The sequence below is a fragment of the Brevibacterium sediminis genome, assembly GCF_013623905.1.
Classification (GTDB): Bacteria; Actinomycetota; Actinomycetes; order Actinomycetales; family Brevibacteriaceae; genus Brevibacterium; species Brevibacterium sediminis.
The window spans coordinates 802,424-860,094 of sequence record NZ_JABKDD010000001.1 but is presented as its reverse complement, the minus strand read 5'-3'; the positions used below and the strand labels follow the sequence as shown (position 1 = coordinate 860,094).

51 protein-coding genes and 4 tRNA genes (2 of these 55 running past the window's edge) are annotated in these 57,671 nt (G+C 65.4%); 52 read left to right on the top strand and 3 right to left on the bottom strand.

The genetic code is table 11. The annotated features are described in order from the left end of the window. The 5 genes from HK108_RS04015 to zapE form a co-directional block, all read left to right on the top strand. A protein-coding gene (locus tag HK108_RS04015; RefSeq protein ID WP_181270559.1) for a PhoH family protein crosses the window boundary here: on the top strand, nucleotides 1-114 show its end. Its footprint begins 912 nt before the window's first position; only the last 114 of its 1,026 coding nucleotides appear in the window; its start codon lies beyond the left edge, outside the window; its stop codon occupies nucleotides 112-114. Then, complete coding sequence (gene ybeY, locus HK108_RS04010; protein WP_172169763.1) at nucleotides 111-599, top strand: rRNA maturation RNase YbeY; 489 nt, start codon at nucleotides 111-113, stop codon at nucleotides 597-599. Before HK108_RS04015 ends, ybeY begins: the two co-directional genes overlap by 4 nt. A gap of 8 nt (nucleotides 600-607) precedes the next feature. Then, nucleotides 608-1,915, top strand: a complete 1,308-nt coding sequence (locus tag HK108_RS04005) for a hemolysin family protein (protein WP_219922196.1) — start codon at nucleotides 608-610, stop codon at nucleotides 1,913-1,915. A 1-nt stretch (nucleotide 1,916) separates the two neighbouring features. Beyond that, nucleotides 1,917-2,855 (top strand): GTPase Era, encoded by a 939-nt coding sequence (era, locus tag HK108_RS04000; protein WP_139467362.1) that lies wholly within the window; start codon nucleotides 1,917-1,919, stop codon nucleotides 2,853-2,855. A 154-nt stretch (nucleotides 2,856-3,009) separates the two neighbouring features. Beyond that, the gene (gene zapE / locus HK108_RS03995; RefSeq protein ID WP_181270557.1) at nucleotides 3,010-4,017 is read left to right on the top strand and encodes a cell division protein ZapE; all 1,008 of its coding nucleotides are present in this window, start codon (nucleotides 3,010-3,012) and stop codon (nucleotides 4,015-4,017) included. A gap of 62 nt (nucleotides 4,018-4,079) precedes the next feature. Here zapE and HK108_RS03990 read toward each other — a convergent pair whose 3' ends face one another. Further along, complete coding sequence (locus HK108_RS03990; protein WP_229663939.1) at nucleotides 4,080-4,556, bottom strand: TIGR02611 family protein; 477 nt, start codon at nucleotides 4,554-4,556, stop codon at nucleotides 4,080-4,082. Nucleotides 4,557-4,692: 136 nt separating this feature from the next. On the opposite strand from HK108_RS03990, the gene HK108_RS03985 reads away from it, so the two are divergent. From HK108_RS03985 to HK108_RS03905, 17 genes are all read left to right on the top strand, one after another. Then, a tRNA-Gly gene (locus tag HK108_RS03985) sits at nucleotides 4,693-4,765 on the top strand. A gap of 26 nt (nucleotides 4,766-4,791) precedes the next feature. Continuing rightward, nucleotides 4,792-4,862 (top strand) — tRNA-Cys (locus HK108_RS03980). A 30-nt stretch (nucleotides 4,863-4,892) separates the two neighbouring features. Continuing rightward, nucleotides 4,893-4,964 (top strand) — tRNA-Val (locus HK108_RS03975). A gap of 37 nt (nucleotides 4,965-5,001) precedes the next feature. Then, nucleotides 5,002-5,073, top strand: a tRNA-Val gene (locus HK108_RS03970). 255 nt (nucleotides 5,074-5,328) lie between these two features. Beyond that, nucleotides 5,329-6,642 carry a DUF4190 domain-containing protein gene (locus tag HK108_RS03965; protein WP_181270556.1) on the top strand — a complete coding sequence of 438 codons (1,314 nt, stop codon included), beginning with the start codon at nucleotides 5,329-5,331 and terminating at the stop codon, nucleotides 6,640-6,642. A 196-nt stretch (nucleotides 6,643-6,838) separates the two neighbouring features. After that, entirely contained in the window at nucleotides 6,839-8,845 is a 2,007-nt protein-coding gene (thrS, locus tag HK108_RS03960) for a threonine--tRNA ligase (RefSeq protein WP_181270555.1), read from the top strand. Then, nucleotides 8,842-9,447 (top strand): HIT family protein, encoded by a 606-nt coding sequence (locus HK108_RS03955; RefSeq protein WP_139467358.1) that lies wholly within the window; start codon nucleotides 8,842-8,844, stop codon nucleotides 9,445-9,447. Before thrS ends, HK108_RS03955 begins: the two co-directional genes overlap by 4 nt. Continuing rightward, nucleotides 9,444-11,486: an alpha/beta hydrolase family protein gene (locus HK108_RS03950; protein WP_181270554.1), complete on the top strand. Its 2,043-nt coding sequence runs from the start codon at nucleotides 9,444-9,446 to the stop codon at nucleotides 11,484-11,486. The genes HK108_RS03955 and HK108_RS03950 overlap by 4 nt, the downstream gene beginning before the upstream one ends. A 130-nt stretch (nucleotides 11,487-11,616) precedes the next feature. After that, complete coding sequence (locus HK108_RS03945) at nucleotides 11,617-12,096, top strand: NUDIX hydrolase (protein ID WP_062242804.1); 480 nt, start codon at nucleotides 11,617-11,619, stop codon at nucleotides 12,094-12,096. 137 nt (nucleotides 12,097-12,233) lie between these two features. Then, the gene (locus HK108_RS03940) at nucleotides 12,234-12,986 is read left to right on the top strand and encodes a YebC/PmpR family DNA-binding transcriptional regulator (RefSeq protein ID WP_139467356.1); all 753 of its coding nucleotides are present in this window, start codon (nucleotides 12,234-12,236) and stop codon (nucleotides 12,984-12,986) included. Next, nucleotides 12,986-13,582, top strand: a complete 597-nt coding sequence (gene ruvC, locus HK108_RS03935; RefSeq protein ID WP_139908129.1) for a crossover junction endodeoxyribonuclease RuvC — start codon at nucleotides 12,986-12,988, stop codon at nucleotides 13,580-13,582. Before HK108_RS03940 ends, ruvC begins: the two co-directional genes overlap by 1 nt. 65 nt (nucleotides 13,583-13,647) lie before the next feature. After that, on the top strand, nucleotides 13,648-14,244 hold the full coding sequence (gene ruvA / locus HK108_RS03930) for a Holliday junction branch migration protein RuvA (RefSeq protein ID WP_181270553.1): 597 nt from the start codon (nucleotides 13,648-13,650) through the stop codon (nucleotides 14,242-14,244). Next, on the top strand, nucleotides 14,241-15,317 hold the full coding sequence (gene ruvB / locus HK108_RS03925; protein WP_139467353.1) for a Holliday junction branch migration DNA helicase RuvB: 1,077 nt from the start codon (nucleotides 14,241-14,243) through the stop codon (nucleotides 15,315-15,317). Before ruvA ends, ruvB begins: the two co-directional genes overlap by 4 nt. Nucleotides 15,318-15,397: 80 nt before the next feature. Continuing rightward, the gene (gene yajC / locus HK108_RS03920) at nucleotides 15,398-15,970 is read left to right on the top strand and encodes a preprotein translocase subunit YajC (protein WP_229663938.1); all 573 of its coding nucleotides are present in this window, start codon (nucleotides 15,398-15,400) and stop codon (nucleotides 15,968-15,970) included. A gap of 38 nt (nucleotides 15,971-16,008) precedes the next feature. Next, a complete protein-coding gene (gene secD / locus HK108_RS03915; RefSeq protein WP_229663937.1) occupies nucleotides 16,009-18,183 on the top strand; it encodes a protein translocase subunit SecD in 2,175 nt (724 codons plus the stop codon). Beyond that, nucleotides 18,180-19,196, top strand: a complete 1,017-nt coding sequence (gene secF, locus HK108_RS03910; RefSeq protein WP_139908127.1) for a protein translocase subunit SecF — start codon at nucleotides 18,180-18,182, stop codon at nucleotides 19,194-19,196. Before secD ends, secF begins: the two co-directional genes overlap by 4 nt. Before the next feature lie 20 nt (nucleotides 19,197-19,216). Further along, nucleotides 19,217-21,514, top strand: coding sequence for a RelA/SpoT family protein (locus HK108_RS03905; RefSeq protein WP_139467351.1), 2,298 nt, complete (start codon nucleotides 19,217-19,219; stop codon nucleotides 21,512-21,514). Here HK108_RS03905 and HK108_RS03900 read toward each other — a convergent pair. Beyond that, on the bottom strand, nucleotides 21,493-22,047 hold the full coding sequence (locus tag HK108_RS03900) for a hypothetical protein (protein ID WP_181270552.1): 555 nt from the start codon (nucleotides 22,045-22,047) through the stop codon (nucleotides 21,493-21,495). The two genes, HK108_RS03905 and HK108_RS03900, sit on opposite strands and share 22 nt — an antisense overlap. A gap of 122 nt (nucleotides 22,048-22,169) precedes the next feature. Continuing rightward, complete coding sequence (locus HK108_RS03895) at nucleotides 22,170-23,522, bottom strand: DUF349 domain-containing protein (RefSeq protein WP_181270551.1); 1,353 nt, start codon at nucleotides 23,520-23,522, stop codon at nucleotides 22,170-22,172. Nucleotides 23,523-23,641: 119 nt separating this feature from the next. Here HK108_RS03895 and HK108_RS03890 point away from each other — a divergent pair, with 119 nt between their 5' ends. From HK108_RS03890 to HK108_RS03745, 30 genes are all read left to right on the top strand, one after another. After that, nucleotides 23,642-24,286 (top strand): MBL fold metallo-hydrolase, encoded by a 645-nt coding sequence (locus HK108_RS03890; RefSeq protein WP_181270550.1) that lies wholly within the window; start codon nucleotides 23,642-23,644, stop codon nucleotides 24,284-24,286. A 151-nt stretch (nucleotides 24,287-24,437) separates the two neighbouring features. After that, the gene (gene hisS / locus HK108_RS03885; RefSeq protein WP_181270549.1) at nucleotides 24,438-25,772 is read left to right on the top strand and encodes a histidine--tRNA ligase; all 1,335 of its coding nucleotides are present in this window, start codon (nucleotides 24,438-24,440) and stop codon (nucleotides 25,770-25,772) included. A 58-nt stretch (nucleotides 25,773-25,830) separates the two neighbouring features. Next, on the top strand, nucleotides 25,831-27,612 hold the full coding sequence (gene aspS / locus HK108_RS03880; protein WP_181270548.1) for an aspartate--tRNA ligase: 1,782 nt from the start codon (nucleotides 25,831-25,833) through the stop codon (nucleotides 27,610-27,612). Continuing rightward, a complete protein-coding gene (locus tag HK108_RS03875) occupies nucleotides 27,612-29,015 on the top strand; it encodes a replication-associated recombination protein A (RefSeq protein WP_181270547.1) in 1,404 nt (467 codons plus the stop codon). Before aspS ends, HK108_RS03875 begins: the two co-directional genes overlap by 1 nt. 65 nt (nucleotides 29,016-29,080) lie before the next feature. Continuing rightward, nucleotides 29,081-30,670, top strand: coding sequence for a cation:proton antiporter domain-containing protein (locus HK108_RS03870; protein WP_181270546.1), 1,590 nt, complete (start codon nucleotides 29,081-29,083; stop codon nucleotides 30,668-30,670). 274 nt (nucleotides 30,671-30,944) lie between these two features. After that, nucleotides 30,945-31,586 carry a 30S ribosomal protein S4 gene (gene rpsD / locus HK108_RS03865; protein ID WP_373270422.1) on the top strand — a complete coding sequence of 214 codons (642 nt, stop codon included), beginning with the start codon at nucleotides 30,945-30,947 and terminating at the stop codon, nucleotides 31,584-31,586. A gap of 437 nt (nucleotides 31,587-32,023) precedes the next feature. After that, a complete protein-coding gene (gene alaS / locus HK108_RS03860) occupies nucleotides 32,024-34,678 on the top strand; it encodes an alanine--tRNA ligase (protein WP_181270545.1) in 2,655 nt (884 codons plus the stop codon). Then, nucleotides 34,675-35,151, top strand: a complete 477-nt coding sequence (gene ruvX, locus HK108_RS03855) for a Holliday junction resolvase RuvX (protein WP_172169715.1) — start codon at nucleotides 34,675-34,677, stop codon at nucleotides 35,149-35,151. Before alaS ends, ruvX begins: the two co-directional genes overlap by 4 nt. Then, nucleotides 35,148-36,284, top strand: coding sequence for an endolytic transglycosylase MltG (gene mltG, locus HK108_RS03850; RefSeq protein ID WP_139467342.1), 1,137 nt, complete (start codon nucleotides 35,148-35,150; stop codon nucleotides 36,282-36,284). Before ruvX ends, mltG begins: the two co-directional genes overlap by 4 nt. A 3-nt stretch (nucleotides 36,285-36,287) precedes the next feature. Beyond that, on the top strand, nucleotides 36,288-37,193 hold the full coding sequence (locus tag HK108_RS03845) for a shikimate dehydrogenase family protein (RefSeq protein WP_181270544.1): 906 nt from the start codon (nucleotides 36,288-36,290) through the stop codon (nucleotides 37,191-37,193). A 13-nt stretch (nucleotides 37,194-37,206) separates the two neighbouring features. Then, nucleotides 37,207-37,986, top strand: a complete 780-nt coding sequence (locus tag HK108_RS03840) for a prepilin peptidase (protein ID WP_181270543.1) — start codon at nucleotides 37,207-37,209, stop codon at nucleotides 37,984-37,986. Between the two features lie 10 nt (nucleotides 37,987-37,996). After that, entirely contained in the window at nucleotides 37,997-39,196 is a 1,200-nt protein-coding gene (gene aroC / locus HK108_RS03835; protein WP_181270542.1) for a chorismate synthase, read from the top strand. Next, nucleotides 39,193-39,831: a shikimate kinase gene (locus HK108_RS03830; protein ID WP_139467338.1), complete on the top strand. Its 639-nt coding sequence runs from the start codon at nucleotides 39,193-39,195 to the stop codon at nucleotides 39,829-39,831. The genes aroC and HK108_RS03830 overlap by 4 nt, the downstream gene beginning before the upstream one ends. Nucleotides 39,832-40,002: 171 nt before the next feature. Next, nucleotides 40,003-41,124: a 3-dehydroquinate synthase gene (gene aroB, locus HK108_RS03825; RefSeq protein WP_181270541.1), complete on the top strand. Its 1,122-nt coding sequence runs from the start codon at nucleotides 40,003-40,005 to the stop codon at nucleotides 41,122-41,124. Between the two features lie 147 nt (nucleotides 41,125-41,271). Continuing rightward, entirely contained in the window at nucleotides 41,272-41,832 is a 561-nt protein-coding gene (gene efp, locus HK108_RS03820) for an elongation factor P (protein WP_101544394.1), read from the top strand. Next, entirely contained in the window at nucleotides 41,833-42,243 is a 411-nt protein-coding gene (nusB, locus tag HK108_RS03815; RefSeq protein WP_139467336.1) for a transcription antitermination factor NusB, read from the top strand. 110 nt (nucleotides 42,244-42,353) lie between these two features. Next, nucleotides 42,354-42,905, top strand: a complete 552-nt coding sequence (gene pyrR, locus HK108_RS03810) for a bifunctional pyr operon transcriptional regulator/uracil phosphoribosyltransferase PyrR (protein WP_139467335.1) — start codon at nucleotides 42,354-42,356, stop codon at nucleotides 42,903-42,905. Further along, the gene (locus tag HK108_RS03805; protein WP_139467334.1) at nucleotides 42,902-43,882 is read left to right on the top strand and encodes an aspartate carbamoyltransferase catalytic subunit; all 981 of its coding nucleotides are present in this window, start codon (nucleotides 42,902-42,904) and stop codon (nucleotides 43,880-43,882) included. Before pyrR ends, HK108_RS03805 begins: the two co-directional genes overlap by 4 nt. Further along, entirely contained in the window at nucleotides 43,875-45,188 is a 1,314-nt protein-coding gene (locus tag HK108_RS03800; RefSeq protein WP_139467333.1) for a dihydroorotase, read from the top strand. Before HK108_RS03805 ends, HK108_RS03800 begins: the two co-directional genes overlap by 8 nt. Further along, entirely contained in the window at nucleotides 45,173-45,667 is a 495-nt protein-coding gene (locus tag HK108_RS03795) for a PH-like domain-containing protein (protein WP_139467332.1), read from the top strand. Before HK108_RS03800 ends, HK108_RS03795 begins: the two co-directional genes overlap by 16 nt. Further along, the gene (gene carA / locus HK108_RS03790) at nucleotides 45,664-46,824 is read left to right on the top strand and encodes a glutamine-hydrolyzing carbamoyl-phosphate synthase small subunit (protein ID WP_139467331.1); all 1,161 of its coding nucleotides are present in this window, start codon (nucleotides 45,664-45,666) and stop codon (nucleotides 46,822-46,824) included. Before HK108_RS03795 ends, carA begins: the two co-directional genes overlap by 4 nt. Nucleotides 46,825-46,836: 12 nt before the next feature. After that, complete coding sequence (carB, locus tag HK108_RS03785; RefSeq protein ID WP_181270540.1) at nucleotides 46,837-50,112, top strand: carbamoyl-phosphate synthase large subunit; 3,276 nt, start codon at nucleotides 46,837-46,839, stop codon at nucleotides 50,110-50,112. Beyond that, nucleotides 50,112-50,957 carry an orotidine-5'-phosphate decarboxylase gene (pyrF, locus tag HK108_RS03780; RefSeq protein WP_172170289.1) on the top strand — a complete coding sequence of 282 codons (846 nt, stop codon included), beginning with the start codon at nucleotides 50,112-50,114 and terminating at the stop codon, nucleotides 50,955-50,957. Before carB ends, pyrF begins: the two co-directional genes overlap by 1 nt. A gap of 175 nt (nucleotides 50,958-51,132) precedes the next feature. Next, nucleotides 51,133-51,444 carry an integration host factor, actinobacterial type gene (mihF, locus tag HK108_RS03775; RefSeq protein WP_025777825.1) on the top strand — a complete coding sequence of 104 codons (312 nt, stop codon included), beginning with the start codon at nucleotides 51,133-51,135 and terminating at the stop codon, nucleotides 51,442-51,444. A 19-nt stretch (nucleotides 51,445-51,463) separates the two neighbouring features. Further along, nucleotides 51,464-52,027 carry a guanylate kinase gene (gmk, locus tag HK108_RS03770; protein WP_181270539.1) on the top strand — a complete coding sequence of 188 codons (564 nt, stop codon included), beginning with the start codon at nucleotides 51,464-51,466 and terminating at the stop codon, nucleotides 52,025-52,027. A 12-nt stretch (nucleotides 52,028-52,039) separates the two neighbouring features. Further along, entirely contained in the window at nucleotides 52,040-52,375 is a 336-nt protein-coding gene (gene rpoZ / locus HK108_RS03765; protein ID WP_228281215.1) for a DNA-directed RNA polymerase subunit omega, read from the top strand. Further along, entirely contained in the window at nucleotides 52,372-53,652 is a 1,281-nt protein-coding gene (gene coaBC, locus HK108_RS03760) for a bifunctional phosphopantothenoylcysteine decarboxylase/phosphopantothenate--cysteine ligase CoaBC (RefSeq protein WP_181270538.1), read from the top strand. The genes rpoZ and coaBC overlap by 4 nt, the downstream gene beginning before the upstream one ends. Then, entirely contained in the window at nucleotides 53,649-54,854 is a 1,206-nt protein-coding gene (gene metK / locus HK108_RS03755; protein WP_139908107.1) for a methionine adenosyltransferase, read from the top strand. The genes coaBC and metK overlap by 4 nt, the downstream gene beginning before the upstream one ends. 12 nt (nucleotides 54,855-54,866) lie before the next feature. After that, a complete protein-coding gene (locus HK108_RS03750; protein ID WP_139908106.1) occupies nucleotides 54,867-56,921 on the top strand; it encodes a primosomal protein N' family DNA-binding protein in 2,055 nt (684 codons plus the stop codon). 29 nt (nucleotides 56,922-56,950) lie between these two features. Continuing rightward, nucleotides 56,951-57,671: the 5' portion of a methionyl-tRNA formyltransferase gene (locus HK108_RS03745; protein WP_172169691.1), read on the top strand. 212 nt of this gene lie beyond the right edge of the window; the window shows 721 of its 933 coding nt (coding positions 1-721); the start codon lies at nucleotides 56,951-56,953; the stop codon falls past the right edge of the window.

Sequence of the window (57,671 nt, the reverse complement as noted above, 5' to 3'; positions counted from 1 at the left end):
CTCGACGGAATCGAGGACCTGCAGTTCTGCGAACTGGGCAGCAAGGACGTCGTCCGGCATTCGCTGGTGACGAAGATCGTCGAAGCCTACGACCTGTGGGGGAATGCCGAATGAACACCGAGATCCTCAACGAGACCGACGCCGAGGTGGACCTCGACGAAGTCGTGGCCCTGACCGAATATCTCGGTGAAGCCCTGCACATGCACCCCGGTGCGGAGCTGGCCGTGACCATGGTCGACTCAGCGGCCATGTCCGAACTCCACGTCACCTGGATGGACCTCGAAGGACCGACCGACGTGATGTCCTTTCCCATGGATCAGCTCCACCAGGGCGAGCCGGAGAAGCCGACCGAAGGTCAGATGGGCGACATCATCATCTGCCCCGAGGTCGCCGAGGCTCAGGCTCGGGCGGCCGGTCATTCGACGATGGACGAGGTCCTTCTGCTGACCGTCCACGGATTCCTGCACCTGCTCGGCTACGACCACGGTGAGCCCGAAGCGCGGGAAGAGATGTTCGCTCTCCAGCGGCATCTGCTGCTGACCTTCTTCGCGGCTCGCTACGACGGTCGCACCGACATTCCCACCCCCACCGAGGTCTGATCGTGTTCATGTTCTTCCTCGGGGCGGCACTGTGCCTCATCATCGCAGCCACCCTCTCCGCCGTGGATGCCGCGCTGCGCAACGTCTCCCACCATGCGGTCGAAGAGGCGAAGGAGGACGGCAAGCGCTCAGCGGTGCGTGTCGAGAGGATCCTCGCGGACCTGCCGACGAACATCAACGTCATCATCTTCGTCCGCAACTTCCTCGAAGCACTCGCCACGGTGTTCATCGCCCTGGCCTACGATTCCTACTACTCCGTGGGACCGCTCATGGTCTTCCTCACGGTGATCACCGCCTCGGTGGCGGTCTTCATCATCGCCGGAGTCTCCCCACGTACGATCGGCAAGCGCCGGTCGCTGGCAGTCAGCCTCAACCTCAGCTGGGTCGTGCGCATCGTCCTCGTCGCGCTCAAACCGCTCACCCGCATCCTCGTCGTGCTCGGCAATCTGCTCACACCGGACCAGGTGTACAAGGACGGTCCGTTCGTGACCTCAGAACAGCTGCGCGACCTGGTCGAGCGGGCGAGCGAATCCGACATCATCGAAGACGGCGAACGCGAGATGATCCAGTCGGTGTTCAACCTCTCCGACACCTCGGCGAACGAGGTCATGGTGCCGCGCACCGACCTCATCACCGTTGATGCGGACGTGAGCCTGCAGAAGGCGATGAACCTGTTCTTCCGCTCCGGCTTCTCCCGCATCCCCGTCTGCGGGGAGGACCTCGACGACGTCCGCGGAGTCGCCTACCTCAAGGACGTCGCCCGCCGCCTCCACCTCCACCCCGAGGAGGCCGACCGTCCCGTGGGCAACCTGGCCCGCACCGTCCTGTTCGTCCCGGAGACGAAGCCGGCCGATGACCTGCTGCGGCAGATGCAGCTGGACTCGACGCATCTGGCGATCCTCATCGACGAATACGGCGGCACCGCAGGGCTGGTGACCATCGAGGACATCGTCGAAGAGATCGTCGGCGAGATCGAAGACGAATACGACAACGGCGATGACGAACTCGTCGCCGCCGAAGACGGATCGTTCATCATCAGCACCCGCATGTCGATCTCCGACTTCGCCGAATACTTCGATGTGCGCATCGACGAAGACGATGTCAACAGCGTCGGCGGACTGCTCTCGAAGCTCATCGACCGCGTGCCCATCGACGGCTCGCATGCGTCGATCGAGGGCCTCGAGATCGAAGCCATGGAGGGCCAGGGCCGACGCCACCGAATCACGCACGTGCGGGTCACCCGCACCCACGAGAACAGCAGACACGCACAGCGCACCGCCGCAGCCGAAGGTTCGGGGACGAAGGAAGAGGACTGAGATGGAATTTCGCACGGACTACCCCGATGACTATCGGGCCGGCTTCGCCTGCTTCGTGGGTCGCCCGAATACGGGCAAATCAACCCTGACGAACGCCCTGGTGGGGGAGAAGGTCGCGATCACCTCGGCCAAACCTCAGACGACCCGGCATACGATCCGCGGAATCGTCCACAAGGACGACCATCAGCTCATCCTCATCGATACCCCCGGACTGCACAAACCGCGCACCCTGCTCGGTTCCCGACTCAACGATCTGGTGGCATCCACGCTGGGTGAGGTCGACGTCATCGGCTTCTGCCTGCCCGCCGATGAGCCGATCGGTCCCGGCGACCGCTATATCGCCTCCCAGCTGGCGCTGCTGGACGGACGGACCCCGATCGTCGCGCTCGTGACGAAGGTCGACCGGGTGCCCAAGGACAAGATCGCCGAGGCGCTGCTGGCCGTCGGCGAGCTCGCCGACTTCGCCGATGTCGTCCCGGTCTCCGCAGTCGAGGACTTCCAGGTCGACACCGTCGATTCGGTGCTCGCGGCGCATCTGCCGAAATCTCCTCCGCTCTACCCCGACGGCGACCTCACGGACGAGCCGGAAGAGAAGATGATCGCCGAGCTTGTGCGCGAAGCGGCCCTCGAGGGAGTGCGTGACGAACTGCCCCATTCCCTGGCTGTGCAGGTCGAGGAGATGTACCCGCGGGAAGGGCGCCGCGAGGACAATCCGCTGTGGAACGTCCACGTCAACCTCTATGTCGAACGTCCCAGCCAGAAGGCCATCATCATCGGCAAGGGCGGCAGCCGGCTGAAGACCATCGGGTCGGAATCCCGGCAGGGCATCGAGCGGCTCCTCGGCACGAAGGTCTACCTCGACCTGCACGTCAAGGTGGCCAAGGACTGGCAGCGCGATCCCAAACAGCTCGGCCGCCTCGGCTTCGACTTCAACAACTGATCTGCCGGGTCGGTCGCCGCTGGTGATGCGAACAACTCGCCGGCGGGGCGGTGGACGGACGGCGGGAGCGCCGCGGATGCGTTGCCTGTGACGGGCACCACCCTATTGGGCCCGAGTTGAACCGGGCACTCGAGCCTGCCTTAGACTAGGCCGAGTGAATGCCGAGCAGACTCTGGTCGCACTGAGCGACCGATCCCCACAGGTTGCCCCCGAAGAGCTCATCGCAGGTCTCGTGCCGCCGCCTCAGTTCGAGGACGTGTCCTTCGACAGCTACCGCACCGACCCCGCGGAGCCCTCGCAGGAAGAGGCACGGAACAAGCTGCGGGAATTCACCCAGCGCTCGACCGACAAGGGATTCTTCGGCAAGCTGTTCTCGAAGGGAAGCTCTGGTGCCAAGGGCGTCTACCTCGACGGCGGCTACGGTGTCGGCAAGACTCACCTGTTGGCTTCGGCCTGGCATGCCAACGAGAAGCCGGCGACCTTCGGCACCTTCGTCGAATACACGAACCTCGTCGGGGCCTTGGGCTTCGCCCGGGCTCGCGACGACCTGTCGAAGATGAAGCTCGTCTGCGTCGACGAATTCGAACTCGACGATCCCGGCGACACCGTGCTCATGTCCCGGCTGATGCGTGAACTCACCGACGCCGGAGTGAAGATCATTGCGACATCGAACACTCTGCCCGGGTCTCTGGGGGAGGGGCGCTTCGCCGCTCAGGACTTCCTGCGTGAGATTCAGGCGCTGGCCGATCAGTTCGAGGTCTATCGCATCGACGGCAAGGACTATCGTGCCCGTGAGTTGACCGCTCCAGCCGACCCGTTGCCGGAATCCGAACTCGATTCGGCGGCGAGCCAGCTTGACGGAGTTGTGGCTCGCGATGACTTCTCCGCGCTGCTCAGCCACCTGTCCACCGTTCACCCTTCACGTTACGGGCGGATGGTCGACGGAATCGACGCGGCTGTGTGGGAGAACGTGCGCACGATCGACAACGAGAGCGTGGCTCTGCGCTTCGTGGCGCTCGTCGACCGGCTCTACGACCGCAATGTGCACATCATCAACTCCGGTGCCGCTCTCGACAAGGTCTTCACTGAAGAATCGCTGGCCGGCGGATACAAGAAGAAGTACATGCGCTGCCTCTCACGACTGACCGCTCTGTCGTCCTGAGCCGAGAAACCATCGACGCCCGTCGCACCTCTGATGAAGGTGGGACGGGCGTCGGTCGTCTCTCAGTGCAGGCCGATCACGTCGAAGAGACGCAGGTCCGGGACCCAATCGGGCAGGCCGGTGAGTTTCAGGGTGAGCCACACGATCACAGCCACGAAGGCGGCTGTCACGGCCCCGGTGGTCCATCGCACCCATAGGGGCTGCGCCATGATCCAATGCGTCCAGCGTTCGACGTTGTCCCTAACGAAGCGCAGAAGCCGCTGAGCCCAGTGGAACTCGCTGGAGATGATGAACAGGCCGATGATGACGATGAGCCAACCGGGGCCGGGCAGTGGAACGAGAGCGAGTCCGATGAGCACGACGAGTGTGCCGAGGCCGCCGACGATGGTGCGATAGAGGCGTGCGGTGTGAGGGTTGGCCAGCACTGTGCGCCGCCAGCGGAGGAACCCCAGACGCAGTTTCCGCCACGGTCGGGGACCTTGTCGGTGGTGGCGTGACAACCAGCCTTTCGGGCGGGTCTGCGGGCTCTCTGCATTCACCCAACCACTATAAGATGGTGACCCTGAAAGCTTGATCGATGCGTGTGACCACGATCACCCGATTCTGATTTTGCGTAAGCCGCTACCTGCGTATAGAGTTATATCTCGTTGCCAGGGAAACCGGGCAGCGAAAAATGCGGATGTGGCTCAGTTGGTAGAGCATCACCTTGCCAAGGTGAGGGTCGCGGGTTCGAGTCCCGTCATCCGCTCGGAGGCGTCATGGCACTGCCTTGGCGGTGGCGTGGCCGAGAGGCGAGGCAGCGGCCTGCAAAGCCGTATACACGGGTTCGAATCCCGTCGCCACCTCGGATGACCGGCAGGAATGTCGGTTGACCAGCGCGATTGGCGCAGCGGTAGCGCGCTTCCTTCACACGGAAGAGGTCACTGGTTCGATCCCAGTATCGCGCACAGGGACCCTCGGGTTCCGGTGCAACAAATGAATAGAGCGCGATTGGCGCAGCGGTAGCGCGCTTCCCTGACACGGAAGAGGTCACTGGTTCGATCCCAGTATCGCGCACAGAAGAAGCCCCGAGTGTTCCACTCGGGGCTTCGTGCATTCACGCTTGAGTTTCTTTCGCAATAGCTCACTTTTGGGCGAATAGCCTATGTTTGAAACAGGGCTGTTCACTCTAAGCTGGGCTGAACCCGCGAAACTGGATTGTGTACGTTTAGTTCACCGTGTTCCAGGACTGAAACGCGGTCAGCATGCGGTATCAAAGGGGTTTGCTAGTACGCTAGGTGTTGTACTAAACGACGATGACTCGGAGCACCTATGTCTACTCCTCAGAACCCGTACGGTTCGGGTGACGGTTCGCCCAACAACCCCAACGGGCAGAACCCGAACAACCAGCCGCCGAATGCCCCCAACTACGGCAACGATCAGAATGCCGGTCAGCAGCCCGGTCAGTACGGTTCGGGGCAGCCCGGTCAGCAGTACGGATCGTCGGGCGACCAGCCCAATGGTTCGCAGCCGAACTACGGTCAGGGCGGCAACGACGGCTCGCAGCAGTACGGACAGCAGGCTCCCCAGTACGGCTCCCAGCCGAACTACGGTGCGTCGAACGATCAGAATCAGTATGGCCAGAACCAGTACGGCCAGGACCCGAACAATCAGAACCAGTACGGTCAGGGTCAGCCTGACCAGAATCAGTACGGGGACAACCAGTACGGACAGAACCCCTACGACACCAACGCGCAGGGATACGACGCCAACCAGTATGGTCAGCAGCCGGCCTACGCCGGTGCCGACGGATCCTCCGATCAGTTCATTCCGGCCAATCCCAACTCCGGCTACGGCCAGTACCCATCCGGGTCGGGCGGCAACACCTCGAAGAACATCTGGGGCATCCTCGCCCTCATCGGCGGCATCGTCGGCGTCCTCGGATCGTTCTTCTTCGGTATCGGCGCGATCTTCGGTATCGCAGCGGTGATCTTCGGCTTCGTCGGGCTCTCCGCGGTCAAGAAGAACTTGGCCAGCAACAAGGGCCTCAACATCACCGGTATCGTCCTCGGTTTTCTCTCGGTAGTCATCGCGATCATCTCGATCGTCGCGACCGTCATGTTCGGTGCCTTCATCTTCAACGCAGCCGAAGAGGCTGCCAGCTCATCCGCCCCCGCCGACCCGAGCCAGGGTGCTGGACAGGATCCGAGCCAGGGCTCCGGCGGCTCCGACGGCGGAGACGCCGCTCCTGCTCAGGCCGGCGAGGTCGAGATCGGCACCGACGTCACTGCCCAGATCAGTGTCCGCGAGGGCACCGCATCGTCGTCCGCCTCCGGAGCCGAATCGACCAATGGTGAGATCGCCATCGTGACGATGACCGTGAAGAACAACTCGAGCTCCGATGTCGAGATGACTCTCACGAACCTGACTGCCAACAACGGCGGCAGCACGGAATATGACGACGTCTTCGACGGCGGAAACTACAAGGGCTCTCTGGCCTTCACCGATCCGGTTCCTGCCGGCGGCGAAACGACCTATGAATTCGCCTACGCCGTCCCCAAGGCCGAAATCGATGGCATGCACCTCAAGCTCGAACTCATCGACGACCTCGGCAAGGGCACTGACTTCGAGTTCTACAAGCAGTGACACCCTGTTCCCCGAGGTGACAAGGCCCTTTCGGCCCTGACGCCCCGGGCACAGGCTTCGACAGACTCAGTGTGGGTGGCAGTCATTCGACTGCCACCCAACTGATTTGTCACAAGCGAATTGGTACTAGAATCTGAGGATGACCAGCCCACCGAAAGGGCCGGTCGAATGAACACATGACGAACGGAGAAGATCAGTGGCAGACAGCATCGACTGCGCGGGCGAAAGCATTCCCTGGAAAGAGGGTCTGACCGGAACGGAGATCTTCTCCACCGACCGCACAGTCGTCGCCATGTGGCTGAACGGCGAACCCGCCGACCTCAGCCGCGAGCTGCAGTCAGGAGACCGGATCGCTCCGATCACCATCGACTCCGACGCCGGACTCGACATCCTGCGCCACTCCACCGGTCACGTCACCGCTCAGGCCGTCCAGGAGCTCTTCCCCGGAACCAAGCTCGGCATCGGGCCCTACATCACCGACGGCTACTACTTCGATTTCGACGCCGCCGAACCCTTCACCCCTGAGGACCTCAAGGCGATTCAGAAGAAGGCCGCCCAGATCGTCAAGTCCGGTCAGACCTTCAACCGCGTCGTCGTCTCCGAAGAGGAAGCCCGCGAGCGGATGGCCGACGAACCGTACAAGCTCGAACTCATCAACGACAAGGGCAAGGGCGGCGACGAGGAGACCTCTGTCGAGGTCGGCGGCGGTGAACTCACCGTCTACGAGAACGTTGACCGCAAGGGCGAGGTCGTCTGGCAGGACCTCTGCCGCGGCCCCCACCTGCCCAACACCAAGCTCATCGGCAACGGCTTCGCCATCACCCGATCCTCGGCGGCCTATTGGCGCGGCGACCAGGCGAATGCGAGCCTGCAGCGCGTCTACGGAACCGCCTGGGCGTCGAAGGACGACCTCAAGGCCTACCAAGACCGCATCGCCGAAGCCGAGCGTCGCGACCATCGCAAGCTCGGTGCCGAGATGGACCTGTTCTCGTTCCCCGAAGAGCTCGGCTCCGGCCTGCCCGTCTTCCACCCCAAGGGCGGGGTCATCAAACGCGAGATGGAGGACTACGTCCGCGCCCGTCATATCGACGAGGGCTTCGAATACGTCGGGACCCCGCACATCTCGAAAGAGACGCTGTACTACACCTCCGGACACCTGCCCTACTACGGGGAGAACATGTTCCCGGCGATGTCCGTCGACGAGGTCCGCGACGAGTCCGGCGAAGTCGTCAAGGAGGGCACTCCCTACCGGCTCAAGGCCATGAACTGCCCCATGCACAACCTGATCTACCGCTCCAGAGGCCGCTCCTATCGCGACCTGCCGCTGCGGCTGTTCGAGTTCGGCACCGTCTACCGTGACGAGGCATCCGGAGTCATCCATGGCCTCACGCGGGTCCGCGCCCTGACCCAGGATGACTCCCACTCCTATGTGGCACAGGAAGACGCGGGCAAGGAGATCCGCCACCTGCTGAACTTCGTGCTCAGCCTGCTGCGCGACTTCGGCCTCGACGACTTCTACCTCGAACTTTCCACCCGCGACGAGGACGGAAAGAAGGCCGACAAGTTCATCGGCTCCGACGAACAGTGGGCCGAAGCCACCAGCGTGCTCGAGGAGGTCGCTCAGGAGACCGGGCTCGAACTCGTCCCCGACCCGGGCGGCGCCGCCTTCTACGGCCCGAAGATCTCCGTCCAGGCCCGCGACGCCATCGGCCGCACCTGGCAGATGTCGACCGTCCAGCTCGACTTCAACCAGCCCGAGCGCTTCGGACTCGAATACGTCGCAGCCGACGGCTCCCGCAAACAGCCGGTGATGATCCATTCGGCGAAGTTCGGTTCCATCGAACGCTTCCTCGGCGTGCTCACCGAGCACTATGCCGGTGCCTTCCCCGTGTGGCTGGCGCCCGTGCAGGTGGCCTGCATCCCCGTGGCCGATGAGTTCAACGACTACCTCGCCGAGGTGGCCGACCAGCTGCGCAGGTCCGGGGTCCGCGTCGAGATCGACGACAGCGACGACCGATTCCCGAAGAAGATCCGCAACGCCTCGAAGTCGAAGGTGCCCTTCACCCTCATCGCTGGCGGAGAGGACCGCGACGCCGGTGCCGTGTCCTTCCGCTTCCGCAACGGCGAACAGGAGAACGGCGTCCCCGTCGCCGAGGCGGTGCGACGGATCCTCGACGCGATAGAGACCAAGGCCCAGGTATGAGCGGAGGCGACGACAGCCGAACCGCAGCAGAGAACTCGGACGGCCGCCTCGGCGAAGGGATTCCCTACCCCGAGGCTGCCGCCGGGTTCCCCGGGGAACCCGACGGATTCCAGCGTCTGTGGACCCCGCACCGGATGGTCTACATCGACGGACAGGACAAACCGAAGGACGACCGCGCCGAGGAGTGCCCGTTCTGCACTGCGCCGTCGAAGACCGACGAGGACGGACTCATCGTCGCCCGCGGTCAGCACGTGTACGCGGTGCTCAACCTCTACCCGTACAACCCGGGCCACCTGCTCATCTGCCCCTATCGTCACGTGGCCGACTACACGGATCTGACCCAAGAGGAGACCGTCGAACTCGCCGAGTTCACGCAGAAGGCGATGCGCGTCATCCGGGCCGTATCCGGACCTCACGGATTCAACCTTGGCATGAACCAGGGACCCGTGGCCGGCGCAGGCATCGCCGCCCACCTGCACCAGCACGTCGTCCCGCGCTGGGGCGGAGACGCGAACTTCCTGCCCGTGATCGCCCAGACCAAAGCCCTGCCGCAAGTGCACGCCGATGTGCAGGCACGGCTCAAAAAGGAATGGAACAGATGAATCCTGAAGACCTCGGCACTCTTGCCGAGTACTCCTCACCCGTGCTGCGCGGCGACGACGCCGTCATCACGATCCGACGACCCGACCTCGAGTCCAACAGCTACCTCTCCCAGCTGTTCTCCTTGAGCGACGACAACTCCAGACGGCTGACTCACTCATGGTCGGACTCGAATCCAGAGTGCGGCCTGAATTGGTCCGGGTACCTGAGCGCGGAGAAGAAAGCCGCCCCGCAGCTCTTCGTCGGCGACAGCCTGGAGACGGCACACCAGATCACGGACAACCACCTCGGCGTGTCCGAATTCGCCCTCGACGACACCCGTTCCAGGGCCCTCTACGTCGCCCGCGTCGCCGAACCCGGACGTTACGGGCTCGACGATGCCATTCCGGCGGCCGAAGAAGCTCCACGCCGGATCACCACGGCCTCCTACCTGGCCAACGGCCTCGGCTATACGAACGACCGTCCGGCCCGCGCCTTCCTCGTCGACCTCGCCGAACCCGGTCTCGGCACCGTGGGCCTGCGCGGGGCGTCCGAAGTTCCGCTGTCGACTCTGCTGACGACCCCGGACAGCGACGTCCACGATCCGCAGTTCTCCCCGGTCGGCACGCGAGCGTCCGTGGTCTCCGCGCTCCACTCCGACCAGGGGCAGCCCGACCTGCGCTCGACGGTCTGGCTGCTCGGGGGAGAGGCGCCGACGCCACTCGAGCTGCCGTCCATGGACATCGGTCTGCACCGGTGGCTCGACGAAGACACCGTTGTGCTGATCGGCAACGCACTGACCCGTGACGAACTCGACTTCGTCGGCCAGATGCCCGGGCTCTTCATCCACACCGTATCGACCGGCTCCACGAGGCGGCTGACCGACCCGGAGACCGTGGCGCTGGCACCGATCCCGCCGCAGATCCACGGGGGAGCGGTCATCGCCGTCGTCGACACAGACGGGGCCACCCGGATCGTTCGCATCGGCCTCGACGCCGCAGAGATCGGCGTGAACGACCTCGAGTTCCTCACCGACGACACCACCGTCGTCAACGGCTTCGACGCCGACGAGGAAACGCTCGTCTTCACCGGATCGACACCGCACTCTCCGGCCGTGCTCGGCCGTATCGCCCTCGGCGGGCCCGCGGATTCCGGGGCCGCCTCGGCGCTGGGGTCCTCTGTCATCGTCAAGGAGCATCCGGCACCGGCGAACTCCGTCCTTCCCCAGGTGCTGCGGGTGCCAGGCGATTCCGGGACGATCACCGGCTGGCTGGCCAAACCGCACGGCGACGGGCCGTTCCCCGTCATCCTCAACATCCACGGCGGGCCCTTCGCCCAATACACGCATTCGTGGTTCGACGAGACCCAGGTGCTCACGTCCGCAGGTTACGCCGTCGTGTTCTCGAACCCGCGCGGATCCGGCGGACGGACCCGCAGCTGGGGGACCGCCGTCCAGGGAGACATGGCGGCTCCGGCAATGGCCGATGTGCTCGCCGTCCTCGACCATGCCCTCGACCTCGATCCCTCCCTCGACCGCAGCCGTCTGGGCATCCAGGGCGGATCGTATGGGGGATATCTCACAGCCATGACGATCGCCGCGGACCATCGCTTCCGCGCCGCCATCGTCGAACGCGGCTACCTCGACCCCGACAGCTTCGTCGGGACCTCCGACATCGGCCGCTTCTTCACCGAGGAGTACACGAGCCGCAGCAGTGAGGCGATCGCGGCCCAATCACCTCTGGCCCACGCTCCACAGGTCGGCACACCGACCTTGGTGATGCACTCGGAACTCGATCTGCGCTGCCCGCTGGAGCAGGCACAGCAGTATTATGCGGCCCTCCAGAGATCCGGGGTCGACACCGAGATGCTCATCTTCCCCGGGGAGAACCACGAGCTCTCCCGGGCCGGGCAGCCCCGCCACCGCAGGCAGCGCTTCGAAGCCATCCTCGACTGGTGGGATCGCCGTCTGGGCGGCGAAGATCGGGAACAGTCACAGGATGGCCGACATCGTCCTGAGGCAGCTGATCCCGCTGTGGCCGCAGCGGCCGACTCCGCGTCATGAGCGCCGAGTTGGCCGGGACCGCGCAGAGCCGATATCGTTCTCTGGGCCGCTGTCGCGCTCTTGCCGAAATCCCCCAGCGTCATTATTCTGCAAACACTTGCCTCCCTTCGCCGCCGACCACTGGAGAAACATGAAACCTCGTAAAGCCTCACGGGTCGTATTACTCAATGAGCGCGACGAGGTTCTCCTGATCCGTGCCCAGGATCTGCTGACCCCCAGCCACCAATGGTGGATGACCTGCGGAGGCGGTTCCGAACTCGGCGAGTCGGCAGCGCAGACGGCGGCCCGGGAACTGGCCGAGGAGACCGGGATCGAATGCGAACCTCACGAACTCATCGGTCCCTTGGCCACGCGCGACGAGGTCTTCGAATTCACGGAGAAGTCGCTGCGCCAGGTCGAAACCTACTTCGCGTTCCGCACCAGCGAGGACATCGAGCTCGAAGACGCGGTCTGGACGGACATCGAGAAGCGCAGCCTGCTCGAATTCCGCTGGTGGACCCGGGAGGAGCTCCTGGCCACGACGGAGACGATCTACCCGAAGAACCTCCTCGGCCTCATCGACCTGGCCACCGCCGGGTCCGTTCCCGACGTGCCGCTTGTCATCGACTGAGCTCACGATCGCGGTCCTGTGCAGGTCCGCAGTGCGGTCCGGTGGGAGTCCGCACGGAATCGCGAACGGGAAGTCTGCACGAGTCGGCGCGGTCAGCGTATAGACTTGAGAGGCTGTAACTACAGGAAGGAACACCAGTGTCAGGTCATTCCAAATGGGCAACGACTAAACACAAGAAGGCTGCCATCGATGCCAAGCGCGGCAAGCTCTTTGCCAAGCTGATCAAGAACATCGAGGTGGCCGCACGCAACGGTGGACCCGACCCCGACGGCAACCCGACGCTGTTCGATGCGATCCAGAAGGCGAAGAAGAACTCGGTTCCCGCGGACAACATCACCCGTGCGGTCAAGCGCGGCGGCGGTCTCGACGGCTCCGGAGTCAACTACGAGACGATCATGTACGAAGGCTACGCCGCCGGCGGTGTGGCACTGCTCATCGAATGTCTCACCGACAACCGCAACCGCGCCGCCTCCGAGGTGCGCGTGGCCGTGACCCGCAACGGCGGTTCGATGGCCGATCCCGGTTCGGTGACGTACAACTTCAACCGCAAGGGCGTCATCACCGTGGGCGCTGAGGAGACCGACGAAGAGGCCATTCTGCTGGCGACCATGGACGCCGGAGCCGAAGAGGTCAAGGAAGTCGGCGAGAAGTTCGAGATCATCTGCGAGGCCACCGACCTCGTGGCCGTGCGTACGGCCCTCGTCGACGCCGGAATCGACTACGACTCGGCCGAGGCCTCCTTCGTGCCCGAACTCGAGGTCAGCCTCGACGCAGAGACCGCGAGCAAGGTCTTCTCCCTCATCGATGCGCTTGAAGACAGCGACGAGGTGCAGAACGTCTACTCGAACGCCGATGTCAGCGATGAGGTCCTCGCCGAACTCGATGCCTGATGCGCATCCTCGGTGTTGATCCCGGCCTGACCCGGTGCGGGCTCGGTGTCATCGACACCCTGCCCGCCCGGAAGGCGAAGATGGTCGCCGTCGACGTCTTGCGGACTCCTTCGGCCGATTCCGTCGACCTCCGTCTCGGTGCCATCGCCGAGGCGTTCGACAGCTGGTTGGACACGTACCGTCCCGATGTCGTGGCCATCGAACGCGTCTTCGCCCGCAACGATGTGTCCACGATCATGGGCACCGCCCAGGCATCGGGACTGACCATGGGATTGGCTGCCCGACGCGGGCTGCCCGTGGCCATGCACACCCCATCAGAGGTCAAAGCTGCGATCACCGGTTCGGGCCGTGCGGACAAGAAGCAGGTCACCTCGATGGTGACGCGGATCCTCGGTCTCGACGCACCGCCGAAGCCCGCCGACGCCGCCGACGCCCTGGCGATCGCGATCTGCCATTCCTGGCGTGGCGCGCTGTCGGCCCAATCGACGCCGGGGGCAAATAAGGATCTGACCGAGCGCAAGGCCGGCGGGAGGCAGGGAAGCGGGCTGACGAAGGCCCAGCAGCAGTGGGCCGAGGCCATGCGGCGCGCCAAGTGAGCATGGGGGAGCGGGTGCCTGCTAACCTGGATTCGTACACGTGTTCCCCTTAAGAAAGGCTGTCCGTGATCAGTTTCCTCAGCGGTACGGTGCATCGGATCGCAGCTGACCACCTCGTCGTTCTCACCCACGGTGTCGGCCGGAAGGTCCACGTCACCCCCGACACTTTGGCCGGGACTCGGCACGGCGCCGAGATCGAACTGGTCACCAGCCTCGTGGTGCGCGAAGACTCGATGACCCTCTATGGCTTCGGCACCGAGGACGAGAACCACACCTTCGAGGTGTTGCTGTCGATCTCCGGAATCGGTCCGCGTCTGGCGATGGCGATCCTCTCGGTGATGGGACCTGACGAACTTGCCGCCGCGATCACGAATCAGGATGCCAACGCGCTCACCCGTGTCCCCGGAATCGGGAAGAAGGGCGCCTCGCGCATCATCCTCGAGCTGGAGAACAAACTGCCGAAGCTCACCGCTGCCTCTCCCGGACCCACTCTGTCCTTCGGCGGCGGCAACCAGCAGGTCGTCGACGCTCTTGTGGGTCTCGGGTGGAAGGAAGCGCAGGCTGAGGACGTCGTCGCCGACGTCGTCAAGGAGACCGGTGCTGATGCCGGCACCTCCGTGGTCCTCAAGGCCGCTCTGAAGGTTCTGGGTGCGAAGAGATGACAGGCTCGTTCGACCCCGACTCCTATGAGGTGGACTTCGGTGATCAGGACCTGACCGGAGCCGAACAGGAGAGACTCGTCTCCGGTCGTGCCGAGACGGCCGAACGCGATGCCGAGGCGGCGCTGCGTCCGAAGGGCCTGGCCGACTTCATCGGCCAGCCGCAGGTGCGTGAGCAGCTCTCCCTCGTCCTCGACGCGGCGAAGGCCAGACAGAAGGCACCCGACCATGTGCTGCTCTCCGGTCCTCCCGGGCTCGGCAAGACCACGCTGGCGATGATCATCGCCCACGAGATGAATTCGAGCCTGCGAGTGACGTCCGGCCCGGCCGTCCAGCACGCCGGTGACCTCGCAGCCATCCTGTCCTCCCTCGAAGAAGGTGAAGTCCTCTTCATCGACGAGATCCACCGCATGGCCCGGGCCGCCGAGGAGATGCTGTACGTGGCGATGGAGGACTTCCGAGTCGACGTCATCGTCGGCAAAGGACCAGGTGCCACCGCCATCCCGCTCGACCTCCCGCAATTCACCCTCGTCGGGGCGACCACCCGATCCGGTCTGCTGCCCGCGCCGCTGCGTGACCGTTTCGGCTTCACCGCCCTGCTCGACTTCTATTCGAGCGCCGATCTGCTCACGGTTCTCAAGCGTTCGGCCAGGATGCTCGGCATCGATGCCGAACTCGCCGGGCTCGAAGAGATCTCCACACGTTCCCGCGGAACCCCGCGAATCGCGAATCGCCTGCTGCGCCGCGTCCGCGACTGGGCCCAGGTGCGGGGGAGCGGAATCATCGACGAGGAGGCCGCCACCAATGCCCTGCGCGTCTACGAGGTCGACGAGCTCGGTCTCGATCGCCTCGACCGGTCGGTTCTGCAGGTGCTGTGCAAGCGCTTCGGCGGAGGCCCGGTGGGATTGGGAACCCTCGCCGTCTCCGTCGGCGAAGAAGCGGATACAGTCGAAACCGTGTCCGAGCCCTACCTCGTCCGAGAGGGCCTGATCAGTCGCACCCCACGTGGACGTGTGGCCACCACGGCGGCCTGGAAGCACCTGAAAATGCAGATCCCAGCAAACTATGAGTTCTGACCGTGCCTTTGAGTTCGCTATGAGAGGTGAGGACGAACTAAGCTGGTTCACTGATTCATTCATATGAAAGGCTGATATCTGTGGATTTGCTGATCCCTCTTGCGCTTGCCGCGCTGCTGATCTTTTTCCTGTTCAATTCTCGGCGTAAGCAGAAGGCGCGTGCGGAGCAGATCAAATCGGGCCTCGTGCCCGGCGCGACCGTGATGACGACCTTCGGTGTCTTCGGCACCGTGCTCTCCATCGACGAAGAGAACAACCAGGTGACCATCGAGTCGGGTCCCGGCACGGTTCTGCGCGTCCACCGCCAGGCCATCGGTCAGATCGAGAACAACCAGGCCGCAGCGCCCGTCGACGCTCCCGACGCCGCCGCCCCCGCCGCCGATGCCGATGTCGACGCAGACGAGAAGCCGGCCATCACCGACGCCGAGCTCGACGCCATGAACGAACGCAAACGCGCCGAGAAAGACACCCCGGACGACGCATCCGATGACGTCATCGCCGATGAGTCCGCTGCGAAGACCGAGGACGTCGACGCCGGGGCAGTCGCCGAGTCCGAGGACGTCGACATCGAGGCCGCCGCTGAGACCGATGCCGACTCCGCCGCTGCGGAGTCCACGGACCCGACTGATTCGGATTCCGACAAGAAGAACTGATCCGTTCTCGCACTCTTCTACCGACTGAAAGCTGAAACGTGTCCGATATCGAAGAAAAACCACGCCCTGGTTTGCGCTTCCTGTGGCTGACGATCATCACTCTGGTTCTTGCCGCAATCATCGCCGGCGGTGTCATCTGGTCGAATGCCACGACGACTCCGAAGCTCGCGCTCGACCTCGAGGGTGGAACGTCGATCATTCTGGAACCGCAGGTGTCCAAGGGCACGGACATCAGCAAGGAGCAGCTCGATCAGGCCGTGGCGATCATCCGCCAGCGCGTCGACTCGACCGGTGTCTCCGAAGCCGAGATCACGACGCAGGGCGACCGCAACATCGTCGTGAATCTGCCGGGCAACCCCGACGAGGAGACCCGAAACCTCGTCCGCTCGTCTGCTCAGCTGGTCTTCCGTCGTGTGGCGCTGGTCGGTGACCCGCGTTCACAGGAACAGATCCAGAAGGAGCAGGAGAAGAGCGGCGAGGAATCGGGTGGCGATGACGGGCTGAGCGACGAAGAGCGCAAACGCCTCGAGGACCTCACCGGCGCCGACTCGCAGGGCGATGGACAGAGCGAGGACCAGGCCCCGTCCGGCGGCGGCGATGTCGTCAATGCCGGCGGCGAGACGAAGAAGACGGCCGAGTCCTCCGAGGAGACGAAATCTTCGGAGTCGGAGAGCAAGGACGCGGAGAAGTCCGGAGAAGGCAGCGGATCGAGCGACAGCACGAAGGTCACCGACTCGACGCCGCGGCCCCTCTTCGATCCGGAGAAGGACGCCTCCGAATGGCAGTCCGACAAGATCATCAAGGAGTACACCGAGCTCGACTGCACGAACAAGAAGAACCGGACGGGCGGCCAACAGCAGCCCTCGGACGAACCGGTCGTCTCGTGCTCCGAAGACGGACAGGCGAAGTACATCCTCGGGCCTGTCGAACTCTCCGGCGATCACCTCGCCGATGCCAGTGCCGGCTATGCCGCAGGAGCCAATGGCGTGCAGACCAACAACCCTGCCGTCAACCTCTCCTTCGACTCCACCGGTCGTGAGATCTTCAAGCAGATCACCTCGGACATCACCGGCAAACAGCAGCCCTACAACCAGTTCGCGATCGAACTCGACGGTCTCGTGCTGTCGGCTCCGTCTTCGAACGCGGTGATCAACGACGGCAACGCCCAGATCACCGGCGACTTCTCCCTCGACGAGGCACAGACTCTGGCCAACCAGCTCAAGAACGGCTCGCTGCCGCTGAGCTTCCAGGTCCAGAGCGAGGACCAGATCTCACCGACCCTGGGTTCGAACTACCTCAAGATCGGTCTGCTCACCGGTATGGTCGGACTCCTCCTCGTCGTCGTCTATTCGCTGCTGCAGTACCGGGTGCTCGGCCTCGTCACCGTCTCGAGCCTCGTCGTTGCCGGTGTGCTCACCTACCTGCTGCTGCTCTTGGCATCGTGGAGATACGGCTACCGACTGTCCCTGGCCGGTGTCGCCGGTATCATCATCGGAATCGGCATGGCGGCGGACTCGTTCATCGTCTACTTCGAACGTGTCCGAGACGAACTGCGCAGCGGTCGCAATCTGCTCTCCGCGGTCGAGGTCGGCTGGGACCGTGCCAAGCGCACGATCTACGCCTCGAAGGCAGTGAACATGCTCGCCGCGGTCATTCTCTACATCCTGGCCGTCGGCTCGGTGCGAGGCTTCGCCTTCACCCTGGGCCTGACCGTGATCATCGACGTGCTCATCGTCTTCCTGTTCACCCACCCGATGCTGCAGTTCCTGGCCCGCACGAAGTTCTTCGGCGAGGGCCACCCGATGTCCGGAATGGATCCGCGTCTGCTCGGAGTCAAACCCGCCGCCTACCGCGGAGCGCTCAACCTGTCCATCGACGACAAGGACAAGACTCCCGAAGCCAAGCGGCGCGAGAAGGCACGTATGCGCAAGGCCGGGATGAGCACAGACGACAGCTCCGATACGACTGCTGCAGCAGCTGCGTCCGAGTCGGGGGAGACCACGACGACGTCCAAGGTAGACAAGGCCGCGACCGGCAGGTCCACGACCACGAAGTCGAAGTCCGCAAAGTCGAAGAGCACGAAAGCGGCGAAGTCCGCTGCTGCGATGGGCGGAATGACCATCGCCGAGCGGAAGGCCTCGGCCCGACGGGCCGAGGAAGACGATGCCGTCACAGACTCGACGGCTGACGACGGTAAGGAGGCTGACAAGTGAAACGGTTCTTTGCCTGGGGCAACCGCCTGCACAGCGGCGAATCATCGATCCCCTTCGTCGGCAAGGCGAAGCTGTGGCTGGCCATCTCCGGAGTCCTCGTCCTCCTGTCCCTGCTCGTCCCGCTCATCTTCGGCTTCAACTTCGGCATCGCCTTCAAGGGCGGTTCGCAGTTCCAGGTCGACCATGTCAGCGACACGTCGGCCGCCAAGGGGGAAGGCATCATCAACGATGTCGTCTCCGGTTCTGAGCCGCGCCTGACGCCGACCAGCGACACGGCCGTCCAGATCGAGACGAACCAGCTCACCGACCCGCAGATGCAGGAAGTCCGAGACGCTCTCGTCTCCGGCTACGACGTGAAGGTCGAAGACGTCACCTCGACGTTCGTCGGACCCGAATGGGGTCAGGACGTGACGTCGAAGATGATCCGCGCACTCGTCATCTTCGTGGCCATCGCCCTCGTCGTCATGGCTCTGTACTTCCGCACCTGGAAGATGTCGCTCGCGGCGATCGTCGGCCTCTTCGTCGTGATGATCGTGACCATGGGCATCTACTCGGCCACCGGCTTCGAAGTCACCCCGGAGGCCATCATCGGCTTCCTCACCGTGCTCAGCTTCTCGCTCTATGACACGGTGGTGGTCTTCGACAAGATCCGAGAGAACACGACGCGATTCGAGGAGAAGCGGAACCTCAAGTTCTCAGAACTCGTCAACCTCGGTGTGAATCAGACGACCGTGCGCTCGATCAACACCTCAGTGGTGTCGGTGCTCCCGATCGCCTCGATCCTCTTCATCGGCGTGTTCCTGCTCGGCGCGGGAACACTGGTCGACATCTCACTGTCCCTGTTCATCGGTACTATAGTGGCAGCCGCTTCGACGCTGTTCGTCGCGAGCCCCCTCTACGCCCTCCTCCGGGCAAATGAACCGGCGGTCAAGGCACAGGAGGAGGCCGTGCGTGAACTACGCTTGAAGGATGGGGGAGCAGACGTCCCACCGGTGACACACGCCGAAGTCTGATTCCCGAGAGAGGAGATGTTGTGGCTTCGTCCGCTGATTCGCGCCGTCCGCGAGGCATCTCCCGCTTAGCGTGGTGGGCGGCCAGGGCACAGAACAACCCTGGCTACCCGCGAGTGCTCGGCCCGATGATCCGGGCCCTGCAGTCGAACCATCCGAAGGCGGACATCGACCTCGTCGTCCGGGCCTACAAGGTCGCCGAGGAGGCCCACCGAGGGCAGACTCGCAAGTCCGGTGATGCCTATATCACCCACCCCATCGCGGTGGCGACGATCCTTGCGGAGATCGGCATGCTGCCGGTCACGCTCGCCGCCGCTCTGCTGCACGACACCGTCGAAGACACTTCGTACTCGCTAGACGAACTCACCGAGGAATTCGGCTCCGAAGTCGCGGCCATGGTCGACGGGGTGACGAAGCTCGACAAGCTCACGTACGGGCAGGCCGCGCAGTCCGAGACCGTGCGCAAGATGATCGTCGCGATGGCCAAGGACATCCGCGTCCTCGTCATCAAGCTCGCAGACCGCCTGCACAATGCGCGCACCTGGCGCTTCGTGCCCGCCTCGTCAAGCACGAAGAAGGCTCGCGAGACCCTCGACATCTTCGCCCCGCTGGCGCACAGGCTGGGCATGAACACGATCAAATGGGAACTCGAAGACCTGTCCTTCCAGGTCCTCCATCCCAAGGTCTACGACGAAGTGGTCCGACTCGTCGCGGATCGGGCTCCCGAGCGTGAGAAGTATCTGGCCACGGTCTCCGAGGAGCTCCAGGGCGAACTCAAGGAATCCGGAATAGACGCCTCCATCACGGGGCGCCCCAAGCACTACTATTCGATCTATCAGAAGATGGTCGTGCGCGGACACGAGTTCGCCGACATCTACGATCTCGTCGGAGTCCGCGTCCTCGTCGAATCCGTACGCGAATGCTACGCCACCCTCGGCATCGTCCACGCCCGCTGGAATCCTGTTCCCGGACGGTTCAAGGACTATATCGCGATGCCGAAGTACAACATGTACCAGAGCCTGCACACCACGGTGATCGGGCCGGCCGGCAAGCCCGTCGAAATCCAGATCCGGACCCACGAGATGGATCGCCGTGCAGAATTCGGCGTCGCCGCTCACTGGAAGTACAAGGATCTCAACAAGTCGTCGAAGGCCGTGACCTCGAACACCGCGCGTTCGGTGAAGGTCTCCGACGCCGGTGAGGTCGACGACGCCGCCTGGCTGCGACAGCTGCTGGACTGGCAGCGAGAGGTCTCCGACCCCGACGAATTCCTCGACAGCCTCCGCTACGAGGTGAACTCGAAGGAAGTCTACGTCTTCACGCCCAAGGGCGAGGTGATGAGCCTGCCGTCGGGAGCCACCCCCATCGACTTCGCCTACGCAGTGCACACCGAGGTCGGGCACAAGACGATGGGTGCCCGCGTCAACGGTCGCCTCGTCGCTTTGGACACTGAGCTGAAGAACGGGGACTCCGTCGAGGTCTTCACCTCGAAGGACGAGAACGCCGGCCCCAGCCGCGACTGGCTCGGCTTCGTCAAGAGTCCACGTGCCCGCAGCAAGATCCGGCAGTGGTTCTCGAAGGAGCGCCGCGAAGAGGCGATCGAGAACGGTCGCGAACAGCTCGCCCGGGCGATGCGCCGCCATACGATCTCCGCCGCTTCGCTGATGAGCCAGGAAGCTCTCCAGGTCGTCGCCACGGAGATGCGTCTGCCCGATGTCAGCGCCCTCTATGCCGCGATCGGCAACGGCGTGTCTTCGGCTCAGCACGTCGTCGATCTGCTGGCCAAGGAAGTCGGGGAGGACGACGAGTCGGTCGTGCTGCCACCGGAGCCTCGCAACCGCACGGGACAGTCCTCAGGGCACCATTCCTCGTCCGAAGGCGTCATCGTCAAAGGCGTCGACGATGTGCTCGTCAAACTGGCTCGCTGCTGCACCCCGGTGCCCGGAGACGAGATCCTCGGTTTCGTCACCCGCGGTTCGGGAGTCTCCGTGCATCGCGTCGACTGCCCGAACGTCACCTCACTCAAACGTGAACCCGAACGCATGGTCGAGGTCTCGTGGGGCGAGAAGACGAGCGGAATCTACCTCGTCCAGATCCAGGTCGAGGCCCTCGACCGTGCCGGTCTGCTCTCCGATATCACCAAGGTGCTCACCGAGACCCATGTGAACATCCTGTCGGCGTCGGTCGGCACCTCCCGGGCCCGCGTGGCGCAATCGAAGTTCGTCTTCGAGATGAGTGACGCCAGCCATCTCGACACTGTGCTCTCGGCCGTGCGCAAGGTCGAAGGCGTCTTCGACGTCTACCGCATCTCCGGCGGCTGATCCTCTCTGTCCAGCGCCGCGCGCATCTGAGCGACGAACGGTCGACGGGCCACCTCGGTGAGGTAGTCCCGGAGACGGTGGCGCAGACCGCTGGGAATCTCCGCAATGATGCCCTTGAGCGACCGCGGCGACTCCGCGGTCCAGTTCCGGAAGTGCGGGAAGAGCAGATCGTAGAGCGTGCGTTCCTCCGTGGTGATCGGCAGCCCGTCGATGAGGCACCAATCATCTTGCGCCAGATTCGTCTCGTGGACGTCGAAACCGTCATCGGCGATCCACCGGCGCCTGGGCAGCGTGATGAAGCTCAGCGGAGCGGGAGCCCGGCCGAGTCCGCGGTGCACCCACCAGGCGCTGTCGTGGGAGAGCGCGAGTCCGGGCGGGATGAGCGAATGCAGGGCGGCCATCCGCTCAGCGGGGGAGAGGATCGCACCCTTGCGCACCCAGGTCGATTCGGTCAGTCGGATGAGCAGACCGTCGAGGGTGAGCTCGGTGAGCTGCTCGTACCCGAAGTCCCGCAGATGAAACAACGCCTCCATACCCGAACTATCGTCGGATGTGGAGGCGTTGACAAGACTTCGGAGAGCGCCTGTGGACAGGTGCTGACTCGAACGTCAGAAGCTGTGGACGAGCGCCGCGGCCTCAGCCGAGCACTGCGGCCTCAGTCGAGTTCTGCGGCTGTCTGGGCGAGCTGATCCCGCCAGGCGCGGCGAGCGTCGAGAGCTTCCTGCGCCTCGGCGACGGTCTTCTCATCGCCCCCGGCCTTCGCAACCTCGAGCTTCTTCTCGAGGTCGACGATCGACTCGTCGAGCTGACTCAGCGCACCCGAGGTGCGGGCCTTCGTCTCCGGGTTGCTGCGCTGCCACGCGGCTTCCTCGGCATCGGCGAGCGCGCGTTCGACATCGCGCAGACCGTTCTCCATCCGCGGGACATCGGCGCGAGGGACCTTGCCGGCTTCCTCCCACTGGTCCTGGATGGTGCGCAGCTCGCGCTTGGCTGCCACCGGGTCGGTGATCGGCAGCAGCGCCTGAGCCTTCTTCAGCAGCTCTTCCTTGACGACGAGGTTTCCCTTGAACTCCTCGTCCAGAGCGGCATTCTCCGCATCACGGGCGGAGAAGAACACGTCCTGTGCTGCACGGAACCGTGCCCACAGTGCATCATCGTCCTTGCGCGAAGCACGCGGGGCGCGCTTCCACTGGCTCATCAGGTCCTTGTACTTCTGCGACACGGTGCGGAAATCGGTCGAGGCCGACAGCGACTCCGCCTCGGCGACGATCTTCTCCTTGATCCGCTTGCCCTCGGCATTGACCTTGTCGAGCTCGGCGAAGAACTCTTTGCGCTTGTGTTCGAAGGTGTTCCGAGCCTGCGAGAACCTGCCCCAGAGCTCCTGATCGACGGCACGCGGCAGACGGGGTCCGCTGCGCTGCATGTCCTTCCACTGGGCGAAGAGCTCACGCAGACGCGCGCCCGACTGCTTCCACTGGATCTTCGACGGATCCTGCTTGGCCAGGGTCTCGGCCTCGACGACGAGAGCCTCACGATCCTCGGCAGCGGCGAGTTTCGCGGCCTGCGCCCGGGCCGCCTGACGGGACTCCGTGGACTCGGCATCGGAGATGAGGGTGTCGAGAGTGGCGCTCAGCCCCTTGAGATCACCGACGACGTTGGCTTCCGGCAGTGATTCCTGCAGCGTCTTCGCCGCAGACACGACCTCACGGCCGGGAGCGCCGGCGGAGAGACGGTTGCGCAGCAGGACCGCGCTCTCGGCGAGTTCGACGTACTTCTTCGCGAAGTACTCGAGAGCCTCTTCGGGAGTGGCGTCCGGGTACTGCCCGACGGCACGCTCGCCCTCCGGAGTGGTGACGAACACATTGCCGTCCGAATCGGCACGACCATGAGTCACCGCGCGAGCGACCTCGGCGTCGTGGTCGATATGGCTGGCATTGACCACCTGTGCCGCCTGCGGACGCGGCAGCGACGACGGACGGGGGGTCGGCTTCGGTGTCGGGGTCGACATGGTTCTCACCTTGTTTCCATCGGTCGAACCGGCAGGTCATTCCACCCGCCGATCACTCGATTGTGGGATAGACGTTATCCCAGCATAACCATCGGCGGGCGTGTAGATAGACTTTGCACATGGATGTGTTCTCGACCAACGCCGAATTCCTCGACGTCAACTGCTATGCCGTGCGCGCAGACGGCTCCAGCGACTGCATTCTCATCGACTCCGGATACGACTGCGCCCCAGGCCTCGAGAAGCTGCTCAGCGAAGAGGGACTCGAACCTCAGGCGATCTTCCTCACCCACGGCCACCCCGACCATATTCTGGGCCTGACCAACGTGCTCGCCCGCTGGAACGTGCCCGTCCACCTCGGTGCCGACGACCGTTACCGCCTGGATTCACCGGCCACGACGCTCAACCCGCAGTTCGCGGCAATGCTGGCGCCGCTCGTCGCAGACTGGAACGCCCCGGCAGCCATTGACATCAATGACGGGCAGAGCTTCGAGATCGCCGGACTCACCATCACGGCAGTCTCCGCACCCGGGCATACGGAAGGTTCCATGCTGCTGCGAGTGAAGGACGGGGACGAGGAAGTCATCTTCACCGGTGACGTCGTCTTCGCCGGAGCCATCGGCCGCGTCGACCTGCCCGGGGGAGACCCCCAGGCGATGTCCGAATCCCTGCGGGCATTCGCGACACTGCCGGACGTGCCGATCTATCCTGGACACGGCCCGGCATCTCGCGTGAGCACAGAACTCGCGACGAATCCGTTCTTCTGAGGACTGAGCGACCGAAGTCTCAGGTCTTCCTGCCCGAGGCGGTTGCGCAGTCCCGGACGACACCACACTATTCAGACCCCACCCGATACAGAGACGACACGATTCAACGGCGCCGCACGGCACCGCAACCGCACCGAAAGCAAGGAGCACCATGGCGAAGTCAGCCCGTCTGTCCGGATTCCCGGAACGACTCCCGGCCGAACGCGTGATCGAGAAGACCATCATCGACACCCTCGAACACACCTTCGCCCTGCACGGGTTCTCCGCCCTCAACCACCGCGCCGTCGAACCGATCAGCCAGTTGGCCAAGGACGGCGAGATCGACAAGGAGATCTTCGCCGTCTCCCGCCTCCACTCCGAGGGCACCGAACGCAACCCGCTGGGACTCCACTTCGACCTCACGGTGCCCCTGGCCCGCTATATCGCCGACAATGCGAACGAACTGAGCTTCCCGTTCAAGGCCGCTCGCGTCCAGCCCGTCTGGCGCGGCGAACGGCCGCAGGCCGGTCGCTACCGGGAGTTCATCCAGGCCGATATCGACGTCATCGCCGATGGGGACCTGCCCGGACACTTCGAAGTCGAGATCCCCCTGGCCGTGGCCGATGCGTTCTCCCGGCTCGCCCCGCTCGGCGTGCCCGGAATCAAGATCGTCGTCAATGACCGCAGGCTGCTCGAGGGCTTCGCCCGCGGAATCGGGCTGACGAACATCCAAGCCGTGTTGCGCTGCCTCGACAAATACGACAAGATCGGTCCCGACGAAGTGGCGAAGCTGCTGGCTGCCGAAGCCGATGCCGATGAGGAGCAGCAGCGCCTGTGCCTGGAGCTGGCCGCCATCGAATCCGACTCCCCGGACTTCGCCGATGAGGTGCGCGCCCTCGGCGTCGACCACCCCCTGCTCGAAGCCGGACTCGAATCGCTGACGACGCTGCTGCGAGCCGCAGCCGTTCGCGCACCCGGAGTCGTCGTCGCCCAACTCAAGATCGCCCGCGGCCTCGACTACTACACGGGCGCGGTCTACGAGACCCAGCTGATCGGCCACGAGGAGCTCGGTTCCGTATCCTCCGGCGGGCGCTACGACTCGCTGGTCACCGTGGGGAAGAGGAACTATCCCGGGGTGGGCATGTCCATCGGCGTCTCCCGCCTCATGGCGTTCATCCTCGGCGAGACCTCGGAGATCCGCGCCACCCGCGGTACCCCCTCGGCCGTCGTCATCGCCGTCACCGAGGAGGCTCGACGGGCTGACGCCGACGCCGTGGCCGCGACGCTGAGGTCCCGGGACATCCCGTGCGAAGTCTCGCCGAACGCTGCGAAGTTCGGCAAGCAGATCCGCTACGCGGAACGCCGCGACATCCCGTTCGTCTGGTTCACCGACGGTGCGTCCGGCCACGAGGTCAAGGACATCCGTTCGGGAGAGCAGACTACGGCCGACCCGGACACATGGACGCCTGCCGAAGACGACCTCTGGCCCCGCGTGTACCGGAGCTGAGCGCGGGGCGACTATCATTGTTCAGGCGCTAGACCACAACATCACAAAGGAGCCCTAGGTGCTGCGAAGCCACGAAGCCGGAAGCCTGCGAGCCGCGAACGCAGGAGAAACCGTCACCCTCACCGGGTGGGTCGATCGTCGTCGCGATCACGGAGGTGTGGCCTTCATCGATCTGCGCGACGCTTCGGGAATCGTGCAGGTCGTCGTCCGTGAGGACGATGCCCACCAGCTGCGCAACGAAACCGTCGTCAAGGCCACCGGCACCGTCTCGGTGCGCCCCGAGGGCAATACGAACCCGAACCTGCCCACCGGTGAGATCGAGATCATCGACACCGCCGTCGAGGTGCTCTCCGAAGCAGCGGCCCTGCCGTTCCAGGTCTCCGACCACGCCGAGGACTCCGGCGCCGTGGGCGAGGAGACCCGTCTGCGCTACCGCTACCTCGACCTGCGCCGTTCGGGCCCGGCAAAGACGATCCGTCTGCGCTCCGATGTCAACAAGGCCGCACGGTCGGTCCTCGACGCCCACAGCTTCGTCGAGGTCGAGACTCCGACCCTGACGAAGTCGACTCCGGAAGGTGCCCGCGACTTCCTCGTCCCGGCCCGCCTCAAACCCGGCTCCTGGTACGCCCTGCCGCAGTCGCCGCAGCTGTTCAAGCAGCTGCTTCAGGTCGCCGGCATGGAACGCTACTACCAGATCGCCCGCTGCTACCGCGACGAGGACTTCCGCGCCGACCGCCAGCCCGAGTTCACCCAGCTCGACATCGAAGCCTCCTTCGTCGAGCAGGAGGACATCATCGCACTGGCCGAAGAGATCCTCACCGCACTGTGGAAGCTCATCGGCTACGAGATCACCACGCCGATCCCGCACATCACCTACCACGAGGCGATGGAGAAGTACGGTTCGGACAAACCGGACCTGCGCTTCGGCCTCGAGCTGCACAACCTCACCGAGTTCTTCAAGGACACCCCGTTCCGCGTCTTCCAGTCGCCCTATGTCGGCTCCGTCGTCTACCCCGGCGGCGGCTCGCTGCCGCGTCGTCAGCTCGACGGCTGGCAGGACTGGGCCAAGCAGCGCGGGGCGAAGGGTCTGGCCTATGTGCTCATCGGCGAAGACGGAACCCTGTCCGGTCCGGTGGCCAAGAACATCTCCGATGAGGAGAAGGCGGGACTCGCCGAAGCGGCCGGTGCGCAGCCGGGCGATGCGATCTTCTTCGCCGCAGGTGATCGCAGCATGCGTGCCCTCCTCGGTGCCGCCCGCAATGAGATCGCCGAACGCACGGGTCTCATCAAGGACGGAGACTGGGCCTTCGTGTGGGTCGTCGACGCGCCTCTGTTCGAATCGGCCGCCGAAGCGCAAGCCGCCGGAGACGTCGCCGTCGGCGGCGGACAGTGGACAGCCGTCCACCACGCCTTCACCGCTCCGAAGCCCGAATTCCTCGACACCCTCGAAGAAGACCCGGGTGCCGCTCTGGCCTATGCCTACGACATCGTGTGCAACGGCAACGAGATCGGCGGCGGCTCGATCCGCATCCACCGCAAGGACGTCCAGGAACGGGTGTTCGAGATCATGGGAATCTCCGCCGAAGAGGCCGAGGAGAAGTTCGGCTTCCTCCTCGAAGCCTTCAAGTTCGGCGCACCCCCGCACGGCGGCATCGCCTTCGGCTGGGATCGCATCGTGTCCCTGCTGGCCGGTGTCGACTCGATTCGTGAGGTCATCGCCTTCCCGAAGTCCGGCGGCGGATTCGATCCGCTGACCCAGGCACCGGCCCCGATCACCGACGCCCAGCGCGCCGAGGCCGGAGTCGACTTCGAACCGGAAGACGACGACTCCGAGGCCTGATGAGCCACGAACCCAATCTGTTCTCCGACGGCCCGGACCAGGAAACACCGGGTCCGGGCTTCGCCGGTTCCTCCCGGACCTCCTCGGGCAGAGCCCTGGACCCGCTTGCGGTGCGGATGCGTCCCCGGACCCTGGACGAAGTCGTCGGTCAGGAGCACCTGACCTTCCCCGGGTCCCCGCTCAACCAACTCGTCGAAGCCAGCGGGGGAGACCGGGCGGGAGCATCCTCGGTGATCCTGTGGGGTCCGCCCGGAGTCGGAAAGACCACGCTGGCCCATGTCATCTCCCATGCCCCGGGCCGTACCTTCGTCGAGCTCTCCGCCATCACCGCGGGCGTCAAGGACGTGCGCCAGGTGATCGAGAGCGCCCGCCGCGAACGGGAGATGTACGGACGCACCACCGTTCTCTTCCTCGACGAGATCCACCGGTTCTCGAAGGCCCAGCAGGATGCCCTGCTGCCGGCGGTGGAGAACCGGCTCGTCGTGCTCGTGGCCGCCACCACGGAGAACCCGTCGTTCTCCGTCATCTCACCCCTGCTGTCGCGGTCGCTCATGCTCACGCTGCGTCCGCTCGACGACGAGGCGGTCGGCAATCTGCTCGACCGTGCCGTCGAATCCGATCGCGGCTTGGCCGGACAGTTCACCCTCACCGAGGAGGCCCGGAACTTCATCGTCCGCATCGCCGGGGCCGACGCACGCCGATCACTGACCGTCCTCGAAGCCGCCGCCGGAATCGCCGCCGCGCAGTCGGAGGAGGCAGACGACGAACCGATCGCGATCACCGAATCGGCCTGCGCCGAGGCGAGCAGCGAAACCGTTCTGCGCTACGACAAGAACGGCGACCAGCACTACGACGTGGTCTCCGCGTTCATCAAATCCATCCGCGGATCCGATGTCGACGCGGCCCTGCACTATCTCGCGCGGATGATCGTCGCCGGTGAGGACCCGCGCTTCATCGCCCGTCGCGTCGTCATCTCTGCGGCCGAGGACATCGGCATGGCCGACCCGCAGGCGCTGCCGATCGCCGTGGCCGCCTCGACCGCTGTTGCCAACATCGGCATGCCCGAAGGGCGGATCCCCCTCGCCGAGGCGGTCACCTACCTCGCGCTGGCCCCGAAGTCGAACGCGAGCTACCGCGCCCTGGACGCAGCGATCGCCGATGTGAAGAACGGACTTGCCGGAGAAGTGCCGATGCATCTGCGCGACGCCCACTATCCGGGGGCGAAAGAGCTCGGCCACGGTGAGGGCTACAAATACTCGCACGACTGTCCGCACGGGGTCGCCGATCAGGAGTACCTGCCGGAGTCGCTGCGAGGCAAGCGCTACTACTCTCCGACGGGCAACGGAATGGAACGCAGCATGGCTGAGAGGCTCGAGAACCTCAGGCGGCTGCTGCGACCCTGATAGCTTTGGAGCAGACGCGGTGACGGGCAGAGACGTTGCCGACGGCGCTGATCGAGGAGGACGGCATGGCAGACATCGTCATCACGATCGCCGCCGCGCTGGCGCTGGGACTCATCGCCCATGAGCTGCGCATTCCGCCGCTCGTCGGATTCCTCGCGGCCGGATTCCTCCTGCACGTCTTCGGCTTCACCGCCTTCGCGGGACTGCAGCAGGTATCGGACATCGGAGTCGTCCTGCTGCTGTTCACGATCGGACTGAAATTCGATCTGCGCTCCCTGCTCCAACCCGAAGCCCACGGCACCGCTGCGCTGCACATGATCACGGTGGTCCTCCTGGGTGCCGGGACGATCGGAGCTGCCGCAGCCATCGGCATCGTCAGCGTCGGCGGGGGACTGGGCACCTTGGCGCTGCTCGGCTTCGCCCTCTCGTTCTCCTCCACGGTGCTCGTGGTCAAAGTGCTCGAAGACCGCTCCGACGACGGGTCCTACTACGGGCAGATCGCGATTGCGATCCTCGTCCTCCAGGACCTCGCTGCGGTCGCCTTCATCACGATCGCAGGCGAAGAGCCGCCGAGTCCCTGGGCGTTCGCGCTCGTCCTGATCGTTCCCGTGGTCTGGGTGCTGCGACGGCTCCTCGACCGCGTCGGACGCGGTGAGCTGCTCGTCCTCTTCGGCGTCGTCATGGCCTTGGGGCCCGGCTATGTCGCCTTCGAATCAGTCGGCATCCACGGCGACCTCGGAGCGCTGGTGCTCGGACTTCTCTTCTCCACCCACCCGCGAGCCGTGGAGATGTCGAAGTCGCTGTTCAGCGTCAAAGAGCTCTTCCTCGTCGGGTTCTTCGTCGTCATCGGGCTCCAAGCGGTCCCCACCTGGTCGGATCTGCTCATGGCGCTGGCCCTGTGCGTCGTGCTGCTGCCGTTCAACTTCGCGAGCTTCTACCTCATGGGTCGCCTCTTCGGCCTGCGCAACCGCACCAGCGTGCGCACCAGCCTGGCCCTGAGCAACTTCTCCGAATTCGCACTCATCGTCGTCGCCGTCGGAGTCGACCACGGACTCTTCGAGGGCAACTGGCTGACCATCACCGCCCTCGCCGTGGCACTGGGGATGATCGGCTCCTCCCTGGCGAACGCCTACAGCCTCCAGATCGTCGCGAAGCTCGACGCGATCCTGCCGGACGAGAACGAGAGCCGGCTGCGGGCCAACGATCGGCCGCTCGACACCGGAGATGCGGAGGTCGTCGTCCTCGGCATGGGCCGCATCGGTCGCGGAGCCTACGAGCGCTTCGTCGAACGCGGCGACCGCAGCGTCATCGGCATCGACAACGACCACACAGTCATCGAAGCCCTGCACGCCGACGAGTTCACAGTGCTCGAAGGCGACGCCACCGACCACGAATTCTGGCACCGCCTCGTCGTCGGGGGCAGCGCCCACACCGTCGTCCTCGCCATGGCGCTGCACGACTCGAACACCTTCGCTCTTGAACAGCTGCGCATCGCCGGCTTCCCCGGGACCATCGCCGCGGTCGTCCAACGCCCCGATCAGGCCGAGCACTTCGCCCGTGCCGGGGTCCACGCGGTGATCAACATCTACAGCGGGTCCGGAGCGGCCGTCGCCGATGCCGCGATCGACAGCCACGAAGACGACTGTCGGAAGTGACAGCGGGCTGCCGGCAGTGACAGCGGTACTTGCGGATCGGTCGGCCGGCAGGGGCGGACGGTTCGCCTCAGTCGGCAAGATCACAGCGGCGAGGCCGCCGATCGGCTTTGCGACGAGCGGTGTGCACCCGCTAAGATGGACAGCTGTTGTGCCTGCACCCTAAAGGCGGTCGGTGCGAGCGGATCTCGACGCTCAATCCCTCTTTCCCATCCGGGGAAACAACAGTCGCGTTCGGGGCGAGAACCGCAGAGGCCCACCGCGGCAGAACACATTGATGAAAGGTAATACAGTGCCAGCACCAGCACGTAATCGCCGCATGACGCGCCTCTCGCGCGCACTCGGCATTGCTCTGACACCCAAGGCCGAGAAGTACTTCGAGCGTCGCCCGTACCCTCCAGGTGAGCACGGTCGCGCCCGTCGTCGCAACGACAGCGACTACTCGGTCCGCCTCAAGGAGAAGCAGCGTCTGCGCGCGCAGTACGGCATCCGTGAGGCCCAGATGCTCAAGACCTACAAGGAAGCCAACCGTCTGCCCGGTCTGACCGGTGAGACCATGGTCGAGCTCCTCGAATCGCGTCTCGACGCCCTCGTCCTGCGTTCGGGCTTCGCCCGCACCATGGCCCAGGCCCGTCAGTTCGTCGTCCACCGTCACATCACGGTCGACGGACAGCGCGTGGACCGTCCCTCCTTCCGCGTGAAGGAAGGCCAGACCATCCAGGTGCACGAGCGTTCGGCTTCGATGGATCCGTTCCAGGTCGCCGCCGCCGGTGGTCACAAGGACGTCCTGCCCGCAACGCCGGGATACCTCAACGTGAACCTCGAGGGCCTGCAGGCAACTCTGCTGCGCACCCCGAAGCGCGAAGAGGTGCCGATCACCTGTGACGTTCAGCTCGTCGTCGAGTTCTACTCGCGCTGATCTGCTGAACACAGCGCATCGCGCCACCGCGACTGCCCGGGACCGCACGGTTCCGGGCAGTCGCGCATTCACGGCACGGGCGTCCACTGTACGGCGCGTGCACCCGCAGTTTCGGCGCGAGCGTCAGCGGGTTCGGCTTCGGCCCACTCAAAGGCGAATAGCACTGTTTCAAACAGGGGCTATTCACCTGAAAGTGGGCTGTTCGGTTAGAAACTCCGCAGGACGCACGTCGCGGGGGCGGAAGTGGTCCGCCGAACGGAGTGGGAGCGGCGGACTCGGGGAGCGGTCGACTCTGACCCACCCGGCACGCCGCGCCACATCGCATATTGCGGCGGAGCCATTAAACTGGTCCCTGTTAAGTGCGGGTACGCACGAGTAAGTGTCGCGCCGGGCTCATCCGCCCGGCGGCGCACAGGCAATATCTGAAAGGCCTTGGATTGAAGACGGCAGAGATCAAACAACGCTGGTTGGACTACTTCGAAGCGAACGGGCACACCGTGGTCCCCTCGGCGTCGGTGATCAGCTCCGATCCGTCCATCCTGTTCAACATCGCGGGAATGGTCCAGTTCATTCCCTACCTCACCGGCCGGGAGCCGGCCCCGTTCAACCGCGCCACCAGCGTCCAGAAATGCGTGCGCACCGGAGACATCGAAGAGGTCGGCAAGACGACCCGCCACGGCACCTTCTTCCAGATGAACGGCAACTTCTCCTTCGGCGACTACTTCAAGCGCGATGCCATCAAGTTCGCCTGGGGACTGCTGACGACCCCCGTCGCCGAGGGCGGCCTCGGCTTCGACCCGGAGCTGCTGTGGGCGACAGTGCACGAGGACGATCTCGAGACCATCGACATGTGGCTCGAGGAGACCTCCGTTCCCCGTGAGCGCATCCAGCTGCGTGACAACGAGGACAACTACTGGCACACCGGCCAGCCCGGCCCCGGCGGCTACTGCTCGGAGATCTACTTCGACCGCGGCCCCGCCTACGGCGTCGACGGCGGACCCGTGGCCGACGAAGACCGCTACATCGAGATCTGGAACCTCGTGTTCATGGAGTTCGAACTCTCCGAGGTTCGCTCGAAGGTCGACTTCGACGTGGCCGGCGAGCTGCCGGCGAAGAACATCGATACCGGCATGGGACTCGAACGTGTCGCCTTCCTGCTCCAGGGCGTGGAGAACATGTACGAGATCGACGAGGTCTTCCCCGTCATCGAGGCCGCCAGCCGTCTGGCCGGCCGGACCTACGGCGAGGACGAGCACGCCGATGTGCAGCTGCGCGTCGTCGCCGACCATGTCCGTTCGGCCCTGATCATCATCGGCGACGGGGTCCGCCCCGGCAACGAAGGCCGCGGCTACATCCTCCGCCGCCTGCTTCGCCGTGCCGTGCGTGCCATGCGTCTGCTCGGAGTCAAGGAAGAAGTCCTGCCCGAGCTGCTGCCCGTCTCCATGCAGGCCATGAAGCTGTCCTACCCGGAACTCGAAACGGACTTCGACCGCATCTCCCGGGTCGCCTACGCCGAGGAGAAGGCGTTCCTGCGCACCCTCGAATCCGGCACTCAGCTGTTCGCCAATGCCGCGAAGTCACTCGACGGCGCGGACAAGACCATCAGCGGGGACATCGCCTTCGCTCTCCACGACACCCATGGGTTCCCCATCGACCTCACTCTCGAGATGGCTTCCGAAGCCGGACTGAGCGTCGACGAGGCCGGGTTCCGTGAGCTGATGAGTGAACAGCGCACCCGCGCCAAGGCCGATGCCAAGGCGAAGAAGGGCGGCGGCCACACCGACCTGTCCGCCTATTCGGCGCTGCTCGACGAAGGTGCCAGCGAATTCGTCGGCTATGACCGACTCGAGTCCGACTCCCGCGTGCGAGGAATCGTCGTCGATGGGGTCGCCGCCGAGGTGCTCACCGCCGGTCAGAGCGGCGACGTCGTCCTCGACCTGACCCCGTTCTACGCCGAATCCGGCGGTCAGCGCGCCGACGTCGGCCTCATCTCCGGCCATGGCTTCACCGCCCGGGTCAGCGACGTCCAGAATCCGGTCAAGGGACTGCCTGCCCACCGGGTCGAGGTGATCGACGGAGAGCTGCGCGTCGGTGACGAGGTGCTCGCCGCCGTCGACCACGACCACCGGTTCCAGGGCGCACAGGCCCACACCGCCACCCACCTCGTCCACGCTGCGCTGCGCGAGATCCTCGGCAGCCACGCCGTGCAGGCCGGTTCGCTCAACCAGCCCGGATACATGCGCTTCGACTATTCGTTCCCCGAAGCCCCGAGTACCCAGATGCGGGCCGAGATCGAAGAGGTCGCGAACCTCGCGGTGCGCTCGAACTACGAAGTCGGCACCGAATACATGTCCTTCGACGACGCGAAGAAGTCCGGTGCCATGGCGCTCTTCGGCGAGAAGTACCCGAACGTCGTGCGCGTCGTCGACATCGGCGGACCCTTCTCTCGCGAACTCTGCGGAGGCACCCACGTCGGTGCCTCAGCGGAGGTCGGCCCGATCTCCGTGCTCTCCGAAGCCTCCGTCGGCTCCGGAGTCCGGCGCATCGAAGCCGCTGTCGGCATGGACGCCTTCCGGTCCCTGGCCGCCGAGCGGACCATCGTGTCCTCACTCTCGGAGATGCTCAAGGTCCCCGGCACCGACGTCACCTCACGCGTGTCCGACCTGATGAGCCGGCTCAAGGACGCCGAGAAGGAGATCGCTCGCCTCAACGCCCAGCAGCTGCTGGCCTCTTCGGGCAAGTTCCTCGATGAGGCGCAGACCGTGGGCCAGACGCTGTTCGTGCAGGCCGAACTCGGCGACATCGCCAACGCCGGAGACATCCGCACACTGGTCACCGACCTGCGCAACCGGGTCGCCGACCGTCAGGCGGTGATCTTCGGCATCGGAGTCAGCAGCGGAAAGCCCGTCGTCGTCATCGCCACCACCGAGGCGGCCCGCGCCGCCGGTCTGCAGGCAGGAAAGCTCGTGTCGCTGGCCTGCGGCGAACTCGGCGGCGGAGGCGGCGGCAAACCCGACCTCGCCCAGGGCGGGGGCAACAACCCCGCGGCGATCCCGTCAGCCATCGCGGCGGTCAAGGCAGCCATCCAGTGAGTTTCCGCCGAGGTCGCCGGCTGGGTCTCGACATCGGTTCCGTGCGGATCGGTGTCGCCTCCAGCGACCCCGACGGGATTCTGGCCACCCCGCTCACCGTCGTTCGTCGAACAGACGAACCGGCGGCGCTGCGGCAGCTGCGCGACATCGTCGACGAATACGAACCCATCGAACTCCTGGTGGGGGACCCGAAGTCCCTCGACGGCGCCGCCCGGGCCGCAGCCACCTCGGCGTTGGAATTCGCCCGCCGGATCGCCGCGGCCACAGGCACACCCGTCCGTCTCGTCGACGAACGCTTCACCACCGTCGAGGCCCACCAGGCTCTAGCCGCAGCCGGGAAATCGTCACGCCAGCGACGCGAGATCGTCGATGCCCAAGCCGCCGTGATCATCCTCCAGAACGCCCTCGAGTACGAACACAACACCGGTGTCCCCGCCGGCCGTGAGATGCCCGACGAGGAGAACGACGTATGAGCCCGATCACCGAAGAGTTCTCGACCGACGAAGGACTGTCCCGCGCAGAGATCCGCGCGAAGAAACGGCGCAGAATGATGCGCCGCCGACGGACGACGACGATCGTGATCATCTGCATCCTCGTCTTCGGCGTCGGGGGCTTCTTCGGCGTGCGTGCGGCCGGTGGAGTCTTCGACGACCTGTTCGGACCGAAAGGCGACTACGAGGGGCAGGGCACGAACGAGGTCTCGATCGAGATAGCTCCCGGATCCTCGGCGCGCACCGTGGCCAACCAGCTCGTCGAAGCCGGAGTGATCATGAACTCCGAGCCCTTCCTCGACGAGATCGAACGCCGTGAGGCGACCATCCAGGCCGGGACCTGGACGATGCGGGAGAAGATGAGCTCGAAGGCCGCGGTCGAAGCGCTCATCAACCCCATCGCCCCGCCGAAGATCACAGTCGCCGAAGGCAAACAGGTCGAAGAGATCAAGGCGATCATGATCGAATCGGGGATGAACGCCGACGAGGTCGACAAAGCCATCGACGATAAGACCCCGAAGGACTACGGACTCGAGATCGACGCGCCGAGCCTCGAAGGCTATCTGTACCCGGCGACCTACGACCTCAACAAGCAGAAGACCGCCGAGGACATCGTTCAGGAGATGGTCGACAAGACCGAGACCGAACTCGACGAACTGGGAATCGAGAGCAAGGACGCCAACCGCATCCTCACGCTGGCCAGCCTCGTGGAGAAGGAATCCCCGGGAGACCCCGAGGTGCGCTCGAAGGTTGCCAGGTCCTTCCTCAACCGCATCTCCGACAAATCGCAGACCGGGGGACTGCTCCAATCGGATGCGACCGTGGCTTATATCCACGGTGCCCGCTCCGACCTGACGACGACGAAGAAGGAACGCCAGTCCGACTCGCCGTACAACACGTACAAGAAGAAGGGTCTGCCTCCCGGGCCCATCAACTCGCCGAGCAAGGGCGCCGTCGAGGCGGCGCTCGAACCCGCCGACGGTGACTGGCAGTTCTTCGTCGCGACGAACCCGGACACGGGGGAGACCAAGTTCGCAGACAATTACGAGGACCACAAGAAGAACGTCGAGATCTACCGCAAGTGGCTGCGCGAGCACAGCAAGGACGACGGATAGCCGGTGAGGATACTTGCCGCAGTGCTCGGTTCGCCGATCGCACACTCGAAGTCCCCGCTGCTCCACCGCGCCGCCTTCGCAGCGTTGAACCTGGAATCCAGCGAGTACTTCCGGTACGAACTCGGGGCCGATGAGCTCGAGGGATTCCTCGACTCCCACCCCGATCACACCGGCTTCTCGCTGACGATGCCGTTGAAGGACCGACTCGTCACACTCGCCGCCGAACGCGGGTGGAACCTCGACGAGACGGCGACACTGACGGCCGCCGGCAACACCCTTGTGCGCTACCGCGGAGAAGTGCAGGTGGCGAACACCGACGTCGAGGGCATCGTGCGTGCCATCGCCCCGCACAGGGAATCAGGACCGGCCGTGGCCGGTGGTGCGGGAGCCGGTCGCGCGACGATCCTCGGCGCCGGAGCCACGGCCGCCTCGGCGCTCGTGGCCTGCCGCGATCTCGGGATCGCACACGTGGACTTCCGCGTCCGCAGCCCGGACCGTGCCCGCCGGGTCCTCGACCTGGCCGAGCGGATCGGTCTGACCGCCTCGGTGGGCGACCTGACCTGGATCGGTCCATCGGAGATCGTCGTCTCGACCCTGCCCGCCGAGGCGGCCCCCGACCCGATCTGGGATGACTCCTTCGCTCGCGGTGCGATCGTCCTCGACGTCGCCTACGCCGCCGATTCGACCTTCCTCGCCGCGGCCGCCGCTCGCGGTCTGCGCCCCGTCGCGGGAACCGCCATGCTCGTCGAACAGGCCGTCGCCCAGTTCGAGATGTTCCTCGCCGCAGCATCGGAGGTGGACAACCTGTCGACGTCGAAGACCCTGCCGGCAGCAGACGACCTGTCCGGGCGGGTCGCGGCGGCCATGTACGCAGCACTCGAGGTTCCGTCGGTCCGGGCGCAGGACTGAACCGGCGATCGCGATGGACACCGGAGTGCTGCACGGGATGACCATCGGAGTCACGGTTCTGGCCGCTCTGGCCTGCGGTCTCATCCTCGCCGTGACCCCACGGGCCTGGCTCAACGACTCCGCGCACCTGCAGCGGTGGCAGTCATCCAGATGGGCTCGCGGCATGGGACCGATGCTGCTCGGCCCCATCATCGCCGCGGCAGTCGCTGTCGTCTTCACCCTCTTCATGCTCGCACCACTGGAGACAGGGTGGAGCGCCTATGCGCCGCTGGGCGGAACGACGTTCGCCCCGGGCCAGCCGAACTCCGCCGATCGCATCGTCTCCGCCCTGCTGCTGGGACTCGTCTCCGGCGCCACGCCATTCCTCGTCACCGCAGACCTGAGCGTCCGCAGACTGCCTGATCGGATCGTCATTCCCCTGTCTCTGGTCGCCCTGGGACTCCTGATCACGGGCTCCGTGCTCGGAGAACTGCCGATGTGGTTCGCGTCATTCTTCGCAGGACTCATCGGCCTCGTCTTCTTCACGGCAGTGCACCTGGTGGGTCGAGCGCTGCGGGCGCGGACGATGGGGCTCGGGGACGTCAAGCTCGCGTTCATCGTCTTCGCCGTGCCCGGTCTCTTCGATCCGTGGGCACCTGCGCTCGTGCTTGTCGCCATGATGCTCATCAGCGGGGCCTGGGCGCTCATCGGAGCGATCCGAGCCGGGCGGGTGCGCGGGGTGACCATCGCCTTCGGACCGGCCATGCTTTCCGGCATGTGGCTCGGGTGCCTGTTCGCCCCAATACTTTTGTAGAATCGGTGGAATGTTGAGATGGCTGACTGCAGGCGAATCCCACGGCGAAGCGCTGACTGGGATCATTGAGGGGCTTCCCGCCCATGTACCGATCACCAGGGACGATATTCGTGCGAGCCTGGCTCGCCGCCGACTCGGCTATGGCCGCGGCGCACGGATGAAGTTCGAAGCCGACGAGGTGCGTCTCCTCGGCGGTGTCCGCCACGGGCAGACCTTGGGCTCACCGGTGGCGATCGAGGTCGGCAACACCGAATGGCCGAAGTGGGAATCCGTGATGAGCCCGGATCCCGTCGACGCGTCCGAACTCGAAGGACTGGCGCGCAACGCCCCGCTGACTCGGCCGCGTCCGGGCCATGCCGATATCGTCGGCATGCAGAAGTACGGCTTCGACGAAGCCCGCCCCGTGTTGGAGCGCGCCTCGGCGCGTGAAACCGCGATGCGCGTGGCACTGGGCACGGTGGCCGCGAAGTTCCTCGGCGAATTGGGCATCACCCTCGTCTCCCACACCGTGGCCATCGGCGGCGCCGAACACGCTGCCGATGCGCTGCCTGCGCTGCCGACCGCGGCCGATGTCGAAGCCCTCGACGCAGATCCTGTCCGCTGCTTCGACGCCAACCTCTCGGCGGCGATGGTCACCGAGATCGACGCGGCGAAGAAGGCCGGGGACACCCTCGGTGGAGTCGTCGAAGTCCTCGCCTACGACCTGCCTCCGGGGCTGGGCTCCCACGTGCATTGGGACCGTCGTCTCGACTCCCGTCTGGCCGGTGCCCTCATGGGCATCCAGGCGATCAAGGGCGTCGAAGTCGGAGACGGCTTCCTCACCACGAAGCGTCCCGGCTCGCAGGCCCATGACGAACTGGAAGTCGGACCCGACGGATTCCGTCGCACGAGCAATCGTGCCGGTGGCACGGAAGGCGGAATGTCCACGGGCGGTCCGCTGCGGGTGCGGGCGGGGATGAAGCCGATCGCCACGGTGCCGCGTGCCCTGGCGACGGTCGACGTCGAAACCGGTGAGGCCGCGAAGGCGAACCATCAGCGTTCCGACGTGTGCGCGGTTCCCGCCTCGGGAGTCGTCGCCGAAGCCATGGTGGCACTGGTGCTCGCCGAAGCCGTCGTCGAGAAGTTCGGCGGAGACTCCGTTGCCGAGACGAAGCGGAACCTGGACGCCTATGTCGCGGCCATTCCGGAGAACCTCCGCATCGGACAATGAACCACACCCCGCTGCCCAAACCGGTTCCGCCCCTGGAACCGGTCCCCGCCGCGCTCTCGCGCATCGTGCTCTCCGGTCCGCCGGCGGCAGGGAAATCGACGATCGGTCGGCTGCTCGCCGATAGGCTCGGCCTGCCGCTGACGGACACGGACGCGAACATCGTCGACAAGTACGGGGTCATCTCGGAGATCTTCGTCGAACGCGGCGAAGATCACTTCCGACGCATCGAACGCGAGGTCGTGCGCAGGGCACTGCGTCGTCTGCTCGATCGTCCGGGCATCGTGTCCCTGGGCGGAGGAGCGATCCTCAACCCCGGCACCCGAGCTCAGCTGCGACATCCGGCGATCAAGGTCGTGCACATCGATATCGATGTCGACACAGTGTCCCAGCGGCTGACCGCCCCGCACCGACCGCTGCTGCGCGGTGCCGGCAGCCCGGTGGAGAACTGGCTGGCCCTGGTCAACGAACGCGAACCGCTGTACGAACAGGTCGCGACCTTCCGGGTTCAGGCCTCGAACTCACCGCCGTCGACGGTGGTCAACCGAGTCGTCGACGTCCTCACCGGCCTGCAGCGAGCCGAGGAGTACGCGAAATACGCCGACCCCGACGACGACGGATCCGGTCAGCAGCGCTGAGCACAGCCCCGGCGGTGAGACGCCTGCGACCACATCGGTCACCCGTTTCGCCGCCGGGAGCCTGTGAGGGCTAGGCTGGATCCGGCCCACGGAACAGGTGCCTCGACTCCGAGCACTCACCGGGCGGCCGAGCCTTGAGAGAAGACGATGAACGATCAGGAAGACGGACGAATGAGCCTCACACGCATCAATGTGGACGCCGGCGGGAACTACCCCGTCCTCGTCGGCCGGGGACTGCTCGGCGAACTGCCCGAGCTGCTCGGAAACCGCGTCGAGAAGGTCCTCGTCATCCACCCCCGCGCACTGCGCACCACCGGTGAGACCGTTCGCGACGACCTCGCCGCCGCCGGTCTCGAGGCCGTGGCCGCGGAGATCCCCGACGCCGAAGAGGCCAAACACGTCCAGGTCGCCGCATTCTGCTGGCAGGTCCTCGGCCAATCCGACTTCACCCGCACCGACGCGATCATCACCGTCGGCGGGGGAGCGGTGAGCGACCTCGGCGGATTCGTCGCCGCCACCTGGCTGCGCGGAATCAAGGTCATCCACATCCCCACCACCGTGCTCGGCATGGTCGACGCCTCCGTCGGCGGCAAGACCGGGATCAACACGGCCGAAGGCAAGAACCTCGTCGGCTCCTTCCACGCACCCGCCGGTGTCCTCGTCGACCTCGACACGCTCGGAACCCTGCCGGAGAACGAACTGTTCACCGGCCTCGCCGAGGTGGTCAAGACCGGATTCATCGCCGACCCCGCGATCCTCGATCTCGTATCGAACCACTCGAAGGACGAGATCGCCGATGTGCACGGCCCTGTGCTGCGCGAACTCATCGAACGTTCCATCCGGGTCAAAGCCGAAGTCGTCTCCGGAGACTTCAAGGAGTCCGGACGCCGGGAGATACTCAACTACGGCCACACCCTCGGCCATGCGATCGAGCACAAGGAGCGCTACCAGTGGCGTCACGGTGCCGCCGTATCGGTGGGCATGGTCTTCGCCGCCGAGGTGGCGTCGATGATCAAGAGCCTGCCCTATGAAGTCGTCGACCTCCACCGTGAACTGCTCGGCAAACTCGGACTGCCGGTGGGCTACCGTTCCGATGTGTGGCCGCAGCTGCTGGACACGATGAAGAGGGACAAGAAGGCCCGCGGGGCGATGCTGCGGATGGTGCTGCTCAGTGATATCGGCGAACCGAGCACCGTCGAGATCCCCGATGCCTCCATCCTCTTCACCGCCTACCAGGAGATCGGCGAGGATTCGCCGACGGTTCCCCTCGGCATCGGCCTCGGCCTCGACTGACCCCGCCCGGATGGAAGCGTCCCGCTGGGCTTGCTAGACTTGCCCAGTGGCGCGTTCGTCGACCCCGCACCTCGGGGTCCTCCGACGCGTCGTGCCGACTGCGATCACCATTCGGTGATCAGGACTGAACCGAAGAAGGACGAATTAGTGGCGACAACGAACGACCTGAAGAACGGCCTTGTGCTCAACCTCGACAACCAGCTGTGGCAGGTGCTCGAATTCCAGCACGTCAAGCCCGGAAAAGGACCGGCCTTCGTCCGCACCAAGCTGAAGAATGTCATCTCCGGCAAGATCATCGACAAGACCTTCAACGCCGGCACCAAGGTCGAGACCGCGAATGTCGACCGCCGCGATATGCAGTACCTCTACCATGACGGCACCGACTACGTGTTCATGGATGCCAAGGACTACGACCAGGTCAACATCTCCGCAGACCTCGTCGGCGACGCCGCGAATTACATGCTCGAGAACCAGGATCTGCAGATCTCCTTCCACGAGGGCACCCCGCTCTCTGTCGAGCTGCCGCCCTCGGTGGAACTGACCATCACCCACACGGAACCCGGACTCCAGGGCGACCGTTCGACCGGTGGTTCGAAGCCCGCGACCCTCGAGACCGGCTACGAGATCCAGGTGCCCCTGTTCCTCGAAGAAGGCGTGAAGGTCAAGGTCGACACCCGCAGCGGCGACTACCTCGGTCGCGTCAAGTAAGTGGCGTCCGCACGTACCCGAGCCCGTCGCCGGGCTCTCGAGCTGCTCTTCGAAGCCGGGCAGCGTCGACTGGCCATGGACGAACTCGTCACCATGCGCTCGAACGATCCCGACTACCCGATGAAGGAATACGCGGTCGAGATCGTCAAGGGCATCACCGAGAAGCAGGCGGAGATCGACGAGATCATCTCCACCTACTCAGAAGGCTGGACCCTGGATCGGATGCCGGCCGTCGACCGGTCGCTGCTGGAGATCGGGACCTGGGAGATGCTGTACAACGACGAGGTACCCGACAAAGTGGCCATCGACGAAGCAGTGTCCCTGGCCAGACAGTTCTCCACAGATGACTCTCCCGGCTTCGTCTCGGGGTTGCTCTCCCGCATCCTCGACGTCAAACCGACACTCATCTGAGGCGGCGGGTCCGCACTCCGGACCCGCCCGCCGGTGGGCACCCCACCGGGTTTACAATCGAATCGAACCACTCCTTTAACCACCGTCCAGAGAGGCGGAGAAGGGGAAATATGACACAGCGAACAGTGCTGGACGCCCCCGATATCTCGCGGGCGATCACCCGCATCGCGCACGAGATCATCGAATCCAACAAGGGCAGCGACGACCTCGTCCTCCTGGGCATTCCGCGCCGCGGAGTCCCGCTCGCCCACCGACTCGCCGAGGCGATCGCCTCCATCTCCGGCCGGCCCGAGACCGCAGGCGAACTCGCCGGCAGCCTCGACATCACCATGTACCGTGACGATCTGCGCGGCGGCTCCTACCGGGCGCCCGAACCCACCACCATCCCGAGTGCGGGAATCGATGCGAAGACCGTCGTCCTCGTCGACGATGTGCTCTTCTCCGGACGCACCATCCGCGCCGCCCTCGACGCCCTTGCCGATGTCGGTCGGCCCGCCAAGGTCCGCCTCGCCGTCCTCGTCGACCGCGGCCACCGGGACCTGCCGATCCGTGCCGACCATGTCGGCAAGAACCTTCCGACCTCTAGCAGTGAACGCGTCAACGTCTCCCTGACCGAAATCGACGGAGACGACTCCGTGAGCATCTCGGGAGGCCGCGAATGAAACATCTGCTCGACACCGCATCGCTGAGCCGAGACGACGCCATCGGCATCCTCGATATCGCCGAGGAGATGACTCTCGTCTCCGAACGTGAAGTCAAGAAGCTGCCCGTGCTGCGGGGACGCACAGTGGTCAACCTGTTCTTCGAGGACTCCACACGCACCCGACTGTCCTTCGAGGCCGCAGCCAAACGGCTCTCGGCCGATGTGCTCAACTTCTCCGCCAAGGGCTCCTCCGTGTCGAAGGGTGAGAGCCTCCAGGACACGATCCAGACGATCTCGGCGATGGGCGCCGATGCCATCGTCGTCCGCCATTCCGGAGCGGGCACCGCCCACCGCCTCGCCCATACCGGGTGGATCGACGTCCCCGTCGTCAACGCCGGCGACGGCACCCACGAACATCCCACCCAGGCGCTCCTCGACGCTTTCACCCTGCGTCGGGCACTCGCCGGAGTCCCCGCCTCGGGGCCGGTGCAAGGGGGACCCCGCGGTCAGGGACTCGACGGAGCGAAGGTTGCCATCGTCGGAGACATCCTGCACTCCCGAGTGGCTCGGTCGAACGTCCACCTGCTCGCCCGCCTCGGCGCGGACGTCCACCTCATCGCACCACCCACCCTGCTGCCCTGGGGAGTGTCGAACTGGCCGGTGACCATCCACTACGACTTCGATTCGGCGCTGAGCGCCGAGGACTTTGCAGCCGTGATGATGCTGCGCGTCCAACACGAGCGGATGCACGAATCCTTCTTCCCCAACGAACGCGAATACGCCCGCCTGTGGGGACTGAGCGCGGCTCGTCTGGCCAAACTGCCGGAGACGAGCTTCATCATGCACCCAGGGCCCATGAACCGCGGCTTCGAAATCTCCGCTGCCGCAGCGGACTCACCCCGCGCCCTCGTCCTCGACCAAGTCGAGAACGGAGTGAGCGTGCGCATGGCGGTCCTCTACCGTCTGCTGACCGGTCAGGAGGAGACCAATGACTGATTACCTCATCCGCGGTGCCGATGTGCTCGGACGCGGAGTCGCCGATATCGCGATCCAGGACGGTCGCATCGTCGACCCCGAACTGCTGAGCACAAGCGACTATGAAACAGTCGACGCCGCAGGACTCGTGGCCCTGCCGGGACTCGTCGACATGCACACCCACCTGCGCGAACCCGGCAAGGAAGACGCCGAGACCGTGCTCACCGGATCACGCTCAGCCGCCTCGGGAGGGTTCACCTGCGTTCACGCCATGGCGAACACCGCGCCCGTGGCCGACACCGCCGGCGTCGTCGAACAGGTTCACCGCCTCGGCCGCGCCGCCGGATTCACCGAAGTCGTACCCGTCGGCGCCGTGACCACCGGACTCGAGGGAAAGCAGCTCGCCGAGCTGGGAGCCATGGCGCGCTCCGGAGCTCGCGTGCGGATGTTCTCCGATGACGGAATCTGCGTCTCCGATCCGCTGCTCATGCGCCGCGCCCTCGAATACGTCAAGACCTTCGACGGGATCATCGCCCAGCACGCACAGGAACCACGCCTGACCGAAGGCGCACAGATGAACGAGGGAACGGTCTCGGCCGAACTCGGACTGCCCGGCTGGCCAGCCGTCGCCGAGGAGTCGATCATCGCCCGCGATGTGCTCCTGGCCGAACACGTCGGGTCCCGACTCCACATCTGCCACGTCTCCACGGCCGGCAGCGTCGACCTCATCCGCTGGGCCAAGGCACGGGGGATCGCCGTGACCGCCGAGGTCACACCGCACCATCTCATGCTCACCGACGAACTCGTGCGCACGTTCGACCCCGTCTACAAGGTCAACCCGCCGCTGCGCACCGACCGCGACGTGCAGGCACTCCGGGCTGCACTGGCAGACGGCACGATCGACGTCGTCGGCACCGACCACGCCCCGCACACCGCCGAACACAAGTGCAGCGAATGGACCGCAGCGGCCATGGGCATGGTCGGCATGGAATCCGCCCTGTCGATCGTCGTCGCCGCCATGGCCGACCACGACTTCGACTTCGGCGATGTGGCGCGCGTGATGTCCTCGGCTCCGGCCCGGATCACCGGAGCCTCCGGGCACGGCAGCCTCGAGCTCGGAGCGAGTGCGAACATCGTCCTCGTCGACCCGGCAGCACCGCACCGCATCGAACCCGCCGACCACGCCACAAAGGGACGCAACAACCCCTTCGCCGGCGTCGAAGTCACCGCGCAGGTCACCGACACTTTCTTCTACGGCCACCGGGTCTTGGCCGCAGGGGCACTCACCACACCCCACCCGGCAGGAGCAACATGGACACAACAATAGGCACACTCATCGTCGCGGCAGTCATCCTCCTCGTGATCGTCGCGATCGCCTGGGGATGGAGCCGACGCAAACGGGCCCAGTCAGAGGTCGTCACCCCGCCGAAGCCCCATATGGGCATCAAGGCCGTGGGCGAGCCGGTCGAAGGCTCCTATGTGTCGACGACGAAGGCCGGCCATCCGCTCGAACGCGTCGCCGTCCACGGCCTGGGCATCCGCACCACCGGGGAACTCGTCGTCACCGACGGGGGAGTGATCATGGACCTTGCCGGACGCGAGGACTTCCTCATCCCGCGCCGCGACATCGTCTCCGTGGACACCACGAACGGGATGATCGGGAAATTCGTCGAACGCGGAGGCATCATCCGCATCACCTGGCACCTGGGCGACACCCTCGTCGACACGGGCTTCCGCGCCCGCTACGCCGCATCCACCACCCCCACCGTCGACCGCATCCGCGAAATGATCGAAGAGGCACAATGAGCTTTTCCACCACCCCCGCCGTCCTCGTCCTCGAAGACGGCCGGACCTTCCACGGATCCGCCTACGGACACATCGGCGAAACCACCGGTGAAGCCGTGTTCGTCACCGCCATGTCCGGCTACCAGGAGACGCTGACAGACCCGTCCTACCACCGACAGATCATCATCCAGGCCGCTCCGCACATCGGCAACACCGGAGTCAACCGCACCGATGACGAATCCGCCCAGATCTGGGCCGCCGGCTACGTCGTCCGCGATGCCTCCCGGATCTCATCGAACTGGCGCTCCGAAGGCGACCTGGCCGACTGGCTGACCGAGTCCGGGATCGTCGGCATCTCCGACGTCGACACCCGAGCCCTGACCCGCCACCTGCGCGACAAGGGAGCCATGCGCGTGGGCATCTTCTCCGGGCCCGCCGCCGAGGCGCCCGAATCCGAACTCCTCGCCCGTGTCCAGGCGTCTCCGCAGATGGCCGGAGCCAACCTCGTCGACGAGGTCTCGATCACCGAACCCCGACTCATCCCCGCCCGCGGGGAGAAGCGCTTCAGCGTCGCCGCCGTCGACCTCGGCATCAAATCGATGACCCCCGAACGACTGAGCGAACGCGGAATCGACGTGCACCTGCTGCCGTCGACGATCAGCTTCGACGAGATCCGGGCCCTGGGCGTCGACGGAGTCTTCTTCTCGAACGGCCCCGGCGACCCCGCCACCGCAGACGACCAGGTCGAACTGCTGCGCGCCGTGCTCGACGCCCGAATCCCGTTCTTCGGCATCTGCTTCGGCAACCAGCTGCTCGGTCGGGCCCTGGGCTTCGGCACCTATAAGCTGCCCTTCGGCCACCGCGGGATCAACGTGCCCGTGATGGACCGGACCACGGAGAAGGTCGAGATCACCTCGCAGAACCACGGCTTCGCCGTCGACGCTCCGCTGACAGGCGAGACCACCGCCCCGCACAAGGCCGACTACGGCCGGGTGACCGTCTCCCATGTGTGCCTCAACGACGACGTCGTCGAGGGACTCGCCTGCCTCGACATTCCCGCCTTCTCCGTCCAATTCCACCCCGAGGCTGCGGCCGGCCCGCACGATTCGAGCTACCTGTTCGATCGCTTCGTCGACCTCATGTCCGCTTCCCAGGCCGATTCGGCTGCCCAGGCCTAAGGAGAACCCCCAATGCCATTGAGACACGACCTCAAATCCGTCCTCGTCATCGGCTCCGGCCCCATCGTCATCGGCCAGGCCTGCGAATTCGACTACTCCGGCACCCAGGCCTGCCGCGTGCTGCGCTCCGAGGGCCTGCGCGTCATCCTCATCAATTCGAACCCGGCGACGATCATGACCGACCCGGACATCGCCGACGCCACCTACGTCGAACCGATCGATCCGGACGTCATCGAGACGATCATCGAGAAGGAACGCCCCGACGCGCTCCTGCCCACCCTGGGCGGACAGACCGCACTCAACGCGGCCATCGCCCTCCACGACGCCGGAGTGCTCGAGAAGTACGGCGTCGAACTCATCGGTGCCGACGTCGACGCCATCCAGCGCGGCGAGGACCGCCAGAAGTTCAAAGACATCGCCGAGGCCTGCGGCGCCGAAGTGGCCAGATCCGCCATCTGCCACACCCTCGACGAAGCCCTTGCCGCCGCCGAGGAGCTCAACTACCCGGTCGTCGTCCGCCCCTCGTTCACCATGGGCGGCCTCGGCTCGGGTATGGCCTATGACGAAGCCGATCTGCGCCGCATCGCCGGCGCCGGCCTGTCCGATTCCATCACCCACGAGGTGCTGCTCGAGGAATCGATCCTCGGGTGGAAGGAATACGAGCTCGAGCTCATGCGCGACAACAAGGACAACGTCGTCGTCGTGTGCTCGATCGAAAACGTCGACCCCGTCGGCGTGCACACCGGTGACTCGATCACAGTGGCCCCGGCCCTGACGCTGACCGACCGGGAATACCAGTCGATGCGCGATATCGGCATCGCCATCATCCGGGCCGTCGGCGTGGACACCGGCGGCTGCAACATCCAGTTCGCCGTCGACCCCAGGACCGGACGCATCATCACCATCGAGATGAACCCACGCGTCTCCCGGTCCTCGGCGCTGGCATCGAAGGCCACCGGCTTCCCGATCGCGAAGATGGCCGCGAAGCTCGCCGTCGGCTACTCGCTCGACGAGATCCCCAACGACATCACGAAGGTCACTCCGGCCAGCTTCGAACCGACCCTGGACTATGTGGTCGTGAAGATCCCGCGCTTCACCTTCGAGAAGTTCCCGGCCGCGGATCCGACCCTGACGACGACGATGAAATCCGTCGGTGAGGTCATGGCCCTGGGCCGCAATTTCACCACCGCGCTGCAGAAGGCGATGCGCTCACTCGAGCAGAAGGACTCCGCGTTCAGCTGGACTGACCTGCCCGACGTCTCCGACGACGACGTCCGCGAATCCGTCCTCGAAGCCATCTCGCACGCAACTGCCGACCGCATCCACTCGGTCCAGCGCGGACTCGCCGCCGGCCTGAGCGCGGCGGAGGTCTTCGACGCCTGCGAGATCGACCCCTGGTACCTCGACCAGATCCAGCTCATCAACGAGGTGGCCGCCTATGTCCGCGACGCCGACGAACTGGACGAGCAGGTCCTGCGGGTCGCGAAGAACCACGGTTTCTCCGACGAGCAGATCGCGGGACTGCGCAGCCTCGACACGAGCGTCGTCACCGGCATCCGCCATGCGCTGCGCGTGCGCCCGGTGTTCAAGACGGTCGACACCTGCGCCGGAGAATTCGAAGCGAAGACTCCCTACCACTACTCGAGCTATGACTCCGAGACCGAGGTCATGCCGCGCGAACGCCCGGCAGTGATCATCCTCGGCTCGGGACCGAACCGCATCGGCCAGGGCATCGAGTTCGACTACTCGTGCGTGCACGCGACCATGGCGATCGGGTCGGCCGACTACGAGACGATCATGGTCAACTGCAACCCGGAGACCGTGTCGACGGACTACGACACCGCCGATCGCCTGTACTTCGAACCCCTGACGTTCGAAGACGTCATGGAGGTCTACCACGCCGAACTCGCCGCCGGCGAGGTCCTCGGCGTCGTGTGCACTCTCGGTGGACAGACCCCGCTGGGCCTGGCCGACAAGCTCAAGGCCGCGGGTGTGCCGGTGCTCGGCACCCAGCCCGAAGCCATCGATCTGGCCGAGGACCGCGGAGAGTTCGGCGCCGTGCTGGAGAGGGCCGGACTCACCGCGCCCAAGCACGGCACCGCAGTGACCGCAGCGGAAGCCGCAGCGATCGCGGAGAACATCGGCTACCCGGTGCTCGTGCGGCCCTCCTACGTCCTCGGCGGACGCGGAATGCAGATCGTCTACGATCGCACCCAGCTGCTCGACTACATGGCCAGCGCCACCGAGATCTCGACCGATCGTCCGGTCCTCGTCGACCGCTTCCTCGAAGACGCCATCGAGATCGACGTCGACGCCCTCTACGACGGCAACGAGGTCTACATCGGCGGAATCATGGAGCACATCGAGGAAGCCGGAATCCACTCCGGTGACTCCGCCTGCGTACTGCCCTCGCTGACTCTGGGCGAGCACGTGCTCGAGCGCGTCCGCCAGGGCACGAAGGCCATCGCCGAAGGTGTGGGCGTACGCGGACTGCTCAATATCCAGTTCGCGATCGCCGCGGATGTCCTCCACGTCATCGAAGCCAACCCCCGTGCCTCGCGGACCGTGCCCTTCGTCTCGAAGGCGACCTCGACCCAGCTGGCCAAGGCCGCGGCTCTCATCGCCGTGGGCCGCACGATCGAGGATCTGCGCGGAGATCTGCTGGCAGCGGCCGGCGACGGCTCGACCCTGCCGCTCGACCATCCGATCGCCGTCAAGGAGGCAGTCCTGCCGTTCCGACGGTTCACCACCGTCGAAGGCAAGATCGTCGACTCGATCCTCGGCCCCGAGATGCGCTCGACCGGTGAGGTCATGGGCATCGACCACAACTTCCCGACCGCCTTCGCGAAGGGACTGCTCGGGGCATCTGTGAAGCTGCCGACCTCGGGCACCGTGTTCGTGTCGGTGGCCGATCGGGACAAGCGCGCCATGGTGCTGCCGGTCAAGGAGCTCGTCGATATGGGCTTCGACGTCGTCGCGACCACCGGCACCGCGGCCGTGCTCTCCCGCTACGGAATCAAGACCACACAGGTGCACAAGCACTTCGAGGCCGATGCCGAAGACCGCACGGTCATCGACTACCTCACCGCGGGCACCATCGATATGGTCATCAACGTGCCGTCGGGTCGGCAGGAACGCGCCGACGGCTATGAGATCCGAGCCGCGGCGACCGCGAACTCCGTGCCGCTGATCACGACGCTGGCCGAGTTCGCCGCCGCCGTGACCTCTCTCGAGGTCATCCGCGACTCGAAGTTCGACGTGCGCAGCCTGCAGGATTGGAACGCCTGATGTTCGGCACCCGACTGGCAGCCGCCATGGACGAGCACGGACCGCTGTGTGTGGGTATCGACCCGCACGAGCATCTTCTCGCCTCCTGGGGGCTGCCCGCCAGCGCCGCAGGCGTAAGGGAGTTCGCCCTCCGCACGGTCTCCGAGCTCAAGGGCTCGGTGGCCGCCGTCAAACCGCAGTCTGCGTTCTTCGAACAGTACGGCTCCGCCGGAGTCGCTGCTCTCGAAGAGACGCTGGCCGCGGCCAGGGACGCCGGACTGCTCACCGTCCTCGACATCAAACGCGGTGACATCGGGTCGACCATGGGTGCCTACGCGAAGGCGTACCTCGACCCTGCCTCGGCGCTGGCCGCGGACTCGATCACGGTCTCGCCCTACCTCGGATTCGGCGCTCTGGAGCCGGCCTTCGAACTCGCTGCCGCTCACGGCAAGGGCGTGTTCGTCCTGGCACTGACCTCGAATCCGGAAGGGGCAGAAGTCCAGCATGCCGTGAGAGACCGCGAATCGGTGGCCGGATCGATCGTGTCCCGAGTCCGGCAGCGCAATGCTCAGGCACTGGGGACACCCGACGAGCTCGGTCCCTTCGGACTCGTCGTCGGCGCGACCATCGGCACCGCAGCGCGCGATCTGGGTTTCGATCCCAGTGACTGCGGGGGACCGATCCTCGCTCCGGGCGTCGGTGCACAGGGTGCGGGCCTGACCGAGCTGCGGGCGGTCTTCGGCGGCCGGGCGCTGGAATCGGGACAGGTGCTCGCCACCGCCTCCCGGGCGGTGCTCGGTGCCGGACCCGACGGTCTGGCCGAAACCGCCGCCGCGCTCAATCGTGCGCTGACGGTCACCGACTGAACAGCGGTGTTCGGATCGCGGGGGCGGTCCGAACACCGGTTTCGGTGTTCCGTCGACGGGCGGATTCCGGCTCGCCACGACACAAATTTCTGCTCATATCGCCTCTCGGCAGGGATTTTGTCTTAGACTGAGACAACTTCCCTACCTGCCCGTTCATGGTGACAGAGGAGACAAAGTGGCACTCGAACCGTTGACCCCGCAACAGCGTTCCGCTGCGTTGGACAAAGCGTTCAAGGCACGTCAGGCACGAGCCGAAGTGAAGTCGGCGCTGAAGACCGGCGATACCGATCTCGCGGCCGTGCTCAAGAAGGCAGCAGACGACGAAGCACTGGCGAAGATGCGTGTGCTCGATCTGCTCAGAGCTCTGCCCGGAGTCGGCGACCGGCGCGCCGAAGCCGCCATGGAAGAGGTCGGCATCGCCACCTCCCGTCGGATCAAAGGTCTGGGCGTCCACCAGAAGTCCGCCCTGTTGGAGAAATATTCCTGAGTGTGACAACCTCAGATCTGTGAATAATCGACTCACCGTCCTCGCGGGTCCGACCGCCGTCGGAAAAGGCACCATCAGCACCTATATTCGGCAGAACCACCCCGAGGTCTGGTTCTCCGTGTCGGCCACGACCCGACCCAGACGCCCCGGTGAGATCGATGGTGTCCATTATCACTTCCTCACCGACGACGCCTTCGACACCCTCATCGCCGAGGATCGCCTGCTCGAATACGCCGTCGTCCACGGACGCCACCGCTACGGCACGCCTTCGGCCCCGGTGGAGGAGAAGCTCGACCAGGGGATTCCCGCGCTGCTGGAGATCGATCTGCAGGGAGCCCGCCAAGTCAAAGAGAAGATGCCCGATGCCCGCTTCGTCTTCCTCGCCCCGCCCAGCTGGGACGAACTCGTCTCCCGACTGACCGGTCGAGGCACCGAAACGGAGGAGGAGCAGGAACGACGACTGGCCACCGCGAAACGCGAATTGGCCGCCGAATCGGAGTTCGACGTGACCATTGTGAACGACCACGTTCGCAATGCGGCCGAAGAACTCCTATCATTGATGGGTATATCCACTTCCGATTAGATGGGAATCTCCTTGCCCGCACAGCCTGAAGGCATCACCAACCCTCCGATCGACGATCTGCTCAACGTCACCGGTTCGAAGTACGAACTGGTCTCGATCGCGGCAAAGCGCGCCCGTCAGATCAACTCGTACTACGCCCAGCTGCAGGAGGGACTGCTCGAGAACGTCGGTCCGCTCGTCACGCCGGGCACCAACGAGAAGCCTCTGTCGATCGCTCTGCGTGAGGTCAACGAGTCGAAGATCGTCGCCCGCGAGGTCTCCGAAGCCGACTTCATCCAGGCCGCACCCGAGGCCGAAGCCACCGCTCCTGTGAGCAACGACGGCGCGATCGACTTCAGCGACCAGTGAGAATCGTACTCGGCGTCGCCGGTGGGATCGCCGCCTACAAAGCGGCACACATCATCCGGCGACTCCGGGAACTCGACCACAGCGTCAAGGTCGTTCCAACGGCCAACGCACTGAAATTCATCGGTGCCCCCACTCTCGAGGCACTGTCCGGCCAGACCGTGACCACCGATGTCTTCGACGAGATCGACACCGTCAATCACGTCCGCATCGGACAGGAAGCCGAACTCGTCATCATCGCCCCGGCGACCGCCGATCTGATCGCGAAGATCGCCGCCGGACGAGCCGATGATCTGCTCACCGCCTCCGTGCTCACCACCACCGCCGAGGTGGTCGTGGCCCCGGCCATGCACACGGAGATGTGGCTCAACCCCGCCACAGTCGCCAACATCGCGACCCTGCGCTCCCGCGGCGTCCATGTCCTCGACCCTGCTGTCGGACGCCTCACCGGCCCCGATTCCGGTCCCGGACGACTGCCCGAACCCGAAGCGATCGTCGACTTCGCGCTCTCGGTCAAGGACGGCACCGCCGGCGACTCGGCAGATGCGTCCACTGACCCCAGCGGTGCTCTGTCCGGTCGTCGCATCGTGATCAGCGCCGGCGGCACGCGGGAAGCACTCGACCCCGTGCGCTTCCTCGGCAACCGCTCCTCAGGCAAACAGGGCATCGCGCTGGCCAAGGCCGCCCATGCCGCGGGCGCATCAGTCGAACTCGTCGCCGCGAACATCGACACCGGTCTGCTGACGGGACTGCCTGCGGGCATCACGATCACTCCGGTCGAATCCACTCTTGAGCTGCAGTCGGCGATGCATTCGGCCCAGGTGTGGGCTGATGCCATCATCATGGCCGCTGCCGTCGCCGACTACCGGCCGGCCGAGACGACGGACTCGAAGATGAAGAAGTCCGGAGACGACGGTCTGACTCTGCGTCTCGTGCAGAACCCGGACATCCTCCGCGGACTCGTCGACGAACGCAGCCGTCAGTCCAGCCTCCGCCATCAGATCATCGTCGGATTCGCCGCCGAGACCGGGGACGCCGCCACCGCAGCCCTCGACTACGCTCGAGCCAAGTTCCACCGCAAGGGCGTCGACCTTCTCGTATTCAACGACGTCTCCGACGACCGCGCCTTCGGCCACGATGAGACCATGGTCCAGATCATCTCCGCCGACCGCGGCGAGATCGTCGTCGGTGAGGAATTCCACGGGTCGAAGGACCATGTTTCACAAAAGGTCATCGCGGCCGTCTCCGACCGAATCACCCACGTAGAATCGACAACGTGACACACACAAATCTGCGTTTCTTCTCATCCGAGTCCGTCACCGAGGGACATCCCGACAAGATCTGCGACCAGATCAGCGATGCGGTGCTCGACGACCTGCTCCGGCAGGACCCCAACGCCAAAGTGGCCGTGGAGACCATGGTCACCACCGGCCTCGTCCACGTCGCCGGTGAGGTGAATACGGCCGCCTACGCCGACGTCGCCGGAATCGTGCGCAGCCTCATCACAGGCATCGGCTACGACTCCTCGGACACCGGCTTCGACGGACACTCCTGCGGAGTCTCAGTGTCCATCGGAAGCCAGTCCACGGACATCCACTCCGGTGTGACGAATCCGCTGGACTTCCGCGAGGCCGTCGAATCCTCCGACCACGGCACCAGCCTCGGCGCCGGGGATCAGGGACTGATGTTCGGCTATGCCGACAACTCCACCGATGTGCTCATGCCGCTGCCCATCCACTTGGCCTCCCGGATGGCCGAGCAGCTCTCCGCGGTGCGCAAGTCCGGTCGGCTCGACTACCTGCGCCCCGATGGGAAGACCCAGCTGACGCTGGGCTATGACGGCGATGAGGCAGTGTCGATCGAGAACGTCGTCGTCTCCACCCAGCACTCGGCGGAGACCAGCCAGTCTCAGCTGCACACGGAGATCAAGGAACTCGTCATCGATCCGGTGATCGCCGATTCCGGTCTCGACACCTCGGGCGCGAACATCCACATCAACCCTGCCGGCCCCTTCGTGACGGGCGGGCCGATGGGCGATGCCGGTCTGACCGGACGGAAGATCATCGTCGACACCTACGGCGGGTTCTCCCGTCACGGTGGCGGTGCGTTCTCCGGCAAGGACCCTTCGAAGGTCGACCGTTCGGCGGCCTACGCTATGCGCTGGGTGGCGAAGAACGTCGTCGCCGCCGGTCTCGCCGACCGCGCCGAGGTGCAGGTGTCCTATGCGATCGGCCGAGTCGACCCGATGGGACTCTACGTCGAGACCTTCGGGACGGAGAAGGCGGACCCGGCGGCCATCTCGGCTGCCATCCGCGAGGTCTTCGACCTCCGCCCAGCGATGATCATCCAGGAACTCGACCTGCTGCGCCCGATCTACTCGCAGACCTCGACCTACGGCCACTTCGGCCGTGAGCTGCCCGATTTCACCTGGGAGGTCACGGACCGCGCCGAGGATCTGCTGCGCGCCGTGTCCTCCAACTAGTCTGCCGTCGGCGTGGACGAACCCCTCCCGATCGACACCGGCACCTCGGCCGAGGGCCAGGTTCCCCTGGCCCCGACCGAACCGGTCGCCCGAGTGCTCATCGACCATCCTGTCCCACACCTGGCGCGGACCTTCGACTACGCGGTGCCGGAGAAGCTCGCCGAGGCTGCCCTGCCCGGAGTGCGGGTGCGGGTGAAGTTCGCCGGAAAGCTGCGCGACGGCTATCTGCTCGAACGCGTCGAATCCTCGGACCACTTCGGTCCGCTGGCGACGATCCAACGCATCAGCGGCCCCATTCAGGTGCTGAGTGCGGATCTGCTCGCCTTGAGCGGCGCCGTCGCCCGTCGCTACGGCGGCACCCTCGCCGATGTGCTGCGCCTGGCCATCCCACCGCGTCATGCCCGCGGCGAGAAAGCCGTGCTCAAGGCGGAGAAGACGGGACAGCCGGCCGCGCAGACCGATGCCGACGCCGCGGACCCAGCGACCGGACCGAACGACGGGCCGGCGGATGATCCGCAGCTGCTCGGCCGCCTCGGCGAATGGGTTCTCGCGGCGGGGACGGAACCCACGGTCGACAACGTCTCGGGCCCGCCTCGGCGCAGAGCCGTGGCGTGCACACCCGGGCCGACGCCGGGTCTCAGCTGGATCCGTGCCGGACTCGATGCCGCACGGGCGAGTCTCGAGGCCGGCCGATCGGTGCTCTGGCTTGTGCCCGATCATCGTGAACTCGCCGTGCTCCATTCGACTCTCACCCACGCTGGGATCGCGGAGGTCTCGGTGCTCAGCGCCGACCAGTCACCGGAGCTGCGGTGGCAGGCCTGGCTGCGCGGGCTGCTCGGACACACGCGGATCACGATCGGCACGCGGGCGGCGGCCTTCGCCCCCGTCGCGGACCTCGGACTCATCATCTGCACCGATGACGCGAACCTCAACTATCTCGATCAGCACGCCCCGTACCCGCACGCCCGGGAGGTCTGCCTGCTGCGGTCGACGATCGAGGACACCGAGCTGCTCTTCGTCTCCACCGACCGCAGCGCCGAAGTGCAGCGTCTCGTCGAGATCGGCTGGCTGGCCGACGTCACACCGGTCGGTCCGGCCAGGCGGCATGCCGCCCCCGTCGTCTTCGTCCCCGATGAGGACCGGGACCCCTTCGCCTGGCAGCGCATTCCCAGCCGCGCCTGGCAGATCATGCGAACGGCGCTGCGCCCGCGTCCCCGGGACGGCGGAGTGCCCGGTCCGGTGCTCGTGCAGGTGCCGCGTTCCGGCTACTATCCTGTCTTCGCCTGTGCCCGCTGCCAGGAAGTCGCCCGCTGCCCGCAATGTCAGGCGACGCTGACCACACAGTCGGAAGTCGGTCCCTTCGCCTGCCGGTCCTGCGGCTTCCACTCGGAGACGTTCAGCTGCCTGCGCTGCCGGTCGAACCGTGTGCGATCGATCGTGCGCGGCCGGGCCCGCACCGTCGAAGAGCTTGCCCGGGCGCTGCCGGACATCGAGATCGTCGAATCCGGAGGCGACCACATCTCCACTGCCCTCGACGAGACCCCGCGACTCGTGGTCGCCACCACCGGAGCCGAACCCTATGTGCTCGGCGGCTATGCCGCGGCGATCCTTCTGGATTCGCTGTGGCCGGGGCCCTGGATGCGCTCGATCGACGAAAGTGTGGCACGTCGACTGCGAGCCGCCTCACTCGTGCGTTCCCGCGATGATGGAGGAGCCGTCTACCTCGGCGACGAAGACGAACTCATCCGGCAGACCCTGACCGCCTTCGACCCCACGACCTTCATGTCACGACAGCTGAGCGACCGGAAGGCACTCGGCTTCCCGCCCTACCGACGGATCCTCGAACTCACGGGAGCAGGCGCCGACATCGACGAGGTGCTCGAACAGATCGGCGAGGTCGAGGAACTCCTGCGTGAGGACGCCGAGGACGGACAGCGCAGCGTCAGCGCCTACCCGTTCTCCGCCGGAGACCGCGTCGGAACGAGAGCGGCCGAGATCATTGCCTCCCGGTCCGCCAAGAAGCAACGGCAGGTGCGCGTGCGCATCGACGATCCCCGGTCGCTGTGACGGCGCGGCGAACCAGTAGAATCCAAGTCGTGGATATCGTCTTCGCCGGCACCCCTGATGTCGCAGTTCCCGCCCTCGAGGCCTTTGCCGAATCGAGCCACCGCATCCGTGCGGTGCTCACCCGACCCGATGCGCCCGTCGGACGGAAGAGAGTCCTCACCCCGTCACCGGTGAAGACCCGCGCTCTCGAACTCGGACTGCCCGTCATCGAAGCCGGTCGTCTGCGCGGCGATGTCATCTCACAGCTGCAGGCACTCGATGTCGACGCCGTCGCCGTCGTCGCCTTCGGCGCCATCGCCGGACCCGCCGCACTGGCCACCGCCCGACTCGGCTGGTTCAACCTCCATTTCTCACTGCTGCCGGCCTACCGCGGAGCCGCCCCCGTCCAACGCGCACTCATCGGCGGCGAGACCACGAGTGGGATCAGTGTGTTCCGCATCGACGAGGGCATGGACACCGGCCCCGTGCTGCGCCGACTCGAACTGCCGCTCGACCACGCGGACGTCGCCGAGGCACTTGAGGACTATGCACGCCGCGGGGCACCCGAACTCGTCGCCGCCTTCGACGATCTCGCCGCCGGCACCGCCGCCCCGACCCCGCAGACCGGCGAGTCCAGCCATGCGGAGAAGATCACCGTCACCGACGCCCACCTCGACCTGTCCGCTCCGGCCGCCCGGGTCATTGACAGGGCCCGCGGAACCAGTCCCGCACCGGGACCATGGGTGGAACTCGACGGAAAGAGGACGAAGC

What these genes read in the sequence shown, in the direction of transcription:
- ybeY (WP_172169763.1), top strand. Translation starts at nt 111, where the DNA reads ATGAACACCGAGATCCTCAACGAGACCGACGCCGAGGTGGACCTCGAC.
- HK108_RS04005 (WP_219922196.1), top strand. Translation starts at nt 608, where the DNA reads ATGTTCTTCCTCGGGGCGGCACTGTGCCTCATCATCGCAGCCACCCTC.
- era (WP_139467362.1), top strand. Translation starts at nt 1,917, where the DNA reads ATGGAATTTCGCACGGACTACCCCGATGACTATCGGGCCGGCTTCGCC.
- HK108_RS03965 (WP_181270556.1), top strand. Translation starts at nt 5,329, where the DNA reads ATGTCTACTCCTCAGAACCCGTACGGTTCGGGTGACGGTTCGCCCAAC.
- HK108_RS03955 (WP_139467358.1), top strand. Translation starts at nt 8,842, where the DNA reads ATGAGCGGAGGCGACGACAGCCGAACCGCAGCAGAGAACTCGGACGGC.
- HK108_RS03950 (WP_181270554.1), top strand. Translation starts at nt 9,444, where the DNA reads ATGAATCCTGAAGACCTCGGCACTCTTGCCGAGTACTCCTCACCCGTG.
- HK108_RS03945 (WP_062242804.1), top strand. Translation starts at nt 11,617, where the DNA reads ATGAAACCTCGTAAAGCCTCACGGGTCGTATTACTCAATGAGCGCGAC.
- ruvC (WP_139908129.1), top strand. Translation starts at nt 12,986, where the DNA reads ATGCGCATCCTCGGTGTTGATCCCGGCCTGACCCGGTGCGGGCTCGGT.
- ruvB (WP_139467353.1), top strand. Translation starts at nt 14,241, where the DNA reads ATGACAGGCTCGTTCGACCCCGACTCCTATGAGGTGGACTTCGGTGAT.
- HK108_RS03900 (WP_181270552.1), bottom strand. Translation starts at nt 22,047, where the DNA reads ATGGAGGCGTTGTTTCATCTGCGGGACTTCGGGTACGAGCAGCTCACC.
- HK108_RS03895 (WP_181270551.1), bottom strand. Translation starts at nt 23,522, where the DNA reads ATGTCGACCCCGACACCGAAGCCGACCCCCCGTCCGTCGTCGCTGCCG.
- HK108_RS03890 (WP_181270550.1), top strand. Translation starts at nt 23,642, where the DNA reads ATGGATGTGTTCTCGACCAACGCCGAATTCCTCGACGTCAACTGCTAT.
- hisS (WP_181270549.1), top strand. Translation starts at nt 24,438, where the DNA reads ATGGCGAAGTCAGCCCGTCTGTCCGGATTCCCGGAACGACTCCCGGCC.
- HK108_RS03875 (WP_181270547.1), top strand. Translation starts at nt 27,612, where the DNA reads ATGAGCCACGAACCCAATCTGTTCTCCGACGGCCCGGACCAGGAAACA.
- HK108_RS03870 (WP_181270546.1), top strand. Translation starts at nt 29,081, where the DNA reads ATGGCAGACATCGTCATCACGATCGCCGCCGCGCTGGCGCTGGGACTC.
- rpsD (WP_373270422.1), top strand. Translation starts at nt 30,945, where the DNA reads ATGAAAGGTAATACAGTGCCAGCACCAGCACGTAATCGCCGCATGACG.
- mltG (WP_139467342.1), top strand. Translation starts at nt 35,148, where the DNA reads ATGAGCCCGATCACCGAAGAGTTCTCGACCGACGAAGGACTGTCCCGC.
- HK108_RS03840 (WP_181270543.1), top strand. Translation starts at nt 37,207, where the DNA reads ATGGACACCGGAGTGCTGCACGGGATGACCATCGGAGTCACGGTTCTG.
- aroC (WP_181270542.1), top strand. Translation starts at nt 37,997, where the DNA reads ATGTTGAGATGGCTGACTGCAGGCGAATCCCACGGCGAAGCGCTGACT.
- HK108_RS03830 (WP_139467338.1), top strand. Translation starts at nt 39,193, where the DNA reads ATGAACCACACCCCGCTGCCCAAACCGGTTCCGCCCCTGGAACCGGTC.
- aroB (WP_181270541.1), top strand. Translation starts at nt 40,003, where the DNA reads ATGAGCCTCACACGCATCAATGTGGACGCCGGCGGGAACTACCCCGTC.
- pyrR (WP_139467335.1), top strand. Translation starts at nt 42,354, where the DNA reads ATGACACAGCGAACAGTGCTGGACGCCCCCGATATCTCGCGGGCGATC.
- HK108_RS03805 (WP_139467334.1), top strand. Translation starts at nt 42,902, where the DNA reads ATGAAACATCTGCTCGACACCGCATCGCTGAGCCGAGACGACGCCATC.
- HK108_RS03800 (WP_139467333.1), top strand. Translation starts at nt 43,875, where the DNA reads ATGACTGATTACCTCATCCGCGGTGCCGATGTGCTCGGACGCGGAGTC.
- HK108_RS03795 (WP_139467332.1), top strand. Translation starts at nt 45,173, where the DNA reads ATGGACACAACAATAGGCACACTCATCGTCGCGGCAGTCATCCTCCTC.
- carA (WP_139467331.1), top strand. Translation starts at nt 45,664, where the DNA reads ATGAGCTTTTCCACCACCCCCGCCGTCCTCGTCCTCGAAGACGGCCGG.
- carB (WP_181270540.1), top strand. Translation starts at nt 46,837, where the DNA reads ATGCCATTGAGACACGACCTCAAATCCGTCCTCGTCATCGGCTCCGGC.
- pyrF (WP_172170289.1), top strand. Translation starts at nt 50,112, where the DNA reads ATGTTCGGCACCCGACTGGCAGCCGCCATGGACGAGCACGGACCGCTG.